This window comes from Pelagibacterium sp., from assembly GCF_035555455.1.
In the GTDB taxonomy this organism is placed as follows: domain Bacteria; phylum Pseudomonadota; class Alphaproteobacteria; order Rhizobiales; family Devosiaceae; genus Pelagibacterium.
The window spans coordinates 1-50,895 of the sequence record NZ_DATMGM010000042.1; the positions used below are offsets into that span (position 1 = coordinate 1).

At 63.8% G+C, this 50,895-nt stretch carries 48 protein-coding genes, 1 tRNA gene, 1 pseudogene and 1 riboswitch; of the genes and pseudogenes, 20 read left to right on the forward strand and 30 right to left on the reverse strand.

Annotated features, from left to right (window positions below):
• On the reverse strand, window positions 1-659 hold a 659-nt coding region (locus tag VNS12_RS08195; RefSeq protein WP_325487343.1), incomplete at its 3' end, for a cobyrinic acid a,c-diamide synthase CobB.
• Entirely contained in the window at window positions 652-1,494 is an 843-nt protein-coding gene (gene cobA / locus VNS12_RS08200; protein WP_414693092.1) for a uroporphyrinogen-III C-methyltransferase, read from the reverse strand. The genes cobA and VNS12_RS08195, both read right to left, overlap by 8 nt.
• A gap of 47 nt (window positions 1,495-1,541) precedes the next feature.
• On the opposite strand from cobA, the gene VNS12_RS08205 reads away from it, so the two are divergent.
• Window positions 1,542-2,297 (forward strand): cobalt-precorrin-6A reductase, encoded by a 756-nt coding sequence (locus VNS12_RS08205; protein ID WP_325487344.1) that lies wholly within the window; start codon window positions 1,542-1,544, stop codon window positions 2,295-2,297.
• Here VNS12_RS08205 and VNS12_RS08210 read toward each other — a convergent pair.
• Both VNS12_RS08210 and VNS12_RS08215 read right to left on the reverse strand, forming a co-directional pair.
• Window positions 2,294-3,283 carry a cobalamin biosynthesis protein gene (locus VNS12_RS08210; RefSeq protein WP_325487345.1) on the reverse strand — a complete coding sequence of 330 codons (990 nt, stop codon included), beginning with the start codon at window positions 3,281-3,283 and terminating at the stop codon, window positions 2,294-2,296. The genes VNS12_RS08205 and VNS12_RS08210 overlap by 4 nt on opposite strands.
• A 106-nt stretch (window positions 3,284-3,389) precedes the next feature.
• Window positions 3,390-4,415 (reverse strand): LacI family DNA-binding transcriptional regulator, encoded by a 1,026-nt coding sequence (locus tag VNS12_RS08215; protein WP_325487346.1) that lies wholly within the window; start codon window positions 4,413-4,415, stop codon window positions 3,390-3,392.
• 148 nt (window positions 4,416-4,563) lie between these two features.
• Here VNS12_RS08215 and VNS12_RS08220 point away from each other — a divergent pair, with 148 nt between their 5' ends.
• The gene (locus tag VNS12_RS08220) at window positions 4,564-5,037 is read left to right on the forward strand and encodes a hypothetical protein (RefSeq protein ID WP_325487347.1); all 474 of its coding nucleotides are present in this window, start codon (window positions 4,564-4,566) and stop codon (window positions 5,035-5,037) included.
• 90 nt (window positions 5,038-5,127) lie between these two features.
• The gene (locus VNS12_RS08225; RefSeq protein ID WP_325487348.1) at window positions 5,128-5,427 is read left to right on the forward strand and encodes a DUF4282 domain-containing protein; all 300 of its coding nucleotides are present in this window, start codon (window positions 5,128-5,130) and stop codon (window positions 5,425-5,427) included.
• A gap of 52 nt (window positions 5,428-5,479) precedes the next feature.
• Here the strand turns inward: VNS12_RS08225 and cobO are convergent, their stop codons facing one another.
• From cobO to cobW, 4 genes are read right to left on the reverse strand one after another with little or no spacing between them, the layout of a single operon-like run.
• Entirely contained in the window at window positions 5,480-6,121 is a 642-nt protein-coding gene (cobO, locus tag VNS12_RS08230; RefSeq protein WP_325487349.1) for a cob(I)yrinic acid a,c-diamide adenosyltransferase, read from the reverse strand.
• A gap of 49 nt (window positions 6,122-6,170) precedes the next feature.
• Complete coding sequence (gene cobN, locus VNS12_RS08235) at window positions 6,171-10,088, reverse strand: cobaltochelatase subunit CobN (RefSeq protein WP_325487350.1); 3,918 nt, start codon at window positions 10,086-10,088, stop codon at window positions 6,171-6,173.
• Window positions 10,089-10,094: 6 nt separating this feature from the next.
• Entirely contained in the window at window positions 10,095-10,316 is a 222-nt protein-coding gene (locus VNS12_RS08240; RefSeq protein ID WP_325487351.1) for an alkylphosphonate utilization protein, read from the reverse strand.
• Entirely contained in the window at window positions 10,313-11,365 is a 1,053-nt protein-coding gene (gene cobW, locus VNS12_RS08245; RefSeq protein ID WP_325487352.1) for a cobalamin biosynthesis protein CobW, read from the reverse strand. The genes VNS12_RS08240 and cobW overlap by 4 nt, the downstream gene beginning before the upstream one ends.
• A 294-nt stretch (window positions 11,366-11,659) precedes the next feature.
• A riboswitch (cobalamin riboswitch) is annotated at window positions 11,660-11,883 on the reverse strand.
• Window positions 11,884-11,969: 86 nt separating this feature from the next.
• On the opposite strand from cobW, the gene VNS12_RS08250 reads away from it, so the two are divergent.
• The gene (locus VNS12_RS08250) at window positions 11,970-12,947 is read left to right on the forward strand and encodes an aldo/keto reductase (RefSeq protein ID WP_325487353.1); all 978 of its coding nucleotides are present in this window, start codon (window positions 11,970-11,972) and stop codon (window positions 12,945-12,947) included.
• A 100-nt stretch (window positions 12,948-13,047) separates the two neighbouring features.
• A complete protein-coding gene (locus VNS12_RS08255) occupies window positions 13,048-13,425 on the forward strand; it encodes a DMT family protein (protein ID WP_325487354.1) in 378 nt (125 codons plus the stop codon).
• A 13-nt stretch (window positions 13,426-13,438) separates the two neighbouring features.
• On the opposite strand, the gene VNS12_RS08260 is transcribed toward VNS12_RS08255, so the two are convergent.
• Window positions 13,439-14,473, reverse strand: a complete 1,035-nt coding sequence (locus VNS12_RS08260; protein ID WP_325487355.1) for a zinc ABC transporter substrate-binding protein — start codon at window positions 14,471-14,473, stop codon at window positions 13,439-13,441.
• Window positions 14,474-14,608: 135 nt separating this feature from the next.
• On the opposite strand from VNS12_RS08260, the gene VNS12_RS08265 reads away from it, so the two are divergent.
• Genes VNS12_RS08265 through VNS12_RS08275 form a run of 3 tightly spaced genes read left to right on the forward strand, consistent with a single transcriptional unit; the run spans window position 14,609 to window position 16,628 of the window.
• A complete protein-coding gene (locus tag VNS12_RS08265) occupies window positions 14,609-15,439 on the forward strand; it encodes a metal ABC transporter ATP-binding protein (RefSeq protein ID WP_325487356.1) in 831 nt (276 codons plus the stop codon).
• Window positions 15,432-16,232 (forward strand): metal ABC transporter permease, encoded by an 801-nt coding sequence (locus VNS12_RS08270; RefSeq protein WP_325487357.1) that lies wholly within the window; start codon window positions 15,432-15,434, stop codon window positions 16,230-16,232. The genes VNS12_RS08265 and VNS12_RS08270 overlap by 8 nt, the downstream gene beginning before the upstream one ends.
• Entirely contained in the window at window positions 16,233-16,628 is a 396-nt protein-coding gene (locus tag VNS12_RS08275) for a Fur family transcriptional regulator (protein WP_325487358.1), read from the forward strand.
• Between the two features lie 18 nt (window positions 16,629-16,646).
• Here the strand turns inward: VNS12_RS08275 and VNS12_RS08280 are convergent, their stop codons facing one another.
• From VNS12_RS08280 to VNS12_RS08300, 5 genes are all read right to left on the reverse strand, one after another.
• A complete protein-coding gene (locus VNS12_RS08280; protein ID WP_325487359.1) occupies window positions 16,647-17,372 on the reverse strand; it encodes an SIMPL domain-containing protein in 726 nt (241 codons plus the stop codon).
• A gap of 378 nt (window positions 17,373-17,750) precedes the next feature.
• On the reverse strand, window positions 17,751-19,412 hold the full coding sequence (locus VNS12_RS08285) for an ABC transporter ATP-binding protein (RefSeq protein ID WP_325487360.1): 1,662 nt from the start codon (window positions 19,410-19,412) through the stop codon (window positions 17,751-17,753).
• A complete protein-coding gene (locus VNS12_RS08290) occupies window positions 19,412-20,350 on the reverse strand; it encodes an ABC transporter permease (protein ID WP_325487361.1) in 939 nt (312 codons plus the stop codon). The genes VNS12_RS08285 and VNS12_RS08290 overlap by 1 nt, the downstream gene beginning before the upstream one ends.
• Window positions 20,351-20,353: 3 nt before the next feature.
• Window positions 20,354-21,337, reverse strand: a complete 984-nt coding sequence (locus VNS12_RS08295; protein WP_325487362.1) for an ABC transporter permease — start codon at window positions 21,335-21,337, stop codon at window positions 20,354-20,356.
• A gap of 190 nt (window positions 21,338-21,527) precedes the next feature.
• Complete coding sequence (locus VNS12_RS08300) at window positions 21,528-23,105, reverse strand: ABC transporter substrate-binding protein (RefSeq protein ID WP_325487363.1); 1,578 nt, start codon at window positions 23,103-23,105, stop codon at window positions 21,528-21,530.
• Between the two features lie 580 nt (window positions 23,106-23,685).
• Between VNS12_RS08300 and VNS12_RS08305 the strand changes: the two genes are divergently transcribed.
• Together VNS12_RS08305 and VNS12_RS08310 are read left to right on the forward strand one after the other, a co-directional pair.
• The gene (locus VNS12_RS08305; protein WP_325487364.1) at window positions 23,686-24,639 is read left to right on the forward strand and encodes an aldo/keto reductase; all 954 of its coding nucleotides are present in this window, start codon (window positions 23,686-23,688) and stop codon (window positions 24,637-24,639) included.
• 100 nt (window positions 24,640-24,739) lie between these two features.
• A complete protein-coding gene (locus VNS12_RS08310; RefSeq protein ID WP_325487383.1) occupies window positions 24,740-25,201 on the forward strand; it encodes an RrF2 family transcriptional regulator in 462 nt (153 codons plus the stop codon).
• 10 nt (window positions 25,202-25,211) lie between these two features.
• Here the strand turns inward: VNS12_RS08310 and nagA are convergent, their stop codons facing one another.
• Genes nagA through VNS12_RS08325 form a run of 3 tightly spaced genes read right to left on the reverse strand, consistent with a single transcriptional unit; the run spans window position 25,212 to window position 28,163 of the window.
• Entirely contained in the window at window positions 25,212-26,360 is a 1,149-nt protein-coding gene (gene nagA, locus VNS12_RS08315) for an N-acetylglucosamine-6-phosphate deacetylase (protein ID WP_325487365.1), read from the reverse strand.
• Window positions 26,357-27,388, reverse strand: coding sequence for an SIS domain-containing protein (locus VNS12_RS08320; RefSeq protein WP_325487366.1), 1,032 nt, complete (start codon window positions 27,386-27,388; stop codon window positions 26,357-26,359). Before VNS12_RS08320 ends, nagA begins: the two co-directional genes overlap by 4 nt.
• Before the next feature lie 19 nt (window positions 27,389-27,407).
• Window positions 27,408-28,163 carry a GntR family transcriptional regulator gene (locus tag VNS12_RS08325; RefSeq protein ID WP_325487367.1) on the reverse strand — a complete coding sequence of 252 codons (756 nt, stop codon included), beginning with the start codon at window positions 28,161-28,163 and terminating at the stop codon, window positions 27,408-27,410.
• Between the two features lie 236 nt (window positions 28,164-28,399).
• On the opposite strand from VNS12_RS08325, the gene VNS12_RS08330 reads away from it, so the two are divergent.
• The 7 genes from VNS12_RS08330 to VNS12_RS08360 all read left to right on the forward strand — a co-directional run bounded on the left by VNS12_RS08330 (window position 28,400) and on the right by VNS12_RS08360 (window position 35,658).
• Window positions 28,400-29,374: an N-acetylmuramic acid 6-phosphate etherase gene (locus VNS12_RS08330; RefSeq protein WP_325487368.1), complete on the forward strand. Its 975-nt coding sequence runs from the start codon at window positions 28,400-28,402 to the stop codon at window positions 29,372-29,374.
• Window positions 29,375-29,426: 52 nt separating this feature from the next.
• On the forward strand, window positions 29,427-30,695 hold the full coding sequence (locus tag VNS12_RS08335; RefSeq protein ID WP_325487369.1) for an ABC transporter substrate-binding protein: 1,269 nt from the start codon (window positions 29,427-29,429) through the stop codon (window positions 30,693-30,695).
• A 165-nt stretch (window positions 30,696-30,860) separates the two neighbouring features.
• Entirely contained in the window at window positions 30,861-31,796 is a 936-nt protein-coding gene (locus VNS12_RS08340; protein WP_325487370.1) for a carbohydrate ABC transporter permease, read from the forward strand.
• Complete coding sequence (locus VNS12_RS08345) at window positions 31,796-32,635, forward strand: carbohydrate ABC transporter permease (RefSeq protein WP_325487371.1); 840 nt, start codon at window positions 31,796-31,798, stop codon at window positions 32,633-32,635. Before VNS12_RS08340 ends, VNS12_RS08345 begins: the two co-directional genes overlap by 1 nt.
• Window positions 32,632-33,687: a Gfo/Idh/MocA family protein gene (locus VNS12_RS08350; protein WP_325487372.1), complete on the forward strand. Its 1,056-nt coding sequence runs from the start codon at window positions 32,632-32,634 to the stop codon at window positions 33,685-33,687. The genes VNS12_RS08345 and VNS12_RS08350 overlap by 4 nt, the downstream gene beginning before the upstream one ends.
• Window positions 33,688-33,767: 80 nt before the next feature.
• A complete protein-coding gene (locus tag VNS12_RS08355; RefSeq protein WP_325487373.1) occupies window positions 33,768-34,769 on the forward strand; it encodes an ABC transporter ATP-binding protein in 1,002 nt (333 codons plus the stop codon).
• Window positions 34,770-35,025: 256 nt separating this feature from the next.
• Window positions 35,026-35,658 (forward strand): peroxiredoxin, encoded by a 633-nt coding sequence (locus VNS12_RS08360; RefSeq protein WP_325487374.1) that lies wholly within the window; start codon window positions 35,026-35,028, stop codon window positions 35,656-35,658.
• Window positions 35,659-35,731: 73 nt separating this feature from the next.
• Here the strand turns inward: VNS12_RS08360 and VNS12_RS08365 are convergent, their stop codons facing one another.
• The 3 genes from VNS12_RS08365 to VNS12_RS08375 all read right to left on the reverse strand — a co-directional run bounded on the left by VNS12_RS08365 (window position 35,732) and on the right by VNS12_RS08375 (window position 37,444).
• Window positions 35,732-36,319, reverse strand: coding sequence for a DUF2799 domain-containing protein (locus VNS12_RS08365; protein WP_325487375.1), 588 nt, complete (start codon window positions 36,317-36,319; stop codon window positions 35,732-35,734).
• 67 nt (window positions 36,320-36,386) lie between these two features.
• Window positions 36,387-37,034, reverse strand: coding sequence for a peptide-methionine (S)-S-oxide reductase MsrA (gene msrA, locus VNS12_RS08370; protein WP_325487376.1), 648 nt, complete (start codon window positions 37,032-37,034; stop codon window positions 36,387-36,389).
• Window positions 37,035-37,123: 89 nt separating this feature from the next.
• Entirely contained in the window at window positions 37,124-37,444 is a 321-nt protein-coding gene (locus tag VNS12_RS08375; protein WP_325487377.1) for a hypothetical protein, read from the reverse strand.
• Window positions 37,445-37,647: 203 nt separating this feature from the next.
• On the opposite strand from VNS12_RS08375, the gene VNS12_RS08380 reads away from it, so the two are divergent.
• Window positions 37,648-37,737: transfer RNA gene (locus VNS12_RS08380), tRNA-Ser, on the forward strand.
• A gap of 576 nt (window positions 37,738-38,313) precedes the next feature.
• On the opposite strand, the pseudogene VNS12_RS15445 reads toward VNS12_RS08380, so the two are convergent.
• Together VNS12_RS15445 and VNS12_RS08400 are read right to left on the reverse strand one after the other, a co-directional pair.
• Window positions 38,314-39,357, reverse strand: a pseudogene (locus VNS12_RS15445) (recombinase family protein); the annotation flags it as partial.
• Window positions 39,358-40,326: 969 nt separating this feature from the next.
• Entirely contained in the window at window positions 40,327-40,887 is a 561-nt protein-coding gene (locus VNS12_RS08400) for a GNAT family N-acetyltransferase (protein ID WP_325487379.1), read from the reverse strand.
• A gap of 574 nt (window positions 40,888-41,461) precedes the next feature.
• Between VNS12_RS08400 and VNS12_RS08405 the strand changes: the two genes are divergently transcribed.
• Entirely contained in the window at window positions 41,462-42,886 is a 1,425-nt protein-coding gene (locus VNS12_RS08405; RefSeq protein ID WP_254692974.1) for an MFS transporter, read from the forward strand.
• 267 nt (window positions 42,887-43,153) lie between these two features.
• Window positions 43,154-44,032 (forward strand): LysR family transcriptional regulator, encoded by an 879-nt coding sequence (locus VNS12_RS08410; RefSeq protein WP_254692975.1) that lies wholly within the window; start codon window positions 43,154-43,156, stop codon window positions 44,030-44,032.
• Here VNS12_RS08410 and VNS12_RS08415 read toward each other — a convergent pair.
• The 8 genes from VNS12_RS08415 to VNS12_RS08450 form a co-directional block, all read right to left on the reverse strand.
• A complete protein-coding gene (locus VNS12_RS08415) occupies window positions 44,029-44,253 on the reverse strand; it encodes a DUF2274 domain-containing protein (protein WP_254692976.1) in 225 nt (74 codons plus the stop codon). The genes VNS12_RS08410 and VNS12_RS08415 overlap by 4 nt on opposite strands.
• A 2-nt stretch (window positions 44,254-44,255) precedes the next feature.
• Window positions 44,256-45,392, reverse strand: a complete 1,137-nt coding sequence (locus VNS12_RS08420; RefSeq protein WP_325487380.1) for a TraB/TrbI/VirB10 family type IV secretion system protein — start codon at window positions 45,390-45,392, stop codon at window positions 44,256-44,258.
• A complete protein-coding gene (gene trbG, locus VNS12_RS08425) occupies window positions 45,389-46,390 on the reverse strand; it encodes a P-type conjugative transfer protein TrbG (protein ID WP_254692978.1) in 1,002 nt (333 codons plus the stop codon). The genes VNS12_RS08420 and trbG overlap by 4 nt, the downstream gene beginning before the upstream one ends.
• Window positions 46,387-47,076 carry a conjugal transfer protein TrbF gene (gene trbF / locus VNS12_RS08430; RefSeq protein ID WP_254692979.1) on the reverse strand — a complete coding sequence of 230 codons (690 nt, stop codon included), beginning with the start codon at window positions 47,074-47,076 and terminating at the stop codon, window positions 46,387-46,389. The genes trbG and trbF overlap by 4 nt, the downstream gene beginning before the upstream one ends.
• On the reverse strand, window positions 47,073-48,434 hold the full coding sequence (gene trbL, locus VNS12_RS08435; protein WP_325487381.1) for a P-type conjugative transfer protein TrbL: 1,362 nt from the start codon (window positions 48,432-48,434) through the stop codon (window positions 47,073-47,075). The genes trbF and trbL overlap by 4 nt, the downstream gene beginning before the upstream one ends.
• A gap of 2 nt (window positions 48,435-48,436) precedes the next feature.
• Complete coding sequence (gene trbK-alt, locus VNS12_RS08440; RefSeq protein ID WP_254693009.1) at window positions 48,437-48,703, reverse strand: putative entry exclusion protein TrbK-alt; 267 nt, start codon at window positions 48,701-48,703, stop codon at window positions 48,437-48,439.
• Window positions 48,704-48,717: 14 nt separating this feature from the next.
• Complete coding sequence (trbJ, locus tag VNS12_RS08445; protein ID WP_254693010.1) at window positions 48,718-49,491, reverse strand: P-type conjugative transfer protein TrbJ; 774 nt, start codon at window positions 49,489-49,491, stop codon at window positions 48,718-48,720.
• Window positions 49,488-50,895 (reverse strand): TraG/VirB4 family ATPase (locus tag VNS12_RS08450; protein ID WP_473964701.1); only part of this gene is annotated, 1,408 nt, incomplete at its 5' end. The genes trbJ and VNS12_RS08450, both read right to left, overlap by 4 nt.

A 50,895-nucleotide genomic window follows, 5' to 3' on the forward strand; every position in this document is an offset into this window, starting at 1 on the left:
CGGAAATCAATATGGGTGGTCATCACCGCCCCGGCGCGATCGAAATAGTCGGCGATGCCCTCAATGGCGTGGGGCAGGACCAGACCCAGATGCCGCCGGGGGAGATCGAGATCGCTGCGGCGGGGGATCGAGCCGAGGCACGGCAGGCCGGTTGGTTCCAGCGCGCTGCGCAGCATGGTCTCATGCCGGTCGGAGGCGACCTTGTTGAGAATGACGCCGGCGATCTGCACATCTTGGCGCCAGGTGGCAAAGCCATGCACCAGCGCGGCAATCGACTGGGCCTGCCGTTCGCTATCGACGACGAGGATAACCGGCAGGCCAAGCGTGGCGGCGAGATCGGCGGTGGATCCGGTGCCATCAACCGCACCATCGAACAGCCCCATCACCCCTTCGATCAACAGGATATCGTGATCGGTGGCATGGGCGGCGGCGCGGCCGCGCAGGGTGGCAGCGTCCATGGCCCAGGGATCGAGATTGATGGCGGGGCTGCCCGCTGCCTCGGCGAGAAAGGCCGGGTCGATATAGTCGGGCCCGGTCTTGGCGGGCGCGACGCGATAGCCCGCGCGCGCGAGGGCTCTGGCCAGCCCGAGGGTGATCGAGGTCTTGCCCGCGCCCGAGCGAGGGGCCGCAACGATCAGCCCGCGCGGGTGTTCAGCCAAGGGCGTTCTCCCCGCCGGTGTACCAATCAAGGGTTTGCCGGTAGCGCGAGACCGGGCCGACCACGACGATGGCGGGGGTGGGAATGTCGGTGCGCGCGGCAAGGGTGGAAGCGTCGGCCAGCGTGGTTTCGACAACCGATTGCGACGGCAGGGTGGCGTTGGACACCACCGCCAGCCGATCCTCCGGGGACCGGCCCGCAGCGACCAGCTTTTCGGCAATCGAGCCCAGATGCTTGATCGCCATATACATGACGATGACCGGCGCGGCGGTGGAGACGGCGGGCCAGTCGACCGCCTGCGGCACGCCGCCCTTTTCGTCGTGACCGGTGAGAAAGATCACCGCGTGATTGGTGTCGCGATGGGTGACGGGGATGCCCGCATAGGCCAGCCCGCCAACCCCGGCGGTGATGCCGGGCACGATGCGAAAGCCGATGGACTCGCGGGCCAGCGCCAGCGCTTCTTCGCCGCCGCGCCCGAACATCATCGGATCGCCGCCCTTGAGGCGCAGGACCTTCTTGCCGGCGCGGGCGTGTTCGATGAGCGTGAGGGTGATATCGGCCTGTTTGGGGGACGGCTTGCCGCCGCGCTTGCCCGCATAGATCATTTCGGCGCGCGGATTGGCCATGGCCAGAAGGTCGGGCCCGACCAGCGCGTCATAAACGATGGTGTCGGCCTCGCCCAATCCGTAATAGCCGAGCAGCGAGATCAGCCCCGGCGCACCGGGACCGGCCCCGACCAGCCAGACGGTGCCGGGCGCGAAACGCGGGAATTGCGTCGCGTCCAACCGGGCGAAACGGTCGGTCTTTCCAAATTTGCGGCGGAGCCAGCCGAACACTCGAATCCCCGTGTGGCATAAATGATAAGGCTGTATAGAACCATGCCATGAGCATGGGCAATGATGGCACAGCGACGCGGCGCATATTGATCCTCGGGGGCACCGGGGAGGCGCGCGCGCTGGCGGCGCTTCTGGTGGAGCGGGGACACACGGTGACCTCGTCTCTGGCCGGGCGCACAAGGCAGCCGGAGCGGCCCATAGGCTCGGTGCGAATTGGCGGTTTTGGCGGGGCTGCGGGGCTGGCCGCCTATCTCGATGCGTACCGGATCGAGGTGCTGATCGATGCAACCCATCCGTTTGCGGCACAGATTTCCGCCAACGCTGCACAAGCGGCGCGAGCGGTGGGGGTGACACTGATCCGGATCGAGCGTCCGCAGTGGAAAAGGCCGGAGGGGGCGCAATGGATCGAGGTCGACGATATGGACGCGGCGGCCAAGGTGTTGCCCGGCGGAGCAAACGTGCTGCTGACCATCGGGCGGCAGGAACTGGCGCCGTTCATGGGGCGCGCCGATTGCCGCTTTGTCGCCCGCATGATCGAGGTGCCGGAGGGCGTGCCGGAGCGCTGGCGCGTGGTTGCGGAGCGCGGGCCGTTTGCGCTGGAGACGGAACGGGCGCTGATGCAGGCCGAAGCGATCACCCATCTGGTGAGCAAACACGCCGGGGGTGAGCAGACCGCCGCCAAGATCGAGGCGGCGGCGCAACTGGGAATCCCGGTGGTGATGGTGCGCCGACCGCTGTTGCCGCCTGCGCTGGTGGCGCACAGCGTTGCCGATGTCGTGCTGATGATCGACGGGGTGGGTTAGGCGGGCTTGCCGAACCCGGCGGCATCGAGGGGGATTTCGGCCTTGCCCAGGGCGCAGGTGACCGCGCCGCTGATCTGTTTGGGCAAGATCAACTGCCCGGCTTTCAACGCCACCGCTTCACAGATGCCCGCCAGACCGGTCGCGTCCTCAACAATATCCGACGGGGTGGCGAGGCGCTTGCGCTCGCGGTCGAGCTCGCGGCGGGTGAAGACCCGCAGCGGCACCTCGAACTGTTCGGCGGCGGCGGCGAGCGCGGCCATGTTTTTGTGGCCCGCGACGGTGGCAAAAGCGGCAAGGGCGGCGGGGGCGATATCGGCCTTGGCCAGCGATGCGGTGACCAGAGCGGCGATCTCGTCGCGCGTTGCGGCGCTGGTGCAGCCCAGACCCACAACGATGGTGTGCGGATGGACCAGGAGGCCGGGACCGGGGGCCGGGCTTTCGGTGAGCCGCAGTAACTGGCTGCCCTCGCGCGACACCGGATATCCGGCCAGCTCCAGCCAGCCCGACGGGCCATCGACGCGCAGCTTTTCGCCGTTGAGCAGCGCCGCCATCACCGGGCGCACCGCTTCGTGGTTGGCGATGGTGTAGCCGGGGGGAGGGTCTTCGAGAGAGAATTCATAGAGCGTGTCGGACAGCGAGGTGACCGCGGCAAACCCGCGAAACCCGTCGGCGACCCAGCGGGCCAGCGCGTTGGCCCCGCGATGGGTGCCGAGCAGCGGCACTGCCACCTTGCCATCGGCAGACACGGCAACCACCGGCGGCTCGGTGGCCTTGTCGCCCAGATCGGGGCCCAACAGGCGGATCAGCACCCCCGCGGCGCACACCCCGACGATGGGCGAGCGCTGGGCGAAGGCGGTTGCCACCAGCGGCGCGGCGTCCTCGCGGCCCGCCCCGCACAGATGCACCGGTGCGCCGAGCAGCTGGGCCACATGGCGGGCAATCTCGTCGCCCCTTGGCGAAACGGAAAATACGAGGGGTCTTTTCACGCGCACAGGTAAAGTTGAGTACTTCGGTTCGGTTTGCCGGGTAGCATGGTTTGGCCGAAGATCACAATCGTCCTTTTGGGAGCGGCTGATCGGAGCACGAACCCGATTACGGATTTTGCCGCCGGATCACCGACTCGCGCGGCACCAGGTGGATGGGCAATTCGACCACCGGCATCGGGCTGGTGTTGCGGCGCTCGATGATGTCGAGCAACAGGTTCATGGCGTGGCGGCCCATTTCTTCCTTGGGCTGGTGCATCGTGGAGAGGCCCGGCACGTAGCTGTCGGCCAAGACGATATCGTCGAACCCGATCACCGACAGATCATCGGGCACCGAAACCCCGTAGCGGTGCAATTGCGAGATAAAGCCCATGGCCGCCTCGTCATTGCCGCAGAACATCGCGGTGGGCCGGTCCTTGAGCGACAAGAAACTCTGGGCGGCGGCGCGCCCGCCAATGGCAGAGAACCCGCTTTCGAAAAACCAGCGGTCGTTGATGATCAGCTTTGCCTCGGCCAGCGCCCGGCGCAGCCCGTTGGCGCGGGCCCGGCGCACCGGGGTGTTGTTGGGGCCATAGGTGTGGCCGATCCGCGTGTGACCCATCTCGATCAGATGCCGCCCGGCCCCATAGCCGGCCTGCTCATTGTCGATGAGGATGTGGGCGAGCTGGGTATAGCCGCGCTCCTCGCCGAGGGCGACGATGGGCGGAGTGCCCGAATAGAGCTTATGGAGCAAAGACAGATCGTGCTCGGTGATCTCGTGGCCCGACAGGATGATCACCCCATCGACCTTGGACGTCCGCAGATTTGACAGGATCAGATCCTGGGTGCCGCCGGGACTGGGATTGGTGATGGTGATGGAATAATTCGAGGTTTCGGCGCGGCGCTGGATGCCGCGGAAAATCTCGGAATAATAGATGTTGCCGATGTCATTGGCGACCACCAGCACGGCATTGGCGCGCTGCATCTTGAAATTGCGCGCGGTGACCGACTGGACGTAATGGAGCGCCTCGACCGCCGCCTGCACCTTGAGGCGGGTCTTTTCGGTGACCGTTTCCGGCGCGTTGATGGCCCGCGATACCGTCGCGGTCGAAACGCCAGCCTGGCGCGCCACATCCCCGATCGATGGTCTTTTCACCCGTCCCCTCCGGTCCCTCGCTCCGTGGTTGGAGGGTCCTGTTTACGCCAGTTGTGCGCAAAGCGGAACCATGGCGTTGCGCGGGGCAATCAAGGGCTTGCGAAAGCCATAATCGGGACGCCATCATGCGCAGATGATGATGCGTGCGATGACAGCGATTGTGATTTTTACCAGCCTTTCCAGCAGCTTGCTGGCCGGGGACTGGGCGCGATATGTCAATCCGCGATTCGGAACCGCCGTCGATATTCCTGCAGACTATGCGGCGGACGGACCGGTAGAGGGCTTGGGCGACGGCAAGCGATTTCGCGCCGCCAACGGGCGTTCGACGGTCACCGCCTGGGGCGCGCCGGTGGCGGGGACGTTTTCCGCCGATATCCGCGCGCGGGTGGACCAGGAGGAAGCCCAGGGCTGGGCGATCACCTACCGCTCGGAAACCCCCGACTGGGCCGCGTGGGGCGGAACGCGCAGCGGGCACGTGTTTTACGCCAAGACCATCCTCGTGTGCGACGGGGCGCAGACGGCCAATGTGCGGCTCGACTATCCGGCAGCCGATATCCCGTCATTCGATGCCATCGCCATGCGGCTGGGCCAAAGCCTGGGGCAGGATGGGGCGTGTTTCTAGTCCGGAACCGCTCTCGTTAACCCTGCTTGCCAACGCCCCGGTTTTCTCCCACTCTTTGGTCGCTTGTTGAGGTGAACGGAGGGGACACCGATGATCAGGGCATTTTTCAATTTTGACAGCTTCGTCTTTCCCAGAATCGTAACCGTGATCTACTGGATCGGGCTGGTCCTGATCGGGCTGTCGACGCTGGTCGGGTTTTTCGGGATGCTGTTTGGCGGCAATTATTATGGCGGCGCCATGGGGACGGGCGGCGGCATCATCGGCGCGCTGATGACCCTTATTGGCGGGATCATCGGGGTGATCGGCTGGCGGCTGCTGGTCGAATTCTGGCTGGTGATCTTTTCGATCCGCGACCTGCTGCGCGATATTCGCGACGGCACCAAGTCGTAAGGCTGGCAATGGGGGGATGACCGGGTGTCCGGTCATCCCCCTGCCAGAGCTTCTAGAACTCGATGCCGGCCTGGGCCTTGACGCCCTGTTCGCGGAACGGGTGCTTGATCTGCGTCATCTCGGTGACCAGATCGGCGATCTCGATCAGCTCGTCCTTGGCGTTGCGGCCGGTGACGATCACGTGCTTGTTTTGGGGCTTGTTGCGCAGGGTTTCGATCACCTCGTCAAGCGGCAGGTAATCGTAGCGCAGGCAGATGTTGAGCTCGTCGAGCAGTACCATATCGACTTCGGGATCGGCGATCAGCTCCTTGGCGCGGTCCCACGCGATGCGGGCGGCGGCCAGATCGCGCTGGCGATCCTGGGTTTCCCAGGTGAACCCGTCGCCCATGGCGTTGATGGTGACCTGATCGGGGAAGTGTTCGAGAATGTCGCGCTCCCCGGTGTGCCACTTGCCCTTGACGAACTGGACGATCCCCACCTTGAAGCCGTGGGCGATAGCGCGGAACACCATGCCGAAGGCGGCGGTCGATTTGCCCTTGCCCTTGCCGGTGTGAACGATCAGGAGGCCCTTTTCGGCCTGATTGGCGGCGACCAGCTTGTCGCGGGCCGCCTTCTTCTTTTTCATCTTTTCCGTGTGATAGGCGTCGCGCTCGGCCTCGGTCATCAGGTCGGTCTTTTTAACACGCTCGGTCATGGTGTACTCCTCGGCGTCGATGGAAGGGGCGGCAAGCGCTGAAGGCGGATCATTGCGCCTCCAGATAGGCGTAGGCGGCGTTGGAGCGCGGGGACCAGAAGCCCCGCTCGCGGGCCTCCCGGAAGCGCTCGATCAGTTCTTCATAGCCAAACCGGTTGGCCTCGATGAGAAAGGCGCGGGTGGCGTCATCCTCGATAAAGGCGGTGAACGCCAAATCGAAATGATGCGATTTGACCGCGCCGGTGGTGGCGGCAAAGCCGAACATGAAATCGACGGTGGCGACGATCTCGAACGCCCCGCGATAGCCGTGGCGCTTCATGCCGCCGATCCATTTGGGATTGACCACGCGGGCCCGCATCACCCGGGCGATTTCCTCTTCCAGCGTGCGCACTACCGGGCGGTCGGGCCGCGAGGTGTCGAGGTGATAGGCTGCGGGGCGGTGGCCCGACAGCGCCTCGACCGCCGCCGACAATCCGCCCTCGAACTGATAATACTGATCGGAATCGAGCAAATCGTGCTCGGCATTGTCCTGAACCTGCACCACGGCGCTGGCGCTGCGCAGCCGGTCGGCAAACAGCCCTTTTTCGGCGATCCCTTCGGCGTGCGCGCCATAGGCGTATTGCCCGGAGACCAGCACCGCTTCGGCCAGGTCCCCCATCTCCTGCCAGCGCCCGCTTTCCACCAGCTTGCCGACGCCTGCGCCATAACTGCCCGGCGCGGACCCGAACACCCGGTGCCCGGCGCGTAAACCGGCCTCGTCGTCGCTGGCCCCTTCGGCCATCAGGCTCAGCGCATCGGTGCGCATGCGCGCGGCGATGGGGTTATCCTCGACCGGCTCGTCGAGCGCGCCGATGGCCCGCACCGCCCGATCGAACAGGGCAATCTGGGCGGGGAACGCATCGCGGAACAGCCCGGAAATGCGCAAGGTGACATCGACCCGGGGGCGTCCGAGTTTGGCCAGCGGAATGATCTCATAGCCCATCACCGCAAGGGACGCGCCCTGCCAGACCGGGCGCGCGCCGATCAGCGCCAGCGCCTTGGCGATATCATCGCCGCCGGTGCGCATATTGGCGGTGCCCCAAACGCTCATGGCCAGCGCATCGAGCCAGACGCCGTGATCCTGAAAATGGCGCTTGAGCAAATCTTCCGCCGCCCGCTGGCCCAGCGCCCAGGCGGTTTGGGTGGGGATGGCGCGGTTATCGACGGAATAGAAATTGCGCCCCGTGGGCAGGGTATCGACCCGTCCGCGCGTCGGCGAGCCCGAGGGGCCGGGGGCGATGAATTTGCCGTCCAGCCCATCGAGCAGCGCCTGCATTTCGCGCGGACCCGAAGCGGTCAGCCGGGGCCGGATCGAGGTTTCGATGGTGTCGAGCACCGTGCGGGTGGCGACCCAGTCGGGGTCGGGCTGCCGCCCGGTGACGAGGTCACCGGCCAGCGCTTCGAGCCGTTCGATGGTATCGCCCGCCGAACGCCAGACGCCGCCGGTATCGAGGGCCTCGGGTTTCGGGCCGGTCCACGGCGCGGCCAGATCGAGTGCTAAAGGATCGACCCCAAGCCGCAGATCGTCGGCCAGAGCGCGGATCAGCGAGGCATCGCCGCCCTGGCCTTCGCCGCGCGGCACCCGGGCAAAAGCAACCAGCAGATCGCGCTCGAATTCGCCCGAGGGCGAGCGCCCGAAAATGTGCAGCCCGTCGCGGATCTGCGATTCCTTGAGTTCGCAGAGGAAATTGTCGATCTGGCTGAGCGCTTCGTCCTCGTTTTCCGGCAGGTGCAGATCGGCATCGAGCCTTGCATCGCGGGAGAATTCGAGAATGCGGCGCTTGAGGGAGTCGAGGCGGCGTTGATCCATGCCCATGGCGGCGTAATATTCATCGAGCAGCGCTTCGAGGTCCTTGAGCGGTCCATAGGTTTCCGCGCGGGTGAGCGGGGGCACCAGATGGTCGATGATGGTCGCCCCGGTGCGCCGCTTGGCCTGGGTCCCTTCGCCCGGATCATTGACGATGAAGGGATAGAAATAGGGCACCTGCCCCCACAGCACTGCCGGATAGGAGCGGGAATCGAGGCCGTTGGCCTTGCCGGGCAGCCATTCGAGATTGCCGTGCTTGCCATTATGGATCAGCGCATCGATGCCGAACTCATGGCGCAGCCACAGATAGCTGGCGATATAGGCATGGGGCGGGACCAGATTGGGATCGTGAAAGCTCAACTCCTCGGCCAGATCATAGGCGCGGGCAGGCTGGAGCAGGACGGCCAGATTGCCGAAAATCTTCACCGGCAGATGGAAGCTGTCGCCGCGCACGAACGGATCGGCCTCGGGCGCGCCCCAGCGGGCGGTGACCTCTTGGGCCATTTCGGCGGGCAGGGTGGCAAACAGGTCCGCATAGCGGGCGAGCGGCAGCACGGCATCGGAGGTGCCATGTTGGGGGCGGCCATTGGTGGGGCCGGTCTGGAGATGTTCGATCAGGCTGGTGCCGGAGGAAAACGGACCCGTGCCGTTTGTGGCGGATGCAGCGCCCCCCTCATCCGACCCGGCTGCGCCGGGCCACCTTCTCCCACCGGGGGAGAAGGGGTTCTGAGTGTGTGGAGCGGAGGGCGTTCCCTCAAAAGCCCCCCTCTCCCCCGGTGGGAGAGGGGTTGGGGGTGAGGGGGGCGCCGAGATTGCGGTTTCCCCTCCGTCTGAGATCACATACCCCGCCGCCGTCAGCGTGTGGATCATCTCGATGGTCGATTGGGGGGCGTCGTAGCCGACGCCATTGGCCAGGCGGCCATCGCGCAGGGGATAGTTGGCCATCACCATGCCGAGGCGGCGCGCGGCGGGGGCCTTGCACCGCAGCTTTGCGTAATTTCCGGCCAGCGCCACGGCGCGGGCGACGCCGTCGGGTTCGGGGGCAAAGGCGGTGAGGGGGCATTGGGTGCGCTCGTGCCATACGGCCTCGGCCTTGTGCCCGACCAGAAGCGCGCCGATGCGGCCGTCAATTTCCGGCAGCACCACCTGCATGGCGAGGTCTTTGGCCGTCAGCCCGCGCGGATCGTCGGCCCACATGGAGGGCGGGCGCGAGCCCTGTACCAGCTGGATCACCGGGGCATCGCAGAGCGCAAAGGGATTGCGCTCGGGGGACAAGTCGCCGACCCCCAAGGCGAAGCCGGTGAGGTTGAAAATCGCGGCGGGGGCGAGTTCGCCCAGCGTCCGTTGCACGAAACCGGCGCAATCGGCGGCCTTGAGCGAGGAAATGACCAGCGGCACCGGGGTGAGCCCGGCGTCTTCCAGCCCGGCAATCAGCGCTTCGAGCGTGGCCGTGCCCGCGCCTTCGAGGACCGCGCGATAGAACAGGATGGGGACGCGGGGGCGATGGGTGTCGCGCCACCCTTCGGGGGCATCGCCTCCCGCAGCGGCAGGGGAAACAGGGACGGTATCGACGATACCGCGGGTGCGGTCCCAGAAGCCGAAGCCGGGGAAAGGCGTGGCGGTTGCGGGAACCGGCTTGCCTTCGGCCAGCGCGCCAAAGGCAGCGAGGATGGCGTCGGCATTGTCGGGGCCACCGGCAAGGAACAATTTGTGCAGGGCGTGCCAGTCGGCCTCATCGATGGTGGAGCGGGCCAGGAGGATCGGGTCGGGATTGGCGTCGCCGGGCAAAAAGGCCAGCGGGATGGCATGGCGGCGGGCCAGCATCTCGATCTCGTCGCAGCCATAGGACCAATAGGCGGCCCCGCCGATCAGCCGGATGACGATCAGTTTGGAGTGGACAAGGGTGTCCTGGCACCACAAATCCACGGAGAAATTATGCGCCAGCCGCATGAGGCTGGCGAGGCGCAAGCCCTCTTCGCCTGCCCGGTCGGCAGCGGCGGCCAGCATGGCCAATTCGCTATCGGCGGAGGAGGCAAAGGCAAAGCGCCCGGGAGTCTGGGCGAGGTCGATGGCCTCGCCCTCCTGCTGGAGCGCTCCGGCCTGGGCAGCAAGCAGATGCACTGTGGATCAGGCCTTCTTGAGAAATTCGGTACGCAGGACAAGGCCCTTCATCTTGGGGATGGAGGCATCGACTTCCTCGGGGTTGTTGGTCAGCCGGATGGACTTGACCATGGTGCCGCGCTTGACGACGACCGAGCTGCCCTTGACCTTGAGGTCCTTGATCACGGTGACGGAGTCGCCATCGGCCAGTTCGTTGCCATGGGCGTCGCGAACGACGATATCGCTCATGCTGCTGCTTCCTTGCTGTTAAGCCCGGCTTCGATTGCTGCACGCGGCAGGGGGCTTTCGCCGATGACCACGAGCCGGGTCACCCGCTCTTCACCCTCCCGCCATTCGCGATCGAAATAGGCGTTGATGCGCGGGCCGACCGCCTGAATGGCGAGACGGGCCCGTGCGCCGGGAATAGCCGCAAAACCCTTGAGACGCAAAACGTCGTGGCTGGCGATGGTCTCGGCGATGGCGGCGAGCAGCTGGTCGCGGCCCGGCCCGGCGGGCAGGGTGACCGAGAAACTGTCGAAATCGTCGTGCTCATGGCCTTCCCCGCCATGGTCCTGCTCATGATGGCTTTCGCGGCCGGCAAGATCGTCTTCCGAGCCGATGCCCAGACCCAGCAAGGCGGCGACATCGATCTGGCCATTGGCGGCGCGCACGATGCGGGCGCCCTTGCGCATGGCTTTATTCAGTTCGCGCTCGACGGCCTCGATGGCCTCGGCATCGATCAGATCGGTCTTGTTGAGGATCACCATATCGGCGGCGACCAGCTGGTCCTCGAACAACTCGCCCAGGGGGGTGTCGTGATCGAGCATGTCGTCGAGCCGACGGCGGGCTTCGACCGCTTCCTCATTGGCGGCAAAACGGCCTTCGGCGAGCGCGGCGGCATCGGCGACGGTCACCACGCCATCGATGGTCACCTGCGATTTGATTTCGGGCCAGTTGAACGCGCGGATCAGCGGCTGGGGCAGGGCAAGGCCGGAGGTTTCGATGACGATGTGATCGGGGCGATCGGGGCGGGCCAGCAGCGCTTCCATGGTGGGAATGAAATCATCGGCCACGGTGCAGCAGATGCAGCCATTGGCGAGTTCGATCATGTCCTCTTCGCGGCAGGTCTCGTCGCCGCACCCGGCCAGAACGTCCTTGTCCACGCCGATATCGCCGAATTCATTGATGATCAGGGCGATGCGCTTGCCTTTGGCATTGGCAAGGATGTGGCGCACCAGCGTGGTCTTGCCCGCGCCCAGAAAACCGGTGATGACGGTGGTCGGTATTTTCGTGCTCATGGAAAGCTCCGTGAAAGCTGAGGGTCCGCCCGCCACCCAGGGTGGTGCGCGCAACCGTGGAAACTGAGATCAAAACTGCGTGGTCTGGCGGGTTTTTGGCGGCAAAAGCGCCAAAAAAGGCCCGCAATAGCTGTGGTGGCGCGCTGCGCGAAAGCCCCGGTCGGGACCGGTCAGGACCGGCCCAAGCCGACCCGGAAAACCGAAACGCTGCGCGGAAAACCCGCAAAAATCCTGGTCATCGTCATCGGCAACACCCTCCGTGTGCGAACGCAAAACTCCGGTCGCCTCATAGGGCTCCGGTCCGGTGTGCTGGCAGGTCTCCTGGCTCACCGCTCGGGCAGCAGTCCCCCGCCTTCCCGGCCAGACGGCCAGTGGCAAATGGAGGACGCCATCGCGGCTTACAGTTGCGGGGGCAGCCACGGGTTTGGCCCCTTTGAGGGTCGTCCGCACCGTGTTCCCTTTTGCTTCCCCGTTTCGACTCGTGCAACGAAAGGGGAACCAACACGGTTAAGGTTTGGCATGGGCGGTGAACCCAAGTCAATTGCATCGACGGCATGGCAGGCGCCCGCTAAAAAAGACAAGACGCAAACGGGAGAGCAGACACATGAAGACGCGACTTCTGGGCAGGACGGGATTTGCGGTTTCCGAAATCGGGTTGGGGTGCTGGCAATTGGGGGGCGAGTTCGGCCCGGTCGATGATGGGGAAGCCTCGTCGATCCTGGCCAATGCCGCCCGGCTGGGGATCAATTTCTGGGATACGGCGGATGTCTATGGCAACGGCTTGTCCGAACACCGGATCGGCACGTTTTTCGGCAAGCCCGACGATCTGGTGGTCGCGACCAAGGTGGGACGCTCGGCGGCGCTCTATCCGGACAAATATACCCTTGCCGGCGTGCGCGAGAGCCTTGAGGAATCGGCGCGGCGGCTGGGGGTGGAGACCATCGACCTCGCCCAGCTCCATTGCGTGCCGCGCGCGGTGCTCGAAGAGGGCGAGATTTTCGGCTGGATGGACGCGATCCGCGACGAGGGGCTGATCCGCAACTGGGGCGCGAGCGTCGAAACGCTGGCCGAGGCGGAACTGTGCCTGGCCCGGGACGGACTGGCGACGTTGCAGATCATCTTCAATATCTTCCGCCAGGACGCGGCCCGAAGCCTGCTGCACCGGGCCAAGGCCGAAGAGGTGGGCATCATCGTGCGCCTGCCGCTGGCCTCGGGGTTGTTGTCGGGGAAATTTACCGCCCGGACCGAATTCGCGCCCACCGACCATCGCAGTTTCAACCGCGACGGCGAGGCCTTTTCGGTGGGGGAAACCTTTGGCGGCGTTCCGTTCGAGAAGGGGGTGGAGCTGGCCGACGCGCTAGAGGCCTATGTGCCGGCGGATATGGCCATGAGCCAGTTCGCCCTGCGCTGGATCCTCGATCACGATGCGGTGTCGTCGGTGATTGCCGGGGTGTCGCGGCCCGAACAGGTGGGGATCAATGCCGAGGCCAGCGGCCTGCCGCCCCTGTCGCAGCAAACCCATGACGATCTCGCCCGGTTTTATGCCGACCGGGTCCGTCCCCATATTCGCGGCGAAGTTTAACGGCACTTTTCTCCACGCTTGCTTTTCAGATGTGGGGGCCGCACAGAATTAGGCGTGGATGGCCCCCGATCGGTGTTGGGCCTGCATGTGAGAACGCCCAATGCCTGCAACTGTTGCCGCGGCCCCGTCGCTGTTTGCGCTCGTCGCCCCCATCGTGCTTTTGCTCGCCTCAAACGTCTTCATGACGTTTGCCTGGTACGGGCACCTCAAATTTCCCGGGGCAACCCTGTGGGTGGTGGTGCTGACCAGCTGGGGCATCGCGTTTTTTGAATATTGGCTGGCGGTGCCCGCCAACCGGATCGGCTATGGCGTCTATTCGGGCGCCGAGCTCAAGACGATCCAGGAGGTGATCTCGCTCTCGGTCTTTGCCCTGTTCGCCATGCTCTATCTGGGCGAAAAGTTCACCCTCAACCATCTTGTGGGCTTTGCCTTTATCGGGCTGGGGGCGTTTTTCGTCTTCAAGGGGCCGATCCGGTAACGGGGTTTGCAGATCAGTCCGCGAGGCAGTCGATCAGACTGTCGGCGAGGCTGTCGAGCAGGGTGAAATAGAGCTCGGGTCCATCGGGGATGGTGGCGCCGAGCGGATCGAGCGTGCCGATCCGCGCCCCGGTCCCTTCAGCGACGGTATCGATGACGCGGGGCGGGAATTGCGGTTCGGCGAACAGGCATACCGCGTCGGACTGTTCCACGATGGCGCGGATTTCGGTCAGCCGTCCGGCCCCGGGGGCGATTTCGGGATTGACGGTGAAGCTGCCGGTCGCCTCGATATCGAAGCGATGCTCGAAATAGTGATAGGCGTCGTGAAAGACAAAGAACGGCTTGCCGTCGAGCGGCGCGAGGCGGGCGGCGATATTGTCTTGCAGGTCTGACAGCCGGGCCACAAGCGCACGGCCATTGGCGTCATAGGCCTCGGCATTGTCCGGATCGGCGGCGCTCAGTGCTTCGGCGATGGCCGCCACCATGAGGCGCGCATTGGCCGGGTCGAGCCAGATATGGGCATCGCTGTGACTATGATCATGGTGGTCGTGCTCGTCCTCGCCGTGCTCATGATGGTCATGGTCATGGTCATGGTCATGGTCATGGTCATGGTCATGGTCGTGGTTGTGGTCGTGCTCATGATCGTGGTGCTCGTGATCATGGTCATGATCGCCGTGCTCGTGGGCTTCAAACAGGCCGCCCTCGCGCAAATCCAGAAGGGTGAGGCCTTCGGTTTCGATCAGGGGCACGGCCACGGCGTCGCCCCCAAGCGTATCGAGCAGGCCCGTCATGTAGGTTTCCATCTCCGGGCCGATCCAGAACACCAGATCGGCGGCTTCGATGCGGGCGGCATCGGAGGGGCGCAGGGTGTAGCCATGTTCAGACGCGGCGCCCTGAACCAGCAATTGGGGCGCGCCGACGCCCTCCATCACCCCGGCCACCAGAGAATGGACCGGCTTGAGGCTGGCCAGAACGTTCGGCGCGGCGAGCACCGGGCTGGCGGTGCCAAGCAGCAGGGCGGTGGCCAGGGGAAGCATGAATTTTGGCATTGTCGGAGCGCCTTTTGATGATTATGTTATGACATTACAGGGCAATGTAATGCTATAACATTTGCAGCGCTGTCAATCTGCAAAACGCGTGCTTTGCCGCAAAAGACTCGCTTTGCCGCCAAAACCGGAAACCGCATGAAGACTTTTCAGCCCCCCGAACGAACCCGCCTTGTCGATGTGCAAGGGATCGGCGTGCGCCGCGAGGGCCGCTGGCTGGTCCGCAACGTTGATATGGCCATCGGGCGCGGAGAGATCGTGACGCTGATCGGGCCCAATGGCTCGGGCAAGTCGACCACGGTGAAGACCGCGCTGGGGATTTTGGCCCCCGATGAGGGCACGGTGTGGCGCGCGCCGGGCATCAGGATCGGCTATGTGCCGCAAAAAGTCGCCATGGACCGCTCGCTGCCGCTGACGGTGGAGCGGCTGATGCGGCTGACCGGCCGCCACAGCGCGGCCCGGATCGCTGCGGTGCTCGACATGGTGGGCATCGGCGCGCTGGCGCGGGCGCAGGTGCATACCCTTTCGGGCGGCGAATTCCAGCGCGCGCTGATCGCCCGCGCCCTGATCGGCGCGCCGGACCTGCTGGTGCTCGACGAGCCGGTGCAGGGGGTCGATTTTTCCGGCGAGATTGCGCTCTACGACCTGATCGGCACCATCCGCGACGAGACCGGCTGCGGGGTGCTGCTGATCTCCCATGATCTGCACGTGGTGATGGCGCGCACCGATACGGTGATCTGCCTCAATGGCCATGTGTGCTGCTCGGGCCCGCCCGACACGGTGGCGGCCAGCGGCGAATATGCGGCGCTGTTCGGCCCGCACGCGGCGCGGTCGCTGGCCATTTATCGCCACGAGCACGACCACGCGCATCTGCCCGATGGCAGCGTCCGGGCGACCGGCGGAGCGGGGCATGTGCACGGGGCGCATGAGCATACGCATTTGAAGCAGGAGCGGGGCGGCCATGCTTGAGAGTTTTTTCACCCGCGCCATTCTGGCCGGGATCGGACTGGCGGCGGTGGCCGGGCCCATGGGCAGTTTCATCGTCTGGCGGCGCATGGCCTATTTCGGCGACACGATGGCCCATTCGGCCATTCTGGGGGTGGCGCTGGCACTGTTCTTCTCGGTGTCACCGGTGGCCGGCGTGTTCGTCATCGCGGTGACCGCCGCGCTGCTGCTGGGGTTCCTCGAACGGCGCGGGATGCTTTCGGCGGATTCGCTTCTGGGCCTGCTCAGCCATTCGGCGCTGGCGCTGGGGCTGGTGCTCGTAGCGCTGATGCCCATGGTGCGCATCGACCTGATGGGGCTGCTGTTTGGCGACATTCTGGCGGTGTCGGTAACCGATCTGGCGCTGATCTATGGCGGCGGCGTACTGGTTCTGGCGGCGCTCGCCTGGCTGTGGCGGCCCATGCTGGCCGGAACCGTGTCCGAAGAGATCGCCCAGGCCGAAGGGCTGCGGCCCGAACGAGCGCGGCTGATCTTCATGGTGCTGCTGGCGGCATTGATCGCCGTCGCCATGAAGGTTCTGGGGGTCCTGTTGATCACCGCCATGCTGATCATCCCCGCGACGGCGGCGCGGCGGTTGGCCAAAACGCCCGAACAGATGGCGCTCTATGCCGCGCTGGGCGGGGTGGTGGCGGTGCTCGCCGGGCTGTGGGCCTCGCTGCATTTCGATACCCCCTCGGGCCCCTCGATCGTGGTGGCGGCGCTGGGGGTTTTTGCCCTCACCTCCGTTCTGCCTGACAAGTCCAAAGGAGCGACATAAATGAGTGCGCATCCCGACCTCACCCGCAATCAGGCCCTTGTCCTCGACCGGCTGGAAAAGGCCGAAGCGCCACTGAGCGCCTATGCCCTGCTCGACCAGTTGCGCGAGGAGGGGCTGCGCGCGCCGTTGCAGATCTATCGCGCCCTCGACAAGCTGCTCGATATCGGGCTGGCGCACCGGCTGGAATCGCTCAACGCCTTCATCGCCTGCGCCCGCCCCCACTGCCACCCCTCGGGGCTGATCGCCTTTGCCATTTGCGAGCGCTGCGGGCAGGTCTCGGAATTTTCCGACGATGTGGTCAGCGACCGGCTGGCCGACTGGGCCGGGCGCGAGGGCTTTGTGCCGACCCGCACCATCATGGAAATCCGCGGAGAATGCCGCGCCTGCGCGGCGTGATGCTCCTCCGGTTGCCTTTTATTCGAGGAAATAGGTGATGGTGGTCACCACCCGCACCTTCTTGTCGATCTGCTTTTCGCTGCGCTGGTCGGGGATATCGACGGCGGCGAGGATTTCGAACACGCCCTGATTGGCGGTCTGGATGGTGCCGACCGTCGCGTCCGCCTCGACGGCGAACTGCTCGGCGGCCTCGCGCGCCCGCTGGGTGGCTTCGGCCAGCATGTCGGTCTTGAGGTCGTTGATGGCAGTGAAGATGTAGCTGGGGCCGGCATTGTAATTGTCGGAGGAAAACACCACCCCCGACCGCAACAGATCGCCTACATTGCGCGCCGCTTCGGCGATGGCCGACACATCGGCGGAGGTGACGATGAACTCCTCGGTGAGCACGAACCGCGCCTCGTCGGGGGTGCCCGATGCGTTGTATCCGGCCAGCCGGTCCTCGACGAGAATGTTCTGCACGTTCATGCTTTCTTCGGGAAACCCGGCCTCGACGAGGAACCGGCGCACGGCAGTATCGGCCTGTTCGAGCTGGCTGCGGGCCGCTTCCAGCGTTGGTCCGGTGGCCACGAACTTGATCGGCCAATAGCCCAGATCGGCCATCACATTGCGCTCGGACAGGCCCTTGACGGTGACCGTGCGGATCGGCTCGCGCGACGCGATCAGCGCCTGGCCTGCGAGATAGCCGGCCAGTGCAATGCCGATGGCGACCAGCAGGGCGGAAAGGATGCGAGATAGCGACAACATGGAGATACCCCCTTCACGTGCGAACGCCCCCCGGCGCAGTGCTGATGGGGCGCTTCAATTGTGGTGGGTTTTGGGCGGGCAGTGCAGGGCCGCGGGCGGAGAACAAAAGCGCGGAGTGTACTGGATCCCGGATCAGGTCCGGGATGACGGCGGTGGGGGGTGTGGCGGTGGGGGAGATGAGCGGGATGGTGATGCGGGACGGATGCTGTCCACCAACTGCCAATTTACTCAGAGTCATCCCGGACTTGATCCGGGATCCAGTAACCGGCAGAGGGTGCGGTGGTCGTAAGCGTGGCGTTTTATTGCTCGTCCAGTGCTCACCCCCGCCCCTTCTTCCACTGGGGGAGAAGGGACGAAGGCCCGCTGCGGCGCCGGATCTTACGCCACTTTGGCGATGTCGGGGACGGCGTCGAGGAGCATGCGGGTGTAGTCGGCTTGTGGCGCGCCGAAGATGTCCTCGACCGGGCCGTCTTCGACCAGCACTCCGTTGTGGAGCACGCCCACGGCGTCGGCCATCTGGCGGATGACGGCGAGGTTGTGGCTGATCAGCAGATAGGTGAGGCCGAATTCCTCCTGCAGCTGGCTCATCAGTTCGAGCACCTGGGCCTGAACGGACACGTCGAGCGCCGAGGTCGGCTCGTCGCAGATGATGAATTCGGGCTGGCTCGACAGCGCCCGCGCGATGGCGATGCGCTGGCGCTGGCCGCCGGAGAATTCATGGGGATATTTGCGCATGGCCGCTGGGTCGAGCCGCACCTTTTCCAACAGATCGGCCACCCGATCGCCGATCTCGGTGGCATTGTGGGAAATCCCCAGCGCCCGCATCGGCTCGGCGATGATCGCGCCCACCCGCCAGCGGGGATTGAGGCTGGCATAGGGGTCCTGGAAGATCATCTGGATTTTCGAGCGCCGCTTGGCGGACGCATTGCGATCGCGCCAGATGTCGGTGCCTTCGAGCCGCACCGTGCCGCTGGTGGGCTCCAATAGCCCCACCATCATGCGCGCGCAGGTCGATTTGCCCGACCCCGATTCCCCGACCAGCCCATAGGTCTGCCCCTTGCGGATGACAAAGGACACATCGTTGACCGCCTTGACGATCTTGCGGTTGCGCCCGGTGATGCGGGCCAGCATCGAGGGCGACAGATCAAACTCGCGCACGAGATTTTCGACCGACACCAAAGGGGTGTCGATATTGTCGGCGGCAAAGCCTTCCCCGCGCGCCGTGGCGGCGGCAAAGCGCGGGTTCTGCGCCTTGATCGAGGGAATGGCCTCGATCAGCTTGATCGTATAGGGCTCCTTGGGGCGCAGGATGATGTCGGCCACCGAGCCGGTCTCGACGATCTCGCCCTTGTTCATGACGATCATGCGATCGGCGGCCTCGGCGATCACCCCCATATCGTGGGTGATCAGCATCACCGCGACGCCGCGCTCGGCGCAGAGGCGTTTCAAGACCTTGATGATCTGGGCCTGAACCGACACGTCGAGCGCCGATGTGGGTTCGTCCGCAATCACCAGTTCAGGCTCGGCGGCCAGCGCCAAAGAGATCACCACGCGCTGGCGCATGCCGCCGGAAAACTGGTGCGGATAGGAATCGATCCGCTCCTCGGGCTTGGGGATACCCGCATCGGCAAGAAGGTCGATGGCCCGCTGGCGCGCCTGGGCGGCAGAGAGCGGCAAATGGCGGCGGATGGTCTCGATCAGCTGTTCGCCCACAGTATAAAGCGGGTTGAGCGAGGTCAGCGGATCCTGGAACACCATGCCGATCCGCTTGCCCCGGATCTTGCGCATGGCCTCTTCACCCAGACCGTCGATGCGTTCGCCCTTGAGCAGGATTTCGCGCGCGGTCACTTCGCCGGGCCGATCGACCAGCCCCATGATGGCGGTGCCGGTCATCGATTTGCCGGCCCCGGATTCGCCGACCACGCCCAGAACTTCGCCGGGCATGATGTCGAACGAGATGGAATTGACGGCGGTGAAATCGCCGCGCCGCAGATGGAAGACGACACTGAGGTCCCGGACGGACAGAAGCGGTTGGGTCATCAGCGCAGCCTCGGATTGAGCGCGTCGCGCAGCCAGTCGCCCAGAAGGTTGACCGAAAGCGCAAGCAGGATAAGGGTGATCCCGGGGAAGAACAGGATCCACCATTCACCGGAGAACAGGAATTGCTGTCCGATGCGGATCAGCGTTCCCAGCGAGGGCTGGGTGGGCGGGACCCCGACCCCCAGATAGGACAGCGTCGCCTCCTCGATGATGGCCAGCGCCAGCCCGATGGTGGCGATGACCAGAACCGGCCCGACGACGTTGGGCAGGATGTGGCGGATGAGGATGAAGAACGGATTGACCCCCATGATGCGGGCCGCCGAGACGTAATCCTTTTGCCGTTCCACCATGGTGGCCCCGCGCACGGTTCGGGCGAACTGGGCCCAGTTGGCCAGCCCGATGGCCAGCACCAGAACGATCAGGGCGGTGTTTTCCTGCTGGCTGGGGGGAATGAGGCCCCGCGCCACCCCGAAGATCAACAGGGCGATGAGGATGGCCGGGAACGACAGCTGCACGTCGGCCACGCGCATGATGACGGCATCGGCCAGCCCGCCACGATACCCGGCGACCAGCCCCAGCCCGACCCCCAGCGTCATGGAAAACAAGGTCGCCGAGAGCCCCACAAACAACGACACGCGACTGCCATGCAGGATGGTGGAAAACACGTCGCGCCCCTGATGGTCGGCGCCCATCAGGAAATAATTGCCCGAAAAGCTCTCGCTCATGGGCTTGGTGAACCCGTCCATGAGATTGAGGGTGCGCGGGTTGAACGGATCATACGGCGCGATCCAGGGCGCGAGCACGGCGGCCAGGATCAACACTACGGCGACGATCGAAGCGACGATGGCCACCGGCGAGGTGCGATAGGAATAAAAGATATCGGAATCGATGATCTTGCCGATCGGGCCCCGGGGCGCTTGTGCGGACAGTTCGCTCATGGGTCAGTTCCCCCTGGCCGGGCCGCCGATCCGCAAGCGGGGGTCGACGATATAATAAAGGATATCCACGATCAGATTGATCACGACGAAGACGAACGCGATGAACATCAGATAGGCCGACATCACCGGCACATCGACGACCGCCACCGAGTTGATGAACAGCGAGCCGACGCCGGGCCACTGGAACACCGTTTCGGTGATGATGGCGAAGGCGATGACCGAGCCAAGCTGCAGCCCGGTGATGGTGATCACCGGCACCAGCGTGTTCTTGAGCGCATGGCCGAAATTGATGGCGCGCTTGGACAACCCTCTGGCGCGGGCGAACTTGATGTAATCCTGGCGCAGCACTTCGAGCATTTCCGCCCGCACCAGCCGCATGATCAGCGTCATCTGGAACAGCGAGAGGGTGATGGCGGGCAGGATGATCGAGCGGATGCCGCTTTCGGTGAGAAAGCCCGTGGTCCAGAAGCCCAGATTGACCACCTGACCGCGCCCGAAACTGGGCAGCCACTGCAATTCGACGGCAAAGATGTAGATCAGCCCGATGCCGATCAGGAAGGTGGGCAGCGACACACCGACCAGCGAAAAGGCCATGATGGCCGCCGAGGCCCAGTTCTTGGGGTTGAGCGCGGTGAACACGCCCAGCACGATCCCCAGGATGAGGGCAATGGCCGAGGAGGTGAACGCCAATTCGATGGTGGCGGGCAGGCGCGAGAGGATCAGATCGGCCACCGGGGTTTGCAGCCGGTAGGAAATGCCGAACTGGCCTTGCACCGCATTGCCCAGGAACCGGAAGAACTGTTCGTAGAAGGGATCGTTCAGCCCGAGCCGATCGCGCAGCAGCTCCTGGTCGGCAATGGTTGCCTCCTGGGAGACCATGGAAGCGACCGGGTCGCCCACATAGCGGAACATCATGAACGAGATGAAAGCGACGGCAAGCATGACCAGTATGGACTGCCCGAGCCGTTTGAGAATGAAGGCCAGCATCGAAGTGGTCTCCGCTATCGCGTGTCGCGGTCCCGTCGGCGCCTGCATGGGGCCGCAGACGTTCGGGGCTCAGTGAAGAATATCGGAATTATCGCTCGCTACAATCGAAGACCGCATGAAGCGGTTCGGGCGATGCCAAAAAAACGCCGCGCCATGAGGGGTCATGACGCGGCGTGGATTGGCGGTTCCGCTACTGGAAGGTCACCGAAGCCATGGACGGCTGGTTTTCCGGATGCACGGCGAGGCTCATGTCATCGCGCATGGCATAGGCCAGTTCCTGGACGTGGACGGTGAGGAACACGCGGTCGGCCTGCACCTGCTCCCAGATCTCGGCAATCGTCTGATCGCGGGCATCAAGGTCGGTCATGGTGCCCAGCGACACGATCTTTGCGTCGATTTCGGGGTTGGAATACAGACCGATATTGTAGGTGCCGTATTCGCCGTCCTTGGTGTGGACCAGGTCGTTGAACACATAGGCGGAGTCGAAGGTCGGAACGCCCCAGCCGAGCAGATAGAAGTCGGTCTCGTTGGTGAGGATCAGCGGCGAGTGCTGTGCCACCGGGCGCGAGGCCAGGGTCACGTCGATGCCGATCTGGCCGAGCATGCCGACGACGGCCTGGGAGATCGCTTCGTCGTTGACGTAGCGGTCATTGGGCGTGTCGAGGGTGACGGTGAACCCGTCGCCATAACCGGCCTCGTCCATCAGCGCGCGGGCGCGCTCGACATCCACCGCCGGACAGGCCGAGAGTTCCTCGGTCCAGCCGTTGGCGAACGGCGGCAGGTTGAGACAGGTGGGGATCGACTGGCCGCGCATCACGACCTGCCGGATGGCGTCGCGATCGACAACGATCTCCATGGCTTCGCGCACCAGCGGGTTGGCGAAGGGGTTCTCGTCGGTGATGTTGGAGGACAGAAGCGGCTCGTCATCCATGGCATAGCCGAAATAGATGGTGCGGTTTTCAGGGCCGGTCTCGACCTTGATGCCCTGGGTGCCGGCCAGCCGTTCGATGTCCTGCACCGGAACGTCCTGAACCAGATCGACCTCGCCCGAGAGCAGCGCGGCGACGCGGGTGGCGTTGTCGGTGATCGGGGTATAGATGATCTCGGTGACCGCGGGGGTCTCGCCCCACCAGTTCTCATTGAGCACCATGACCGAGCGCACGTCAGGGTCTCTTTCGGTCAGCACGTAAGGCCCGGTGCCATTGGTGTTGCGGACGGCGTAATTGTCTTCACCGGCGCCAAAATCCTGAACTTCGTACAGATCGTGCTCTTCCGACCAGCCCTTGTCCATGATGAAGGTGTTGGTGACGTTGTTGGGATAGAGCGGCGAGGGGCCGTTCATCTGGAATTCGACGGTGTGGTCGTCGACGGCGGTGACGCTGGCCACATCGGCATGCAGCTGGCGCATGTTGGAGTGGTCGGACTTGGCGCGCTCGATCGAGAACACAACGTCCTCGGCGGTGAATTCCTCGCCGCCATGGAAGGTGACGCCTTCCCGCAGCTCGAACACCCAGACGGTCTCGTCGCCATCCTTGACGTACCAATCGGTCGCCAGGCGCGCCTGGAGATTGCCCTCGGTGTCGCGGTCGAGCAGGGTTTCGTAGATGTGGTGGTTGAAGGTGTGCGTTGTGCCCTGATTCTGCGAATGCGGGTCCAGGGTCAGCGCATCGGAATTGCGGGCCCAGCGCAAGGTTTCCGCGCTGGCCGCACCAACGAGCATGGACGAGGCCAGAAGAGCCGCCGCGATGCCGGTAAGCGTGTTTCTCATGTCGAGTGTTTCCCCTTTGGATAGATGCGCGCCACCGGCGACCCCGGTGGGCCGCCGGTGGCGGTTGCCATCATTTTAAGAGTGCTCCCGGCGTGACGTCCGCGACGAGATACCGACTTTGGGGTCCAATATGTCGAAACGGCACGGTCAGACGGCAAAGCTCTCTGTGTTGATCGATGTGCAGGGTGTGTTGTTATGCATGATTGTCCTCCCTGCGACTTGGGGCCAGCAACGCCGGGGCGTTGCGCGCCGAAGTGGCAACAAAGCGTCTTTTGTTTGATTGCGCAATGGGTAAGGGCGGGACGTTTACGTCAACGTTGCTGCCCTTTCTTGACCGGGCGGTCAAAATATCGCCATATTCCGGGCGGTTCCGGCGTACCTAGCGGTACGATCTGCCAGCAAAAACGCCAAAATAAATTTCCTGCGCATTTGGTGATCAGGCCCCCGCAGAGGGGCGTAAGCGCTGTTGCGCCCGGACCGCGCCGCTGCCTTGCGCATCGGGCGCGCTGGCGCTAGCCTTTACCCGGCGCTGTGTTCTTGCTCTTGCGCCACCTCCCGTTCACCACCAAGGAGCCTCCCGATGACCCTTCGTCCGCTTGGCCGCACATCGCTTTCCATCGAACCGCTGGTGCTCGGAGGCAACGTGTTTGGCTGGACGCTGGATGAAGCGCAGAGCTTTGCGGTGCTTGATGCGTTCGCCGAGCGCGGCTTTACCGCCATCGATACCGCCGATTCCTATTCCAAATGGGTGGAGGGTAACGCGGGCGGGGAGTCCGAAACCATCATCGGGGCCTGGCTGAAGGCGCGCGGCAATCGCGATGGCCTCGTCATCGCCACCAAGGCTGGAACAAGGCTCGACAGGGACGGCACCGACCTTTCAGGGGCCTATATCGAAAGCGCCTGCGAGGCCTCCCTGCGCCGATTGGGCATCGAGCAGATCGATCTCTATCAGGCCCATTGGCCCGACCCCACTGTGACCCATGAGGAAACCCTGCGCGCTTTCGAGAACCTGCTCGTCAGCGGCAAGGTGCGCCATATCGGCTGCTCGAACTATGACGGGGCGCTGCTGCGCGAGGCGCTGGCGGTGGCCGACGCCAATGGCCTGCCGCGTTATGAGACGGTGCAGAACGAATATAATCTTTATGCCCGCGGCGCGTTTGAGGGCGAGGTGCAGGACCTTGTGCTGCGCGAGGGGCTGGGGGTGATCGTCTATTACGGGCTGGCGGCGGGCTTTCTGACCGGGAAATACCGCTCGGAGGCCGATTTCTCCAAATCGCGGCGCGGCGGCAGCATGGGCAAATATCTCAACCCGCGCGGCCTGGCCATTCTGGCGGCCATGGATGGGGTGGCGCAGGAGACCGGTGCCGCGCTGGCCGAAATCGCCCTGGCCTGGCTGGCCGCCCAGCCCGGCGTCACCGCCCCGATCGCGTCGGCAACCAGCGTGGAGCAGGTCGAAAGCCTCGTGCGCGGAGCGCGGCTCACCCTCAGCCCCGACCAGCTTGCCGCCCTCACCGCGGCAGGCGAGGGGCTTTGAGGGGCGTTCGGCCCGGAGCGGGGGCAAAGACCTTGCACCCCCCGGTCCGGGCACTTAAGACAGGACTGCCACATTTGCGGAGTGACCATCCCTCGTGTCGATGATTTCCCAAAAAGCCCGTTATGCGTTGCGCGCCCTTGTGGCGCTGACCCGTGCCGGCGCGGGGGAAAGCCTGATGATTTCGGAGATCGCGACCGAGCAGGACATCCCCAAGAAGTTCCTTGAGCAGATCTTGCTCGAACTCAAGCGCAACGGCATCCTGATGTCGCGGCGCGGCAAGACCGGGGGCTACCTGCTGCTCAAGACCCCGTCCGAGATCAGTTTCGGCGAAGTGCTGCGCATCGTCGACGGGCCGATCGCGCCCCTGCCGTGCCTGTCAAAGATCGCCTATCGCCGCTGCATCGATTGCCGCAGCGAGGAGGATTGTGAAATCCGCCACGTGTTTGCCAAGGTCACCGACGCAACCCGCGCGGTGCTCGATCGCACGACGCTGGCCGATGCGGTGGGTGAAATCGATATTCTGGCGCAGGTCGGTGCAGAGGCACAGGCGGAGCGGGCTTAGGCCTTCAGGCCTAAAACACCTTTTCGCCGCCGATCCACACGCCGCCGATCTCCAGCCCGTCGGACAGATGCACCATCGATGCGGCTGCGCCCTGGCCCAGCTGGCCAAGGTCATCGGCGCGGCCAATGGCTTGCGCCGGATAGAGCGCCGCCATGCGCAGCACCTCATCAAGGTCCAGGCCGACGGTGTGGTGCATGTAGCGGATCGCATCGATCATGGTCAGGTCGGCTCCGGCCAGCGTGCCATCGGCCAGCCGCAGCGCGCCATTTTCGCGTACAATCTCCCGCCCGTTGAGGGTGAAGCCGGTCATGTCAGTGCCCATGGGCGACATGGCATCGGTGACGAGGAAGATTTTCCCCGGCCTGGCCTTGGCGCGCAGGGCGATGCCGATCGTGTCCGGGTGGACGTGGATGCCATCGGCGATCAGCCCGGCCCAGCCGGCCCCGGCGAGGGTCGCGCCAACCAACCCCGGTTCGCGATTGCCCAATTGGCTCATGGCATTGAACAGGTGCGTGGACATAGAAGCGCCCGCCGCAAAGGCGGTGGCGGCGGCGTCTGCCGTGGCGTCGGAATGACCGATCGAGACGATAATGCCGGCCTCGGCCAGCGCGGCGATCTGATCGGGGGTGACCGATTCCACCGCCACCGTGGTCAGAAGGGTCGGTAATCCGGCCCGCGCCGCGATCAGCGTCTCCAGGTCGGAAGTTTCCATGGGCCGTATATAGCCCGGATCGTGCGCCCCCTTGCGGGCCAAAGACAGGTGCGGGCCTTCCATGTGCAGGCCAGCAAAACCGCGTACACCGGCTCGGTGGGCGGCGATGCCCGCATCAAGCGCGGCGCGGGTCACCTCGACCGTATCGGTCACCAGCGTGGGCAGAAGGGCGGTGGTGCCGAACTGGAAATTGGCGGCGCACAGCGTTTCCAGCCCCGCGACGCTGCGGTCTTCGTTAAACAGCACGCCTCCGGCCCCGTTGACCTGAAGATCAACGAAGCCGGGAACCAGCATGCCCCCGTCGAGCGCGACCGGGATCGCGCCCTCGGGCACCTTCTCAGGAGCAACGATGGCGGCAACGACACCGTCGGCAACGAGCAGGATGTGCTCGTGGTGCCAGTTGCTGCCGTCAAAGATCGCGGCCCCGGAGAAGGCGTGTAGGGTCATACCGTAGCCGTCACTTTGCGCAGATGGGGCGGCTCGTCGGGGTTGAAGCCCCGGGCGCGGGCCAGCGTCTCGACGAAATTGTAAAACGATACGGCGAGTGCGATCGGATCGGTGAGCGGGTGTCCGGTGCGGGCCACCGGCAAGGCGATGCCCGTGCCCGGCTCGGGATCGGTAACGAACACTTTGCCGCCCTGCTTTTCCAGCCGTGCGCTGGTTTCAAGCACCGAGGCCCGCGCCTTGTCGGCTGGACCGGCGCACAGCGCCAGAACGGGAAAGCCGTCTTGCACGATGGCCGCCGGGCCATGGAGGACTTCCGCGCTCGAATAGGCTTCGGCATGCAGGCCGCAGGTTTCCTTGAACTTGAGCGCCGCTTCGCTGGCGATGGCCGCGCCGGGGCCGCGTCCGAGCACATAGAGCGAACTGGCACCGACAGTGGCGTCAACAAGGGCCGACCAGTCGGTGGTCAGCGCCTGTTCCAGCGCAGTGGGCAGCGTATCGAGGGCGGCCAGAAGCGCTTCGTCGCCGGACCAGTCGGCAACCAGCGCCAGACCGGCGACAGCGGAGGTGACGAAGGTCTTGGTCGCGGCAACCGACTTTTCGGTGCCGGCGAGGATGTCGACGACGCTGTTGGCGCCCTCGGCGAGTTTCGACGAGGCCGTGTTGGTGATGGCCACCGTTGTTGCGCCCGAGCGGCGGGCGCTTTCGAGCAGCGCGATGATATCGGGGCTGCCGCCGGATTGGGAAATGCCGATGGCGGCGGCGCGATCGAGCTTGAGCGCTGCGCCATAGATCGAGGCGATCGACGGGCCGACCGAGGCCACCGGAACGCCGGTGGTCAATTCGCACGCATATTTGAAATAGGTTGCCGCATGATCGGACGAGCCGCGCGCCACGGTGACCACCACGCGCGGATCGGCCTCGCGGAAGGCGTTGGCGGCGTCGGTGATGGCGCCGCGCCCCTCGGTGAGCAACCGGGAGACGACCTGGGGGATCTCGGCGATTTCGCGCTTCATGAAAGTCTGCGTCATGCTGGTAAAGACAACCTCGCTAGTTCTGCAACCGCAATTCGGCGACGAAATCATAGGCGTCGCCACGATAGATGGATCGGGTGAACTCGATGACCCGGCCTGAGGCCAGGTAGGATCTGCGTTCAATTCGAAGGCTTGCCGCGCCGGGCGCGACGTTGAGAAGGCCCGCATCATGCCGTTCGAGATTGACGGCGGCAATACGCTGGATGGCGCGCACCGGGCGGTGTCCGGATTCGCCCAGCCGCTCGTAAAGCGAAGAGCCCAGCGTTTCCGGCCTGGGCAGCACCGAGGCGGCCAGCGAGGCGCGCTCAATAGCCAGTGGATTGTTGTCGGCGATGCGCAACCGGGCGACGCGGGCGACCTTTTCGCTCGGCCCAAGGCCCAGAATCACCGTTTCCTCGGGGGACGGATCGTACAGCCCCCGGTCGAGCCATTGGGAACTCAGGCTCATGCCGCGCCGCGCCATGTCCTCGGTGAACGAGGTCAGGCTGGAGAGCGACTGCTCGACCCGCTGCACTTCCGGGGTGACGAAGGTGCCCGAGCCATGGCGCTGGATCAGGATGCCTTCGACAACCAGGTCCTGAACCGCCTTGCGGACGGTGACGCGGGACACTTCGGCAGTGGCGGCAATGTCGCGTTCCGAGGGCAGGGCGTCGCCGGGATGAATGAGCCCGGACCGGATCGCGTCCTCGATCGACCGGCGCAGGCGCAGGTAAAGCGGCCCTCCGCCGCGGGTGGCGGCCTGCCGGAAAGTCTCCTCGATGCTCGCGTCCATCGCTGCGCTCCAACGCCCGCGAACCGCCGGGGCGATCCCGTTGCCGCATAATACCAATAATAGACCATTGGCCAAGGTGTCAGAACTGAAAATTCGTAAATTGCCCCCAAGGCGGCAAAAACATCCGATAAAGGGCCTGGGTTGAGGCCAGTAACCTCCACTAACGCGCCAGCGCGTAACTTCCACTGGACAAGTGGTACTTTTTTGGCATTATCGAAGCCAGAGGAGGACCATGCATGGATATGCGCAAGCTACATGCTGATCACGATGGGAGCCTGCCGGTCGGCGTGGCAGCCCCTGCGCCTCTTCCTGCGACCGAATTTGCCGATCCCCGCTATAGTGGCCTCGACGCCTGGGACGACGAGGCGGTCCTTGCCGCCCTGCTCGACAGCCAGAAGCGCGGCCTCGATGCGGTAACCCCGGCGAGGCCGGATATTGCCGCCGCGGCGCATCTGGCCACCGATGCGCTCAAGGGGGGCGGGCGGCTGGTTTATATGGGGGCGGGGAGCCCGGCTCTGATCGCCTTGGGCGATGCGCTGGAAATTCCGCAAACCTATGGTATCGCCCGCGACCGTATCGTCATCCTGATGGCGGGCGGGATGGCCATGACCGAGGAGCTGCTCGGCGGCCCCGAAGATGATGCCGAGATGGGCAAGGCCGATATTGCCGAGGCTGGCATCGGGGCGGGCGATTGTGTCGTCTGCCTCTCAGCCAGCGGTACGACGCGCTATACGCTGGCGGGATTGCGCGCGGCGAAATCAGCCGGAGCGCGCGCCGTCGCAATTGCGGGCAACGCGGGCGCGCCGCTGCTGGCCGAAGCCGATATCGCCATCCTGCTGGACACCGGGGCGGAGGTGATTTCCGGCTCGACCCGCATGGCAGCAGGCACCGCGCAAAAGGCGACCCTCAACATGCTTTCCACCCTCGTCGGGGTGCGGATGGGGCATGTGCACGACAATTTCATGGTCAATGTAACCGCCGACAACGCCAAGCTGCGCCATCGCGCCGCCGGCATCATCGCCAGCGTTGCCGGGGTCGATTTCGAAGCCGCCGCAGAAGCGCTCGTCGCGGCGGACGATGACGTCAAGCCCGCCATCATCATGGCGGCGGGTGGGAGGAACCTGACCGAGGCGCACGATCTGCTCGCGCGTTCGGGCGGTGTGGTGCGCGGGGCGCTGGCGCTTCTGACCGGCTCTGACGCACAGCAATAAAGGGAACCCCCGCGCGGCAAACCGGGCGGGATAACAAATGAGAGGAACCATCATGACGACGAAGTCAACATTGCTTGGCGCCAGCGCCGGGCTTGTCCTGGCGCTGGCAGCGGGTCCGCTGCTTGCCCAGGACGTGACCTTGACCATCGAAAGCTGGCGCAATGACGACCTGCCGATCTGGCAGAACACGTTGATCCCGGCCTTCGAGGCGTCCCATCCGGGTATCAAGCTCAACTTCGCGCCCACCGCGCCGACCGAATACAACGCCGCGCTCAATGCCAAGCTCGATGCAGGCTCGGCGGGCGATATCATCACCTGCCGCCCGTTCGACGCCTCGCTGGCGCTCTATCAGCAGGGCTATCTTGCCGATCTGACCGATCTTGAAGGCATGGCGAACTTCCCCGATGTCGCCAAATCGGCATGGTCGACAGACGATGGGTCGGAAGTGTTCTGCGTTCCCATGGCCTCGGTGATCCACGGCTTTATCTATAACGCCGATGCGTTTGCCGAACTGGGGCTCGAAGAGCCGACCACGGAAGCGGAGTTCTTTGCCGTGCTCGATGCCATCAAGGCGGACGGGTCCTATATCCCGCTCGCCATGGGGTCGGTGGACCAGTGGGAAGCGGCCTCGATGGGCTACCACAATATCGGGCCGGCCTATTGGCACGGCGAAGAAGGCCGTCTGGCGCTGATCGCCGGTGATGCCAAATTCACCGATGAGGAATGGACCGAGCCGCTGCGCGTCCTGGGCCGCTGGGCCGATTACACCGGCGATGGTTATCACTCCCAGACCTATCCCGACAGCCAGAACCTGTTCACCCTGGGCCGCGCCGCCATCTTCCCGGCCGGATCGTGGGAAATCTCGCTGTTTGAGGAACAGGCTGACTTCGCCATGGGCGCGTTCCCGCCGCCGATCCCGGCTGAAGGGGACCAGTGCTACATTTCGGACCACACCGATATCGGCATCGGCATGAACGCCAACGCCAACAACCCCGAAGCGGCGCGCGCCTTCCTCAACTGGGTGGCTTCCGCCGAGTTCGCGGGGCTGTATTCCAACGCCCTGCCCGGGTTCTTCGCGCTGTCGAACGAGCCGGTTGAACTCGATAACGCGCTGGCCAATGAGTTCGTCTCCTGGCGTCAGAATTGCGAATCCAGCATCCGCCCGACCTACCAGATCCTGTCGCGCGGCACGCCCAACCTTGAGAACGACAACTGGCTGCATGCGGCCAATGTTCTGGCCGGCACCGAGACCGCCGAAGAAGCGGCCAAGGCCATCCAGGACGGCCTCGACAGCTGGTACACCCCGGGCATGTACGAGTAAAAAGAGCGCGCTGGGCACCCCTCTCCCCAAAAAGGGAGGGGTTAGGGCCAGCCGACAGCCCCATACCTCCCTCTCCCCGCCGGGGAGAGGCTGGGGTGAGGGGCCCTGACGAAAAAACTCCGGGCGGCGAAAGCCGCCCGTCTCCAACCTTGAGGGGATCATCCAATGGCGGCAGCCACACCCGATCAGCACAAACCAGGCCGGCGCTGGCACGTTGCGATTTTTCTGGCGCCTGCCGTGCTGGTCTATACCGCCATCATGATCATCCCGCTGTTTTCCACGCTGGTGCAATCGCTGTTCAATACCGTTGATGGCGAGCGGGCGTTTGTGGGGCTGAAAAACTTCCAGACCCTGTTCGGCGATCCGCGCTGGGCGGCCAGTTTCTGGAACGCGCTGAAAAACAACGTGTGGTTCTTTGTCGTCCATATGCTGGTGCAGAACCCGATCGGGGTGTTGCTCGCGGCGATCCTGTCGAACCCCAATCTGCGAATGCGCGGCTTTTACCGCACCGCCATTTTCATCCCCACGATCCTCTCGTTTGTGATCGTTGGCTTTGTCTGGAAGCTGATCCTGTCGCCGCTGTGGGGGATCGCGCCCTCGATGCTCGACGCCATCGGCCTCAAGCATCTGTTCGGCTCGTGGCTGGGGCAGGAAGGCTCGGCGCTGACCACCCTGGCGCTGGTGTCGGTGTGGCAGTTCGTGGGCATCCCCATGATGCTGATCTACGCGGCGCTGCTCTCGATCCCCGATGAAGTGATCGAGGCGGCGGAAATCGACGGCCTGACCGGCATGAAGCAATTTTTCAAGATCCAGCTGCCGCTGATCCTGCCCACTGTCGGCATCATCTCGATCCTGACCTTTGTGGGTAATTTCAACGCCTTTGACCTGATCTATGTCAGCCAGGGCGCGCAGGCCGGGCCCAATTTCTCGACCGACCTGCTCGGCACCCTGCTCTATCGCACCTTCTTTGGGTTCCAGCTCCAGCTTGGCGATCCCAATATGGGCTCGACCATCGCCACCATGATGTTCCTCATCATTCTGGTCGGGGTCGCGATCTACCTGTTCGGTATCCAGACGCGCCTGCGGAGGTATCAGTTCTGATGGCTATTGCCCGTTCCTCCCTGCCGCGCGCCATCGCCGCGCATGCGGTGCTCATCGCCTATACGCTGATCGCGCTGTTTCCGGTGTTCGTCATTGTCATCAACGCCTTCAAGGAGCGGCGCGCCATCTTCAATTCGCCGCTGGCGCTGCCCAATGACGAGACGTTTTCGCTGATCGGCTTTGAAACCGTCACCCAGCAGGGCGATTTCCTGCTGTATTTCCAGAACTCGCTGGTGGTGACGGTGGTCTCGCTCACCTGTGTGCTGTTGTTCGGCGCCATGGCGGCGTTTGCGCTCTCGGAATACCGGTTCCGGGGTAATCTGCTGATGGGACTGTATTTGGCGCTCGGGATCATGATCCCGATCCGGCTGGGGACGGTGGCCATCCTGCAGCTGATGGTCGCCACCGGGCTGGTCAACACGCTAACGGCGCTGATTCTGGTATATACCGCGCAAGGCTTGCCGCTGGCGATCTTCATCCTCTCCGAATTCATGCGCACCGTGTCCGATGACCTCAAAAATGCCGGGCGGGTCGATGGGCTGTCGGAATACCGCATCTTTTTCACCCTCGTCCTGCCGCTGGTCCGCCCGGCCATGGCGACGGTGGCGGTGTTCACCATGATCCCGATCTGGAACGATCTGTGGTTCCCGCTGATCCTCGCACCGGCGGAATCCACCAAGACGGTGACGCTGGGCGCGCAGGTTTTTATCGGCCAGTTCGTCACCAACTGGAACGCGGTGCTGGCGGCGCTGACGCTGGCCATCATTCCGGTCCTTGTCCTTTATCTTGTTTTCTCGCGGCAGCTGATCCGCGGTATCACTTCGGGAGCTGTCAAATGAGCAAACCCATCCGCGTTCTGGTGGCAGGGCTGGGCAATATGGGGCGCGCCCACGCGCTCGCCTATCACAACCACCCCGGCTATGAGATTGTCGGGCTTGTGACCCGCGGCACCGCGCCGGTGCCCGAGGGGCTGGAATCCTATCCGCATTTCAGCGATTTCTACGAGGCGCTGGCCGCGACCGGCCCGGACCTCGCTTCGATCAACACCTATTCCGATACCCACGCCGATTATGCGGTGGCCGCCATGGAAGCGGGTGCGCATGTGTTCGTCGAAAAGCCGCTGGCAACCACAGTGGCCGACGCCGAACGGGTGGTGGAAGCGGCCACCCGGCTCAATAAAAAACTCGTGGTTGGCTATATCCTGCGCCATCACCCCTCCTGGGTGCGGCTGATCGAGGAAGCGCGGGAGCTGGGCGGGCCTTATGTGTTCCGCATGAACCTCAACCAGCAATCGGCGGGCCGGTTCTGGCGGACCCACAAGACACTAATGGAAACCACCTCGCCGCTGGTCGATTGCGGGGTGCACTACGTCGACGTCATGTGCCAGATCACCGACGCCAAGCCGGTGCAGGTGCGCGGCATGGGGGTGCGGCTCTCCGACGAGATCGCGCCGGACATGTACAATTACGGCCACTTGCAGGTGACGTTCGAGGACGGCTCGGTGGGGTGGTACGAGGCGGCCTGGGGCCCGATGATCTCGGAGACAGCGTTTTTCGTCAAAGACATCATGACCCCCAAAGGCTCGGTCTCGATCGTCATGGACGAGGCGGCCAAATCGTCCGATCACGAAACCCACACCAAGACCGATCGCATCCGCATCCATCGGGCCGATCTCGACGGCAAGGGCGAGTTCGTGTTCGAGGACGAAATGCTCTCGATGGAGGGTGAGCCGGGCCACGATGCCCTGTGCGCCCGCGAGCAGGCCTATGTGCACGACGCCATCACCGGCGATCTCGATCTGACGCGCCACATGCACGACGCCGTGCAGTCCCTGCGCATCTGCCTTGCCGCCGATGAAAGCGTGCGCACCGGGAAGGTGGTGGATTTGTGAGGACACTGGCCCCGCACAGCATTGGTCCCGTGGCCCTGCCCTGGGTCAGGGGTCACAACAATCTTAAGAGGACACGCTGAATGACCGCCCTCGAACTTAAAGGCATCAAGAAGGCCTATGGCTCGGTTGATGTGTTGCACGGCATCGATCTGGCGGTCGAGGATGGCGAGTTCGTCATCTTTGTCGGCCCGTCCGGCTGCGGGAAATCCACCCTGTTGCGCATCATTGCCGGGCTGGAGGACGCAACCGCCGGAACGGTGGAAATCGCCGGCAAGGTGGTCAACGCTACCCCGCCCGCCAAGCGCGGCATCGCCATGGTGTTCCAGAGCTACGCGCTCTATCCCCACCTCACGGTCAGGGGCAATATGAGCCTGGCCATGAAGCAGGAAGGGGCGGCGAAGTCGGAAATCGACGAGCGGGTGGCGGTGGCCAGCAAAATGCTCGGGCTCGACCCGCTGCTGGAGCGTCGCCCCGCCGAATTGTCCGGCGGCCAGCGCCAGCGCGTCGCTATCGGCCGCGCCGTGGTGCGCAAGCCAAAACTGTTTCTGTTCGACGAACCGCTGTCCAACCTCGATGCGGCGCTGCGGGTCAACACACGGCTCGAAATCGCCCGCCTGCACCGGGAATTGTCGGCCACCATGGTCTATGTCACCCACGATCAGGTGGAGGCGATGACGCTGGCCGACAAGATCGTGGTGATGAATGAAGGCCGGATCGAGCAGATCGGCTCGCCCATGGAGCTCTACAGTCGCCCGGCCAACACGTTCGTCGCCAGTTTCATCGGCTCGCCGCAGATGAACCTGCTCGATGCGGCGGCGCTGGGGGAACAGGGGGCGAAAACTCTGGGCATTCGCCCCGAGCACATCTCGGTGTCCCCATCCTCGGGCGATCTCGAATGCGAGGTGGTTCATATCGAACAATTGGGCGCCGATACCAATCTCTATCTGCGCAATGACAAGGTCGGGCTTTTGACCGCGCGGCTGTTCGGGGAGCACTATTTTGCCCCGGACTCGAAAGTGTTCGTCACCTTCGATGCGTCCAAGCGCCATCTGTTTGACGCCGAGGGCCGGGCGTTGCGCTGAACGTCTCATCACGGCGCCAAGACCCGGCGTCAAAACAGCTTATTGATCCGGGACGCGATCCGGGCCATATCCCCCGGTAACGGACCATGCTCCGGGTTGGCGCGGAATCGAAACGGCTTGCCCGTTCCCGGCCCGATTTTGCCAAAACGTTCCGCGCCCTGCGCTACCGCTTCGGCCCGGCGCGGACCATATTATCGCTAACGACATCCGGCGCCCCGGCCAAGGGCTTGGCGGCGCTGCAACAAGGAGAACAGCCATGTCCATTCTGATCGGCGACATCGCTCCGGACTTTACCGCGCAGACCACCGAAGGCGAAATTCGCTTCCACGATTATATCGATGGCCATTGGGCGGTCCTGTTTTCGCACCCCAAGAACTACACCCCGGTGTGCACGACCGAGTTGGGCTACACTGCCAAGCTCAAGCCCGAATTTGAAAAGCGCGACGTCAAGGTTCTCGGGCTTTCGGTCGACAAGCTCGAAGACCACGCCGGCTGGGCCAAGGACATCGAGGAAACCCAGGGCGCGGCGCTGAACTTCCCCCTGATCGCCGATGATGGCACCATTGCCCGCCTCTACGACATGATCCACCCCAATGCCGATGACTCGCTGACCGTGCGGTCGGTGTTCGTGATCGGCCCGGACAAGAAGGTCAAACTCAAGATCGAATACCCGGCTTCGACCGGTCGTAATTTCGATGAAATCCTGCGGGTGATCGACAGCCTTCAGCTGACCGCCAAGCACCAGGTGGCCACCCCGGTCAACTGGGAGAACGGCGACGACGTGATCATCGTGCCGGCCGTCACCAATGAGCAGGCCAAGGAAAAGTTTCCCGAAGGCTGGAACGAGCTGCGCCCCTATCTGCGCATGGTCAAGCAGCCCGGCGCCTGACCGCTCCGCACTGCATATCAAAAAGGGCCCGATCGGGCCCTTTTCTTTTTGGGGAGAACGGAATGCTGCGCGATCAGTAGGCGATCCCGGCCTGCGCCAGTCGCACTTCCTCGGCCCGGCGGATCGAGGCGAGGCTCCGCTCGGCCCGACGTACCTCGGATTCCAGCTGCCAGCGCGAGCGTTGCAAGGACGTGATCTGGCGCGAGAGGGCGCGCATTTCATCCTCGGAAATGCCTTCCCGGCGCAATTGGCGCATCAGGCCATCGATTTCGCTGTCCAGCGACGAAAGCTCCGACTTCGCCTCATAGACGGCCTCGCCCGCCCGGTGCACCCGCGCGAACGCCGCCCCCACAGGGCCCTCGCAGACGCCATAATAGCGTTCGCCCCGCCGCCCGGTGGTTTCGGCGGTGGAGAGGCGGCAATAGGATCCCAGCCCATCGCTGCGGCCCGCCTGATAGAGAGCGTTGTCGAGAGAAATGCCGTATTCGGCGCAGGCATCCACATGGTTGGAGACATAATTGGCCGGGCGGCCCCGGCTGCCATCGTTAAAGCCGATGGAGCGCCAGTCGCCCGCCTGGCATTGCTCCTTGGTCAGCGTCGCGCAGGAGGCAAGCAGCAGCGCGCCAAACAGGGCCAGGGCAACCATCAGCAGGCGGGACATCGCATCCTCCCCAGAGCAGTGTCCACCATAAGGCGACATGGTCCGGGCTGGCAAGGTTTGGGCTGCCCTATGCGGGAAGCGGGCAGGAAACGCCGGTGCCCTTCAAGCCGCAATAGCCATTGGGGTTCTTGGCCAGATATTGCTGGTGATAGGTTTCGGCGAAATAAAACGGACCGGCGGGAGCGATCTCGGTGGTGGTCGGGCCCTTGCCTGCGGCTTTCAACTGCCGGTCAAAGCGCTCGCGGCTGGCCTGCACCGTTTCGAACTGGGCTTCGGTGGTCGTGTAGATCGCCGAGCGGTATTGCGTGCCCACATCATTGCCCTGCCGCATGCCCTGGGTGGGGTCGTGCTCCTCCCAAAAGGTCTTGAGCAGCGTATCGAGGGAAATCTTGTCCGGCTCATAGACGACCATCACCGTTTCGGCGTGGCCGGTGCGGCCTGTGCACACCTCGTCATAATCGGGATTGGGCGTTGCGCCCCCCTGATAGCCTGCGGCGGTGACATAGACCCCGGGCAGCGTCCAGAACAGGCGTTCGGCCCCCCAGAAGCAGCCCAGCCCGAAATAGATGATTTCGGCGCCCTCGGGGTACGGGCCTTTCAGCGGATGGCCGGATACGAAATGGGCGGCGGCAACCTCCATGGGCGCGGCGCGGCCCGGCAGGGCCTCGTCAGCGGCCGGCAGGGTCGTAGGGCGGGAAAACAGCGACGAGATCATGGCAGAACCTCCAATCGGGGCCCGGATGGAAAAGGGCAATGGCAAGGACGGCAACAGGGTTCCGGGCGACGGGCAGGGCAAAATCCCCGTCAGTACGGATCGATGCTGATGACGCCGTGGCGCGAACGTGATCGCCCCGCGACCGCCAGCGCCAGCCCGATGGCCCCGGTTACGGCCCATCCCGGCCACGAGAGCAATGTAGTGATGGCGGGTTCCCACAGCAAGGGATGCAGCGCCGCCAATGCGGATTGCGCCGAGTCCAAAAGCCCGGGGAAAAAGCTGGCAATGGTTGTGGCGAGTGGCGTGAACACAAAGCTGTCGGCTGCGAGCATGGCCGTGCCATCGGAAACCAGCAACACCAGCGCCAAAGCCAGAAAGCCCGCCGCCAAAACCCGCAACACCGCACGCATACCACTCAAATCCCGCCTTGGAAGGGCCCCCGATTGTAAACCGCAGGCGCCGAAGGAACGCAATCGGTTTCCCCCGGTTTGCTTAACCGGCGCGCATTTGGGCAAGAATCGGATGGCTTATTGCCCTGTGCGGCAAAGTTTCACAGCTTTTTACGTCTTTCCCCTTGGCACGGAGCGCAAAGCCGGATAATCGGCTCTCACACGGAGAGGTGGCCGAGTGGTCGAAGGCGCACGCCTGGAAAGTGTGTAGGCGGGGAACCGTCTCGAGGGTTCGAATCCCTCTCTCTCCGCCACTTCGGTCCGCTTCTGGGCACGCCAATCGCCGCCGATGGCCGCACGTTTCCAGAAGAAAGCATTCTCAGCAGTTCCGTCTTCGATCCCATGATACGAACGGCATCGTCTGCGACCTCGACTCGTTGCGCCAGTGCCCGCAGGTGATCCCGCCGATAGCCGCCCTCACGGTTGCGGATACGGTCGCGCGCAACTTTCGAAAAGCGCCGTATCATCTCGGGACTGATTGCAGAGTGGCCGGGACTATCGAGCATGGCTTGCGCGCGGTCGGCATCCACACGGGCCTGGTCGCGAATAACCTTCAGGCCAACTATCCGCTCCTTCAACGCCGGATCATCCAGATCGGCCACTCCCGCCTCGATGGCATCGTAGAGCCGCTTCAGGCGCAGTTCCGATTCTGTGGCCCGTCGTTCCAACTCATCGATGTGTTGCTTGCGCCGTTCGGCCTGTTCAGAGCGGCGGCCGAGAACGCTGCCGAGGAGGTCCTCAAGCCGTTCAGGATCAAGCAGCCGATCTTCAATATGGTTGACGACCATGGTGTCGAGCTTGTCCATCGGGATCGCTCGGCCTTTACAACCTGTCTCGCCCTGTCGGGCCTTGATGGAACAGGCATAGTAGCGGTAGCGTCCGCTTTTGCCGGTGCGGATGGTCATCGCCCCTCCGCAGTTGCCGCAATAGCAGATGCCGGTCAGCAAGGTCGGCCCTATGACCACGCGAGCAGGCATTTCGGTCTTGGGGTTGCGCGCCTGTAGTAGTGCCTGAACCTGATCGAACGTTTCGCGCTCGATGATCGCCGGAACTGGCACGATGACGATCTCACCGGGTGAGCGCGCATCATTATGTTTGCTGCGCTTGCCCCACTCATGTTCACCGATATAGGTGCGGCGCGTCAGAACGCGGTGAACCTGGCCGATGCCCCAACGACCACCGTCGCGGGTGAAGATACCCTTGGCGTTAAGATACTTGACGATGGCCTTCACGCCCATCTGGCCGCTATCGCCATCGCCTTCCAGCGCAAGACGGTAGATCAAGCGGATCGTGTCGGCATGCAACGGGTCGATCTCCAGCTTCTTCTTGGTCTTGGCACCGCGCTGCTCGGCATCTACGACCCGGTAGCCGACCGGTGGCAGCGAACCGTTCCAGAAGCCTTGACGGGCGTTTTCCTTCAAGGCGCGGGTGACGTGCTTGGCGTTTTCCTTGGATTGATATTCATCGAACAGCGCCATGATCTGCCGCATCATGACGTGCATGGGATCATCGCCCATTTCCTGAGTGATGGAGACCAGCTTGATGCCGTTTTTGGCGAGCTTTCTGACGTAAAACTCCAGCTCGAAGTGATCGCGGAAGAAGCGGCTGAACGAATGGACCACGACAACGTCAAAGGGCGCAGGCTTGGACGTGCCCGCTTCGATCATGCGCTGGAACTCGGGCCGCCGGTCATTGGTCGCCGAGGCACCGGGCTCAACGAAGGTCTCGACAAGCTGAAAGCCGCGCGACTCGCACCAGGCTTCGCCTTGCCGCTTCTGGTCGGGAATGGAAACATCGTGTTCGGCCTGCCGCGTGGTCGAGACGCGCAGATAGAGAGCGGCCCGCACGGCAACGGTTGGCGATTTAGCGTTCATTTGCGGGTTCCTTTCGTCTTGCGGCGTTCGACCAATGGCAGGACCAGCTCTACCCGGTCATGGATGAGCCTGGGCACCAGCCTGAGCCCCTTGCCCTTCTCCATCCGGACAAGGCCGCAGGCCGCCATGGTTTTGAGTGTTCGGGACAGGTTGGATTTCGCGCGCCCCGTGATCTGTGCCAGTTCCTCCAGCGATTCCGGCTCCTGTTCACGAATTAGGCGAAGCAACTCGCAATTGGCTGGTGAGAGGAGCTTCGCGAATGACATGGTCGAAGCAAACCACACAGTTGGCTCGCCAGTGCGAGGCCTTTCCTCGCCTCTAGCGATTCGCTGGGTTCGCGATTTCATTTCCTCTGGGTCGGCAATACCGACCCTCAATATTGACATGGCATCGCCCGATCATCCGGCTAAGGTTTTTCGTTATCATAATACGATAACCTCTTTAAGTCATCAGGCAGATCGATTGGGCCGAACATCTCGTCAAAGAAATCGGCAAACCAACGCTCGAAGACTTGGATTTCAGCCTCGGTGATTGGCACATACTCCGGCCAGTCGTCGATGACGGGGAGCCTTTCGACATCGAAAACATGGGACGGACCGCCGCGAGGCGGGCTGATGCGTGGCGCAGGATCGTCAGCGTAGTCGAACAGATCGTTGGGAAGTGCAGTGTGAATAGGCTGTAGAGGCCGTTCTTCTCGGGTCTGATGGGGCTCCGCGCACATAGAAAACTCCTTGATTCTAGTGAATTCGGAGCGTCACAACTCCGCAATCAATCGAACCATGGAGGGAGGTCTGCGGCCTGTAGCGTGCCGCATTTGAGCATATGCGCTGGCGGCACCCTTAGACTCAATTCTATGGCATACTTGGGGTGGGGTGGGAAGCCGAAGGGCGGCTTTTGGTCTGGCAGTGCGTGGAAGCGGTCTTCCAGCGTCGAGAGGGTCAAGCGGCTAAGCACCGTAGACGGCCACTGTCAGCCGAGAGGAAGATACCAGAATAAAGCAGTTTCGGCGCGCTGATCTGTGTCAACGGCATCGTACAGGTGACGATCAAAGCCGCCCAACTTGAAACCGTAGCGCTCGTAGAAACGGCACGCTGCGACGTTGGTATTCTGAGTTTCCACTCGCATGATCGACAGATTGTTCTGCTTGGCCCAGAGCACCGCCTCGTCCATCAGCGCTCGACCTATTCCGGCCCCACGGTGAGGCCGTGAAATCATGATTTCATCGATTTGCGCACACCCATTCCAAGACCGAGAAACAGCGACATAACCGACAACCTCCCCTTTCACGCTGGCCGTCGCAATCATGCGACAAGTATCATTCGGCTCGACATAGAGATCATCATCGCGAACACAAGTTTTCTCGTAGGCCGGAATTGTTTTGATCTTCCCCAAACCTTCCTCGTTGAAAGGAAGGAGCGCTTTTTCAAATACGGTAAAGGAAAAATCTGCGCTTGCCACGGCAACGGCAGATAGCTTGCTGACTCGCTCAATCACCTTAACGCCAGTTCTAAGCACCGACTGATTCGACATGGGAAGCACTCTGCCGCAAAGATCTCGAAATATTCGACAGATATGATCCAAAACCACAGCCACCCGCAAGGTCCGGTTTAAGCATCCTTGCCTCCTGGCATGAACAACTGAAACGGGGTCGGAAGCAGCCAATCTCAGTTTTATGGAAGTTCCGCCGTGCCTTGGCGAAGCGCGATCCGTAACGATGAACCGCTCCAGCATGGGCACGATGAGTTTGACGGGATCGGCTGCGGCAAGGCCGTTTCAGCTGACGCTCCCGTGCGCGGGCCGCACTGGAAAAAACTCGTTGCTCAAGCGCGCGGCGTGTACCTCGGCGCGCGACATTCTTCCAACTAGTCGGCATGCGTGACAAGACTATAGATCGTCCCAATTGACATATTGAAGATGCTATGGCATTTTTCTGCCCATGATTAGTCTTGATCCTGAATCGGCCGCAGCTGCCTCCGCAGTGACCAGAACGCTCCGCTAGCGGCGGAACGTTCTTAGGCATTTTTCACGTTCCGTCGCTGGGAGTTAGCTCGGCGTAGCATGTGTTGCTTCGCCGTTGTTCTCACTACAGCAGCGGACTTTTCCTGTGTTTCGATATATTCTTATGGCGCGGTCTAATCGCGCGTTGGCGGTACGTCCATGGGTCGTACTTACCTGCCTGTCGGTATTGCAATTTCTCATCGCGGTCGATGTAACTATCGTCAATATCGCGCTGCCTTCAATCGGTCGCGCGTTTGACGTTGAGCAGAACACGCTGCCATGGGTCGTTATCGCCTATACTGTCACGGGCGGCGGGCTGCTGATGCTCGGCGGACGTCTGGCTGATGCCTTCGGGCGTCGCAATCTTCTTTTCATCGGAGCAATTGTTTTTGGCCTGGCTTCCCTTGCAGCGGGTTTGGCAGGCTCGTTCTTCGTTCTTGTTATTGCTCGGATACTCCAGGGGGTCGGAGAGGCGTTGGCCCTTCCGGCCGCCATGGCGATGATTGTGCTACTCTTCCCGGACGGTTCTGCTCGCTCAAGGGCCCTAAGCATATGGGCGGCTATCTCCAGTTGCGGTCTGGTCTTAGGGTTTCTCCTATCTGGCATAATTGTCCAGTTTCTCGGGTGGAGATGGATATTCCTGATTGCGGTTCCGATCGTGGTACTCATTCTCGTGACTGCTGCAGCAATATTGCCGCGTGACAAGCCTCGAGATCGCAAACCCCTCGATGTGCTCGGATCGATACTGCTGACCTGTGCACCTCTGTTACTTTCCTATGGCATAGTTGAATTTGGAAATGAAAGAGAGATTGGGTGGTTTCCACTCTTCGCATTTGTCGGAGCATTAGTAGCAGCAGCGCTTTTTGTTAAAGTCGAAAGGCGCGCACGAAATCCCGTGATCCCCCTATCCTTCTTTCGCAATCGGTCAAGAACGCGCGCCAATCTCACCACCGCTCTCCTGAGCGCAGCCTTATCAACCTCTTTCCTACTCTTCACGTTTTCCCTGCAGGATCGGCTTAGATTATCCGCATTGCAGTCGGGCTTGATGCTCGTGCCGTTGGCGGCCTGCCTAGTCATTGCAGTGCTCGTAGTTCCTCGGTTGCTAGGTCGGTGGGGGGCACGCAATTGCTCTCTCGCCGGGATTATCTTCGCGGCGCTTGGATTGATGTTGATAGCGCTGGCCGACCAAGTTGACGCGCCCGTATCGGCATTAGTGCCTGCAATGCTATTGACGGCATTTGGGATGGGCTTAGGTCTTATCGGACTGCAATACGTAGCTGTAACTGACGTCACCGACGATGATGCTGGAGTTGCATCTGGTGTTCAGCGCGCGGCTGACCAGCTCGGCGGCTCTACCGGGGTTGCGCTGTACATTGGCATGGGTTTCTCGCCATCGATGGCCGGGGTGTCTCCGTATCTATTGAGCAGTGGGTTTGCAGTAACAGGACTGGTTGTTGCCGCGTTCATCGCAAGCGGTATCGCTTCAAAACGGCTGGTTAAACCCAATTCTCCAGCCCGCTGCGAGTCATAAAACAAGTGTAATCTACGGGAGGCGCTAACGCCTCCCGTCCCGGCCGATCACCTCCACAGTTCCAACAGAAATCCCATGGTGCGGAGAGGACTGTTCATGGCGGCCAACATCTCGCGGAGTTGAAGGCATGTGCGTCTTTCGCAATACAGCGCACTGGAGGCTTGCGATTAATCGAGAATTTCAGGAGCGCCAATCATGAGAAGGCGTTCATATGATGAGCGATGCGACAAAAGTTTTCCGTATTCTCGGTTAGGCCGTCGGGTACCGTTGACCGCACTTTTGCATGCGATAGCCGTTGCCGAGCATTTGAATTTCCGCCATGCCGCTACCGCGTTGGGAACTAGCCAGTCGAGCGTTAGCGCACGAGTTCGGGCACTGGAGGAAGAACTCGGCATCACAATATTTGAGCGCAACACCCGAGGCGTTAGGCTCACGGAAGCGGGACAAAACTTTGTCGCACGGGTTGCGGTCGGAATCGAGCAAATTGACCATGCAGTATCGACAGCAGCTATGATCCAGAGCGGTAAAGCTGGTAGGATTAGAGTTGCTGTTCCCTCACCGATATCGGTAGGTTTCCTCTCAGAACTATTACATTCCTATCGTCGAGCGTGGCCAAATATCGAAATGGAATTTTTTGATGGACGCGCGCGGGAAGCAATCTCTCGGGTTCGTGAAGGGCGGCTAGACGTGGCGTTCGTTGCGGCGATAAAGGAAATTCCCGATTGCCATTCGCGGCCGCTCTGGACCGAACCCCTCTTCATCGCGGTAGCAGAAAACGATCCTCGCGCGCACGGAAATGGCCTTTCTTGGAACGATTTTCGAGATGATGTTTTCCTTGTCCGTTATGGTGGAACCGGCCCGCAGGCGCATGAACACATTGCGCGCCGGCTAGGTGAACGTGGGCTTCAAGCGAAGGTGCAGCGATGCGACGTAGATCGCTGCACCTTGTTATCGATGGTTGGGGCCGGCTATGGCGTCACGCTTGTCAGCGAGGCTACCAGCAGGATCGCTGTCTCGGGCGTGGCCTTCGTTCCGGTCATGGACGAACCCGAGCCGATCAGATTCGGAGCCGTCTGGTCCCCTTACAATCGCGGCAAGGCCCTTCGCGGGTTGCTCGATCTTGCATGCAGGCGCGCCACTATCTAGCGTTGCAGACTTCGCCGTGCCTTGGCGAAACCGCGATCCGTGGCGATGAAGTGTTGAAGCATCGGCACGATGAGCTTGGCGGGATCGGCGACGGGCTGGCCGCTTTCGCGCGCCAGCACCTCGGCATAGGCGACCAGATCGCGGTGAAGCGGCGCGGGTAGCTCCACCGTCACCTTCACGGGCTTGTCGTCGGGAAGCGGGCCGAGTTTCAGCCTGGTCATGGTCAACGTCCTGCCGGCTCGAATACAAGGTCGCGGGTGACGATGATCCTGACCGGGAAGCCGGGCCGGACGGTCAGCGTCGGCGCGACCTGCAACTGGCGCTGGACGATCTGCTGGCCGGCCTGATTGACGGTATCCTGCGCCCCGTCGCGGATGGCGCGGATCAGCCGGTCCTCGTCGCTGGTGGCAAGTTCGGTTCCGACCGCGAGCAGCGTGGACAGCCCTGCGGCTTTCATCAGATCCCACCAGTGATAATCGACGCCATCCTCAAGGCCGGCGTAGCCGCTGGCGTCCGCGCCCGGCAGGCGCTCCAGAACGATGGAACGGCCGCCCGGCAGGATCAGGCGGTTCCAGACTAGCAACACGCGGCGCTGGCCGAAGGTCACGCCGTCATCATACTGGCCGATGATGCGCGTTCCCTGCGGGATCAGGAGCAGCGAGCCGGTCGGGCTGTCATAGACGTTCTCCGTCACCTGCGCGGTGATCTGGCCCGGAAGGTCGGAACGGATGCCGGTGATGAGTGCGGCGGGGATCACGGCCCCGGCCTGAAGGATATAGGGCGATACCGGCGGCGCAACGCGATCCGGGGCGACGGTCTGCCGATCCACCGGCCCGTTGAGAAACGCCGCGTGGCGATCCTGTGTCGCGGGCTGCCCGCCGAGGCCAAGCCCGGCAAGGCCGGGCGTGGCCGTTCCTGCCGGCGATCCCGTGCGCGGGCCGGACTGGAAAAAGACGTTGCTCAAGCGCGCGGCTTCTTCCTCTGCGAGCCGGCGCTGTTCCTCGGGATCGACTGCGGGCGTCGTCATGACAGGCGGTGCAACGGGCTGGCCCCGGTTCTGCGCGTCGAGGATCGGACGGCCGAGGTCGCCCGGCAATGCCGGCCCCAAGACGGGGCCGGTGTAGTCGCGCGGCAGGCCGGACAAGCCGTCCGCCGTGGGGCGGTTCTCGGTCGAATAGAGTTCGTCGCCGCCCGATCCTGCATCGCGGGTCTGGAGCGCGTAAATCAGCGCCCCGCCGATGCCGAGAAGCGCGACGGCTCCGACGCCTGCCAGCATCTTGCGGGACAGGCGGGTGACGCGGGGCGGTTCGGCGCGCAGCCGCATGGGTGCGGCGGTATCGGTAATCGTGTTGTCTGTCATGACGGGGAGCCTCCGGTCGCGCTGGCGGGCTGTGTGACGGCGGCCTGCGTCGGGTTGGTGCGGACGATCCTGACGACCTGCTGGCGGTTTCCGCTACCAAGGAGCAACTCGGCCGCGCCGAACAGGCGGTCCACGATCAGGACGTTCTGGTGGATGCGGGAATTGACGATCTGCGGCTCGCCGTTCGATCCAAGCACGAAGATCGGCGGCATCTCGCCCTGCACGATCCCGGCCGGGAAGACGACATAGACGCGCCTGCCATCGTCGAAGACGGAAACCGGCCGCCATGGCGGGCTGTCGCCCTGCACCTGTAAGGCGTAGCGATAGTTCCGCGCCGCCTCGGCCGGAATGACGGGTGCGACCGGGACCGTCTGGCGCTGGCCGGCAGGCGGTGCCGGATAGGCCCATGCCACGGCCGGCATGTAGAGCGATTCCCGCGCGCGCAGCTCGAGCATGTATGTGCGCCGGTCGGTGGTGACGACAAGGTTGGTGGAAATGTCCGGCCGCGTCGGCTTCACGAGGATATGGACGCGGCGGTTTGCACCGCTGCCGCTCTCGGTGTCGCCGATGATCCAGCGGGCGGTGTCGCCGGCTGCGATCGGCCCCGCGCCTGTCAGGCTCTCACCCGGCTCCAGCGCGATCGTGGTGATCTGTCCGACTGCGGCATAGACCTGATAGAGCGCGCCTTCGCTCCACGGATATATCTGGATCGCGTTGTAGTAGCCTTCGCGGCGCGGCTCGACACGGGCGGCGGCATTGGCGTTCTCAACGCGGCCGGTCGGTGTGCCGGCAGCCTCGCCGCCCCGCGCCACGGTCCATGCCGGAGGCGTGTGCAGCGGCCGGGGCGTGTCGTTGGTGACGGTCGCCTGCACGGTCGGCAGCGGCGGCACGCTGGCGTCGTAGCTGAATTGCGGCGTCCGGTTGGTGGCGCAGCCTGCGAGCATGGTGGCCGAAAGCAGCACGGCCGCGATTGCCGGGGTGTGGGTGATCGCCCTCATTGGCTCATCTCCCGCGACCACGAAATTGCATTGACGTAAATTCCCAGCGGATTGGCGCGCAGACGCTCGGCGTCGCGCGGGGGCTGGATCACGATGGTCAGGATGGCCGTCCATCGTTCGGTCGTGGAAAGCTGGCTGTTCTCGAAATGCCTTTCCGTCCACGCGACGCGGAAACTGTTGGGCGAGGCCCGGATGACGCTGGACACCTCGACGGCGACCTGCTGGCGACCGACGCGCGTGAAGGGATCATTGGCGCGGGCGTAGTCGTTCAATGCCGCCGCGCCGCGATCCGTGGTCCACTCATACGCCCGAAGCCAGTTCTGGCGGACAATGATCGCGTCGGCCGGAATCGCGCGCACCTGTTCGATGAAGCGGCCGAGATGGAAAGCGATCTGCGGATCGGTGGGGCGATAGTCGGCGTTGGCGGGCGCAACGGTCTGCGCCTGACCGAGATTGTCCACCTGCACCACCCACGGCACCACGGTCCCACGTGCGGACTGCCAGACCAGCGCCGAGGCGAAGCCGGCGGACAGGATCAGCGAGCCGAAGGCCATGAGCCGCCAGTTCTTCGCCTGCACGCGGGCCGAGCCGATGCGCTCGTCCCATGCCTGCGCGGCCTTCTGATAGGGCGTCTCGGGTTCCGGCGATTTGCCGTAATGGGTTGCTGGTCGTTTGAAGATGCTCATGAGCGGTCACTTTCGGAAAGGCTGATGGAGGAACCGGAGCCGTGGCTGTCGCCGGAGCGCACCGCATGGGCTGCCATGGTGGTGCCGTGGTTCATGGCCTGCGAGCGACGCATCCGCTGCGCCCATGCGGGCGGGCTGCCGGCCGGGCCGGATGCTGCTGCGACAGGATCGGCGCTAGTGCCGCCGACCGTGCCTGCGGTGGAAGAACCGCCGGTCATGCCAAAAGCCGCGCGTGCGCCACCGGAAAAGCTTGATTTGACGGATTCGGTGGCTTTCGAGACGGCGCGCTTCAAGGGAGAGACGGCCGCCGATCCTGCGGCGCGGGCAACACCGCCAAGGCCGGAAGCGACACCGGCCGCGCCAGACTGGCCGAGCGCGCCGACGCTATAGGCCGCGGTTGCCGCGCCCGCGGCCGTCGCGCCGCCGCGGACGGCCGCGGCCCCACCGGACAGGGCGGCAGCGCCGCCCTTGGCGGCAAGCATGGCCCCGCCGCCAGCGGCGACGCCTGCACCTGCGACCGCAAGCCCGGTTCCTACGGCTGCGCCCGCGCCGAGCTGCGGGCCGCCAGAGACGATGCCGTTGGCGATGCCGGGACCGAAGATGCCGAGGCCGAGCAGCGACAGGGCCGCCAGCACAATCGCCATGGCGTCGTCGATGGTCGGGGTCGCCCCGCCGAAACCGGCCGTGAACTGCGAAAACAAGGTCGAGCCGATGCCGATGATGACGGCGAGCACCAGAACCTTGATGCCGGAGGACACCACGTTGCCTAAGACCTTTTCGGCCATGAACGCTGTCTTGCCGAACAGGCCGAAGGGGATCAGCACGAAGCCGGCGAGCGTGGTCAGCTTGAACTCGATCAACGTGACGAAAAGCTGGATGGCGAGGATGAAGAAGGCCAGCACGACCAGCGCCCATGCGAACAGCAGGCACGCGATCTGGATGAAGTTCTCGAAGAACGCGATCCAGCCCACCAGGTCAGAAATGGAATCGAGCAGCGGCCGGCCGGCGTCGAGGCCGGTCTGCGCCACGCGACCCGGCCGCATCAGGTCGGCAACGGAAAAGCTCGTCCCCGATGCCATGAGGCCGAGACCGGCAAAGCTCTCGAAGACGATCCGGGCGAGGTTGTTCCAGTTGGAGATGATGTAGGCGAAGACGCCGACGAACAGTGTCTTCTTGATGAGGCGGGCGAGGATGTCGTCATCCGCGCCCCATGCCCAAAAGAGCGCGGCGAGCGTCACGTCGATGACGATCAGCGTCGTGGCGATGAAGGCGACCTCGCCGCCGAGCAGGCCGAACCCTGAGTCGATGTAGGAGGTGAAGACCCCAAGAAAATTGTCGATGACGCCGGTGTTGCCCATGGTCAGCGCACCTCGCTGCGGTCACGACCGAGGAAGCGGTCGCGGGATTCAGCCCATGCCGCGAGGCAATCGGTGTCGTTCCCCGCCGCCTCGCCGAGCTGCTGGCAGCGGCGCAGGGTTTCGCGCAGGGGATCGGCCGGCGGCTGGAAGGCCGAGGCCGGGGGCGGCGCGGAAGGCTCGCCCTTCCGCGCCATGTCGATTGCGGTCGCCGTGACGGCGATGGCGATGAACACAACGGCTGCAAGCCGCGCCAGCATCTTGCCGTCCATGGCGAGCCTCCGGGTTAGTTGTTGCCGTTGTTGAACATCTGCGCGTTGCCGGGCTGGTAGCCGCCGCCGGGCGTCAGGAACCGCTCGCGCTGGATGCGACCCTGTTCGGCGGCGGTCGCGCGCTCGGCCTCCGTGAGCGCGTCGGCGCGGCCGTTCGCCGAGATGACGGCGATCAGGTCGGAAAGCTGCTGCGACTGGAGGGCAAGGAGCTGGTTGCCGGCCTGCGTTGCCTGCAAAGCTCCGGTCGCGCCTTGGCTCTGGCCGACCAGCGCGGCCATCTCGGCCCGGTTGGCGTCGATGTTGCCGACCGCGCCCGCTTGCACGCGCATGGCGTCCTGCAAGCCGCCGACCGTGTTCTCCCACCGGCTACGCGCATCGGCGACAAGCTGGGCGTCGGTCGTCGAAAGCGAGACATTGCCATATTGGCTCTGGAACGCTTGGTCGATCTGGCCGACCTCGAAGGCGATGTTCTGCGCTTGGCCCAAGAGCTGCTGCGTGCGCTGGACGTTCTGCTGGAGTTGCTGGAGCGAGGAATGCGGCAGGCTCGCCAGATTGCGGGCCTGATTGATGAGCATCTGCGCCTCGTTCTGGAGGCTGGTGATCTGGTTGTTGATCTGCTCCAGCGTGCGCGCGGCCGTGAGCACGTTCTGCGCGTAGTTGGACGGGTCATAGACGATCCGGCCGAAAAGCTGGGCGTGAGCCGGTGCCGCCGCCATCGGCGAGAGGGCTACGGGCACGGCGAGCGCCAGCGCGAGGGCCGAGGCCCCGACGATCTTGGAATAGGTCATGGAAGAATCTCCTGTGTGGGGTGGGTATCGAGCCGGGCCGGCGCGGTGGTTTCTGGTCGGTCAGCAAGATTGGTGAGGTTCGGGATAAGGCCGGCCGCCCATTCGACGCCGCGCGCGCGTAGCCACGCGGCGAGGAAGCCGTCGCGGCCGGCCTCAGTGACGATCTGTGCAATGAGCGTCTGGTCGGATTTGGCGGATGCGGCGCAGAGCGCGAGGCCGACTTCGGACAGCCCAAGCTCGAACAGCCGGTTGCCGCGCCGTGACTGGCAGTAATAATCCCGCTTGGGCGTGGCCCGTGCGAGGATTTCTATCTGCCGGTCATTCAACCCGAAACGCCGGTAAATCTCGGTAATCTGCGGCTCGATGGCGCGCTCGTTCGGCAGCAGGAGCCGCGTCGGGCAGCTCTCGATGATGGCGGGGGCGATGCTGCTGCCGTCAATGTCGGACAGGCTTTGCGTGGCGAAGATGACCGATGCGTTTTTCTTGCGCAGCGTTTTCAGCCACTCGCGGAGCTGGCCGGCGAAACCCTCGTCGTCCAGCGCAAGCCAGCCCTCGTCGATGATGAGCAGCGTCGGCCGCCCATCGAGCCGGTCGCCGATGCGGTGGAACAGGTAGGACAGGACGGCCGGGGCCGCGCCGGTCCCGACAAGGCCCTCGATCTCGAACGCCTGCACATCGGCCGAGCCGAGATGTTCGGCTTCGGCGTCGAGCAGCCGGCCATAGGCACCGCCGACGCAAAACGGCCGGAGCGCCTGTTTCAGATCGTTGGATTGCAGCAGAACGCTGAGGCCCGTGATCGTGCGTTCCTCGACCGGCGCGGACGCCAGAGAGGTCAGCGCCGTCCAAAGATGCTCTTTCACCTCTGGCGTGATCGCCAGCCCCTCGCGCATGAGGATGGCCGCAATCCAGTCCGCCGCCCATGCACGTTCATAGGTGTCGTGGATGCGGGCAAGCGGCTGGAGCGAAACGAACGCCTCGTCCCCTTCCGTGAGGCCACCGCCCAAATCGTGCCAATCCCCGCCCATGGCGAGCGACGCGGCGCGGATGCTGCCGCCAAAGTCGAAGGCGAAGACTTGGCTGGCCGCATAGCGCCGGAACTGGAGCGCCATGAGGGCGAGCAACACGCTCTTGCCCGCGCCCGTGGGGCCGACGACAAGGGTGTGGCCTACGTCACCGACATGCAAAGACAACCGGAACGGGGTTGAGCCTTCGGTCCTAGCGTAAAGCAATGGAGCGTCGCCGAAATGCTCGTCCCGTTCCGGCCCCGCCCACACCGCTGAAAGCGGGATCATGTGGGCGAGATTCAAAGTGCTGATAGGCGGCTGGCGGACATTCGCGTAGGCGTGTCCGGGCAGGCTGCCGAGCCATGCGTCAACCGCGTTGACGCTCTCGGGCATGGCGGTG

Coding starts and splice junctions, on each gene's coding strand:
- VNS12_RS08360 (WP_325487374.1), top strand. CDS start 35,026: ATGTCCATTCTGATCGGCGACATCGCTCCGGACTTTACCGCGCAGACC.
- cobW (WP_325487352.1), bottom strand. CDS start 11,365: ATGAGCACGAAAATACCGACCACCGTCATCACCGGTTTTCTGGGCGCG.
- VNS12_RS08280 (WP_325487359.1), bottom strand. CDS start 17,372: ATGTTGTCGCTATCTCGCATCCTTTCCGCCCTGCTGGTCGCCATCGGC.
- cobO (WP_325487349.1), bottom strand. CDS start 6,121: ATGACCGAGCGTGTTAAAAAGACCGACCTGATGACCGAGGCCGAGCGC.
- VNS12_RS08270 (WP_325487357.1), top strand. CDS start 15,432: ATGCTTGAGAGTTTTTTCACCCGCGCCATTCTGGCCGGGATCGGACTG.
- VNS12_RS08310 (WP_325487383.1), top strand. CDS start 24,740: ATGATTTCCCAAAAAGCCCGTTATGCGTTGCGCGCCCTTGTGGCGCTG.
- VNS12_RS08365 (WP_325487375.1), bottom strand. CDS start 36,319: ATGTCCCGCCTGCTGATGGTTGCCCTGGCCCTGTTTGGCGCGCTGCTG.
- VNS12_RS08305 (WP_325487364.1), top strand. CDS start 23,686: ATGACCCTTCGTCCGCTTGGCCGCACATCGCTTTCCATCGAACCGCTG.
- VNS12_RS08345 (WP_325487371.1), top strand. CDS start 31,796: ATGGCTATTGCCCGTTCCTCCCTGCCGCGCGCCATCGCCGCGCATGCG.
- VNS12_RS08330 (WP_325487368.1), top strand. CDS start 28,400: ATGGATATGCGCAAGCTACATGCTGATCACGATGGGAGCCTGCCGGTC.
- VNS12_RS08300 (WP_325487363.1), bottom strand. CDS start 23,105: ATGAGAAACACGCTTACCGGCATCGCGGCGGCTCTTCTGGCCTCGTCC.
- VNS12_RS08335 (WP_325487369.1), top strand. CDS start 29,427: ATGACGACGAAGTCAACATTGCTTGGCGCCAGCGCCGGGCTTGTCCTG.
- VNS12_RS08250 (WP_325487353.1), top strand. CDS start 11,970: ATGAAGACGCGACTTCTGGGCAGGACGGGATTTGCGGTTTCCGAAATC.
- VNS12_RS08320 (WP_325487366.1), bottom strand. CDS start 27,388: ATGACGCAGACTTTCATGAAGCGCGAAATCGCCGAGATCCCCCAGGTC.
- VNS12_RS08220 (WP_325487347.1), top strand. CDS start 4,564: ATGACAGCGATTGTGATTTTTACCAGCCTTTCCAGCAGCTTGCTGGCC.
- VNS12_RS08400 (WP_325487379.1), bottom strand. CDS start 40,887: ATGTCGAATCAGTCGGTGCTTAGAACTGGCGTTAAGGTGATTGAGCGA.
- VNS12_RS08225 (WP_325487348.1), top strand. CDS start 5,128: ATGATCAGGGCATTTTTCAATTTTGACAGCTTCGTCTTTCCCAGAATC.
- trbK-alt (WP_254693009.1), bottom strand. CDS start 48,703: ATGGACGGCAAGATGCTGGCGCGGCTTGCAGCCGTTGTGTTCATCGCC.
- VNS12_RS08340 (WP_325487370.1), top strand. CDS start 30,861: ATGGCGGCAGCCACACCCGATCAGCACAAACCAGGCCGGCGCTGGCAC.
- VNS12_RS08325 (WP_325487367.1), bottom strand. CDS start 28,163: ATGGACGCGAGCATCGAGGAGACTTTCCGGCAGGCCGCCACCCGCGGC.
- VNS12_RS08350 (WP_325487372.1), top strand. CDS start 32,632: ATGAGCAAACCCATCCGCGTTCTGGTGGCAGGGCTGGGCAATATGGGG.
- VNS12_RS08265 (WP_325487356.1), top strand. CDS start 14,609: ATGAAGACTTTTCAGCCCCCCGAACGAACCCGCCTTGTCGATGTGCAA.
- VNS12_RS08415 (WP_254692976.1), bottom strand. CDS start 44,253: ATGACCAGGCTGAAACTCGGCCCGCTTCCCGACGACAAGCCCGTGAAG.
- nagA (WP_325487365.1), bottom strand. CDS start 26,360: ATGACCCTACACGCCTTCTCCGGGGCCGCGATCTTTGACGGCAGCAAC.
- VNS12_RS08290 (WP_325487361.1), bottom strand. CDS start 20,350: ATGAGCGAACTGTCCGCACAAGCGCCCCGGGGCCCGATCGGCAAGATC.
- VNS12_RS08420 (WP_325487380.1), bottom strand. CDS start 45,392: ATGACAGACAACACGATTACCGATACCGCCGCACCCATGCGGCTGCGC.
- VNS12_RS08375 (WP_325487377.1), bottom strand. CDS start 37,444: ATGCGTGCGGTGTTGCGGGTTTTGGCGGCGGGCTTTCTGGCTTTGGCG.
- VNS12_RS08275 (WP_325487358.1), top strand. CDS start 16,233: ATGAGTGCGCATCCCGACCTCACCCGCAATCAGGCCCTTGTCCTCGAC.
- trbJ (WP_254693010.1), bottom strand. CDS start 49,491: ATGACCTATTCCAAGATCGTCGGGGCCTCGGCCCTCGCGCTGGCGCTC.
- VNS12_RS08255 (WP_325487354.1), top strand. CDS start 13,048: ATGCCTGCAACTGTTGCCGCGGCCCCGTCGCTGTTTGCGCTCGTCGCC.
- VNS12_RS08260 (WP_325487355.1), bottom strand. CDS start 14,473: ATGCCAAAATTCATGCTTCCCCTGGCCACCGCCCTGCTGCTTGGCACC.
- VNS12_RS08240 (WP_325487351.1), bottom strand. CDS start 10,316: ATGAGCGATATCGTCGTTCGCGACGCCCATGGCAACGAACTGGCCGAT.
- VNS12_RS08205 (WP_325487344.1), top strand. CDS start 1,542: ATGAGCATGGGCAATGATGGCACAGCGACGCGGCGCATATTGATCCTC.
- VNS12_RS08285 (WP_325487360.1), bottom strand. CDS start 19,412: ATGACCCAACCGCTTCTGTCCGTCCGGGACCTCAGTGTCGTCTTCCAT.
- trbL (WP_325487381.1), bottom strand. CDS start 48,434: ATGGGCAACACCGGCGTCATCGACAATTTTCTTGGGGTCTTCACCTCC.
- trbG (WP_254692978.1), bottom strand. CDS start 46,390: ATGAGGGCGATCACCCACACCCCGGCAATCGCGGCCGTGCTGCTTTCG.
- VNS12_RS08355 (WP_325487373.1), top strand. CDS start 33,768: ATGACCGCCCTCGAACTTAAAGGCATCAAGAAGGCCTATGGCTCGGTT.
- trbF (WP_254692979.1), bottom strand. CDS start 47,076: ATGAGCATCTTCAAACGACCAGCAACCCATTACGGCAAATCGCCGGAA.
- VNS12_RS08295 (WP_325487362.1), bottom strand. CDS start 21,337: ATGCTGGCCTTCATTCTCAAACGGCTCGGGCAGTCCATACTGGTCATG.
- msrA (WP_325487376.1), bottom strand. CDS start 37,034: ATGATCTCGTCGCTGTTTTCCCGCCCTACGACCCTGCCGGCCGCTGAC.